The 57210-nt window shown below is 63.8% G+C and carries 53 protein-coding genes and 2 pseudogenes (1 of these 55 only partly in view); 19 read left to right on the top strand and 36 right to left on the bottom strand.

The features are described from left to right. The 8 genes from scpA to IVB27_RS38320 all read right to left on the bottom strand — a co-directional run. Positions 1–15: the 5' end (the start) of a methylmalonyl-CoA mutase gene (scpA, locus tag IVB27_RS38355; protein WP_247447804.1), read on the bottom strand. The gene continues 2142 nt to the left of window position 1, outside the view; 15 of the gene's 2157 nt are visible here — the first part of the coding sequence; its start codon is at positions 13–15; its stop codon lies beyond the left edge, outside the window. Between the two features lie 23 nt (positions 16–38). Beyond that, positions 39–503, bottom strand: coding sequence for a GFA family protein (locus IVB27_RS38350; RefSeq protein WP_247447778.1), 465 nt, complete (start codon positions 501–503; stop codon positions 39–41). Continuing rightward, positions 500–2371: a methylmalonyl-CoA mutase family protein gene (locus IVB27_RS38345; RefSeq protein ID WP_247447777.1), complete on the bottom strand. Its 1872-nt coding sequence runs from the start codon at positions 2369–2371 to the stop codon at positions 500–502. The genes IVB27_RS38350 and IVB27_RS38345 overlap by 4 nt, the downstream gene beginning before the upstream one ends. Before the next feature lie 81 nt (positions 2372–2452). Beyond that, positions 2453–2944 (bottom strand): 2-amino-4-hydroxy-6-hydroxymethyldihydropteridine diphosphokinase, encoded by a 492-nt coding sequence (folK, locus tag IVB27_RS38340; RefSeq protein ID WP_247447776.1) that lies wholly within the window; start codon positions 2942–2944, stop codon positions 2453–2455. 1 nt (position 2945) lies between these two features. Then, on the bottom strand, positions 2946–3314 hold the full coding sequence (gene folB, locus IVB27_RS38335) for a dihydroneopterin aldolase (protein ID WP_247349902.1): 369 nt from the start codon (positions 3312–3314) through the stop codon (positions 2946–2948). Beyond that, positions 3311–4171, bottom strand: a complete 861-nt coding sequence (gene folP, locus IVB27_RS38330; protein ID WP_247447774.1) for a dihydropteroate synthase — start codon at positions 4169–4171, stop codon at positions 3311–3313. The genes folB and folP overlap by 4 nt, the downstream gene beginning before the upstream one ends. 250 nt (positions 4172–4421) lie before the next feature. After that, entirely contained in the window at positions 4422–4829 is a 408-nt protein-coding gene (locus IVB27_RS38325) for a DUF4332 domain-containing protein (RefSeq protein WP_247447773.1), read from the bottom strand. Positions 4830–4855: 26 nt separating this feature from the next. Next, complete coding sequence (locus tag IVB27_RS38320; protein WP_247447772.1) at positions 4856–5221, bottom strand: DUF2267 domain-containing protein; 366 nt, start codon at positions 5219–5221, stop codon at positions 4856–4858. Between the two features lie 348 nt (positions 5222–5569). On the opposite strand from IVB27_RS38320, the gene IVB27_RS38315 reads away from it, so the two are divergent. The 3 genes from IVB27_RS38315 to IVB27_RS38305 all read left to right on the top strand — a co-directional run bounded on the left by IVB27_RS38315 (position 5570) and on the right by IVB27_RS38305 (position 10083). Next, positions 5570–7195 carry a helicase HerA-like domain-containing protein gene (locus IVB27_RS38315; protein WP_247447771.1) on the top strand — a complete coding sequence of 542 codons (1626 nt, stop codon included), beginning with the start codon at positions 5570–5572 and terminating at the stop codon, positions 7193–7195. 147 nt (positions 7196–7342) lie between these two features. Continuing rightward, positions 7343–8671: a glycosyltransferase family 87 protein gene (locus tag IVB27_RS38310; RefSeq protein WP_247447770.1), complete on the top strand. Its 1329-nt coding sequence runs from the start codon at positions 7343–7345 to the stop codon at positions 8669–8671. A gap of 17 nt (positions 8672–8688) precedes the next feature. Continuing rightward, positions 8689–10083: a M20/M25/M40 family metallo-hydrolase gene (locus IVB27_RS38305; RefSeq protein WP_247447769.1), complete on the top strand. Its 1395-nt coding sequence runs from the start codon at positions 8689–8691 to the stop codon at positions 10081–10083. Between the two features lie 220 nt (positions 10084–10303). On the opposite strand, the gene IVB27_RS38300 is transcribed toward IVB27_RS38305, so the two are convergent. Continuing rightward, positions 10304–11083, bottom strand: coding sequence for a class II aldolase/adducin family protein (locus IVB27_RS38300; protein ID WP_247447768.1), 780 nt, complete (start codon positions 11081–11083; stop codon positions 10304–10306). Positions 11084–11195: 112 nt separating this feature from the next. Next, positions 11196–12845 (bottom strand): ArnT family glycosyltransferase, encoded by a 1650-nt coding sequence (locus IVB27_RS38295; RefSeq protein WP_247447767.1) that lies wholly within the window; start codon positions 12843–12845, stop codon positions 11196–11198. Positions 12846–13158: 313 nt separating this feature from the next. Between IVB27_RS38295 and IVB27_RS38290 the strand changes: the two genes are divergently transcribed. Together IVB27_RS38290 and IVB27_RS38285 are read left to right on the top strand one after the other, a co-directional pair. After that, on the top strand, positions 13159–14025 hold the full coding sequence (locus tag IVB27_RS38290) for a DUF308 domain-containing protein (protein WP_247447766.1): 867 nt from the start codon (positions 13159–13161) through the stop codon (positions 14023–14025). A 159-nt stretch (positions 14026–14184) separates the two neighbouring features. Further along, entirely contained in the window at positions 14185–14601 is a 417-nt protein-coding gene (locus IVB27_RS38285; protein WP_036005917.1) for a Ros/MucR family transcriptional regulator, read from the top strand. A gap of 136 nt (positions 14602–14737) precedes the next feature. Here IVB27_RS38285 and IVB27_RS38280 read toward each other — a convergent pair whose 3' ends face one another. Further along, positions 14738–15169 carry a SufE family protein gene (locus IVB27_RS38280; protein WP_247349912.1) on the bottom strand — a complete coding sequence of 144 codons (432 nt, stop codon included), beginning with the start codon at positions 15167–15169 and terminating at the stop codon, positions 14738–14740. A 67-nt stretch (positions 15170–15236) separates the two neighbouring features. Next, positions 15237–15662 (bottom strand): DUF5330 domain-containing protein, encoded by a 426-nt coding sequence (locus IVB27_RS38275; RefSeq protein WP_247447765.1) that lies wholly within the window; start codon positions 15660–15662, stop codon positions 15237–15239. Positions 15663–16068: 406 nt separating this feature from the next. Between IVB27_RS38275 and IVB27_RS38270 the strand changes: the two genes are divergently transcribed. The 3 genes from IVB27_RS38270 to IVB27_RS38260 all read left to right on the top strand — a co-directional run bounded on the left by IVB27_RS38270 (position 16069) and on the right by IVB27_RS38260 (position 19060). After that, on the top strand, positions 16069–17952 hold the full coding sequence (locus tag IVB27_RS38270; protein WP_247447764.1) for a PAS domain-containing sensor histidine kinase: 1884 nt from the start codon (positions 16069–16071) through the stop codon (positions 17950–17952). Next, on the top strand, positions 17945–18646 hold the full coding sequence (locus IVB27_RS38265; RefSeq protein ID WP_247447762.1) for a peptidoglycan-binding domain-containing protein: 702 nt from the start codon (positions 17945–17947) through the stop codon (positions 18644–18646). The genes IVB27_RS38270 and IVB27_RS38265 overlap by 8 nt, the downstream gene beginning before the upstream one ends. Positions 18647–18715: 69 nt before the next feature. Continuing rightward, positions 18716–19060, top strand: coding sequence for a DUF1491 family protein (locus IVB27_RS38260; protein ID WP_247447761.1), 345 nt, complete (start codon positions 18716–18718; stop codon positions 19058–19060). Here the strand turns inward: IVB27_RS38260 and IVB27_RS38255 are convergent. Beyond that, positions 19057–20031: a DUF2336 domain-containing protein gene (locus IVB27_RS38255; RefSeq protein ID WP_247447760.1), complete on the bottom strand. Its 975-nt coding sequence runs from the start codon at positions 20029–20031 to the stop codon at positions 19057–19059. The two genes, IVB27_RS38260 and IVB27_RS38255, sit on opposite strands and share 4 nt — an antisense overlap. A 255-nt stretch (positions 20032–20286) precedes the next feature. On the opposite strand from IVB27_RS38255, the gene IVB27_RS38250 reads away from it, so the two are divergent. Continuing rightward, positions 20287–20475, top strand: coding sequence for a hypothetical protein (locus IVB27_RS38250; protein WP_247447758.1), 189 nt, complete (start codon positions 20287–20289; stop codon positions 20473–20475). 16 nt (positions 20476–20491) lie between these two features. Then, positions 20492–21253 carry a hypothetical protein gene (locus tag IVB27_RS38245; protein ID WP_247447757.1) on the top strand — a complete coding sequence of 254 codons (762 nt, stop codon included), beginning with the start codon at positions 20492–20494 and terminating at the stop codon, positions 21251–21253. 14 nt (positions 21254–21267) lie between these two features. On the opposite strand, the gene arsC is transcribed toward IVB27_RS38245, so the two are convergent. The 4 genes and pseudogenes from arsC to IVB27_RS38225 all read right to left on the bottom strand — a co-directional run bounded on the left by arsC (position 21268) and on the right by IVB27_RS38225 (position 23315). After that, the gene (gene arsC, locus IVB27_RS38240) at positions 21268–21669 is read right to left on the bottom strand and encodes an arsenate reductase (glutaredoxin) (protein ID WP_247447756.1); all 402 of its coding nucleotides are present in this window, start codon (positions 21667–21669) and stop codon (positions 21268–21270) included. A 61-nt stretch (positions 21670–21730) separates the two neighbouring features. Next, positions 21731–22786, bottom strand: coding sequence for an ACR3 family arsenite efflux transporter (arsB, locus tag IVB27_RS38235; RefSeq protein ID WP_247447755.1), 1056 nt, complete (start codon positions 22784–22786; stop codon positions 21731–21733). A gap of 15 nt (positions 22787–22801) precedes the next feature. After that, a pseudogene (locus IVB27_RS38230) lies at positions 22802–22960 on the bottom strand (arsenate reductase/protein-tyrosine-phosphatase family protein); the annotation flags it as partial. After that, complete coding sequence (locus tag IVB27_RS38225) at positions 22953–23315, bottom strand: ArsR/SmtB family transcription factor (protein ID WP_247447754.1); 363 nt, start codon at positions 23313–23315, stop codon at positions 22953–22955. The gene IVB27_RS38225 and the pseudogene IVB27_RS38230, both read right to left, overlap by 8 nt. 138 nt (positions 23316–23453) lie before the next feature. Here IVB27_RS38225 and IVB27_RS38220 point away from each other — a divergent pair, with 138 nt between their 5' ends. From IVB27_RS38220 to IVB27_RS38210, 3 genes and pseudogenes are all read left to right on the top strand, one after another. Beyond that, entirely contained in the window at positions 23454–23771 is a 318-nt protein-coding gene (locus tag IVB27_RS38220) for an ArsR/SmtB family transcription factor (protein WP_247350255.1), read from the top strand. A gap of 48 nt (positions 23772–23819) precedes the next feature. Further along, positions 23820–25190 (top strand): NAD(P)-binding domain-containing protein, encoded by a 1371-nt coding sequence (locus tag IVB27_RS38215; protein WP_247447753.1) that lies wholly within the window; start codon positions 23820–23822, stop codon positions 25188–25190. Positions 25191–25305: 115 nt separating this feature from the next. Further along, positions 25306–26028, top strand: a pseudogene (locus tag IVB27_RS38210) (MFS transporter); the annotation flags it as partial. A 170-nt stretch (positions 26029–26198) separates the two neighbouring features. On the opposite strand, the gene IVB27_RS38205 reads toward IVB27_RS38210, so the two are convergent. From IVB27_RS38205 to IVB27_RS38180, 6 genes are all read right to left on the bottom strand, one after another. Further along, the gene (locus IVB27_RS38205; protein WP_247447752.1) at positions 26199–29648 is read right to left on the bottom strand and encodes a CusA/CzcA family heavy metal efflux RND transporter; all 3450 of its coding nucleotides are present in this window, start codon (positions 29646–29648) and stop codon (positions 26199–26201) included. A gap of 3 nt (positions 29649–29651) precedes the next feature. Continuing rightward, positions 29652–30821 (bottom strand): efflux RND transporter periplasmic adaptor subunit, encoded by a 1170-nt coding sequence (locus IVB27_RS38200; protein ID WP_247447751.1) that lies wholly within the window; start codon positions 30819–30821, stop codon positions 29652–29654. A gap of 13 nt (positions 30822–30834) precedes the next feature. Continuing rightward, positions 30835–31113 carry a metal-sensing transcriptional repressor gene (locus IVB27_RS38195; protein WP_247447750.1) on the bottom strand — a complete coding sequence of 93 codons (279 nt, stop codon included), beginning with the start codon at positions 31111–31113 and terminating at the stop codon, positions 30835–30837. Positions 31114–31220: 107 nt separating this feature from the next. Beyond that, the gene (locus IVB27_RS38190) at positions 31221–32027 is read right to left on the bottom strand and encodes an ABC transporter permease (RefSeq protein WP_247447749.1); all 807 of its coding nucleotides are present in this window, start codon (positions 32025–32027) and stop codon (positions 31221–31223) included. Then, entirely contained in the window at positions 32024–32620 is a 597-nt protein-coding gene (locus IVB27_RS38185) for an ABC transporter ATP-binding protein (protein ID WP_247447748.1), read from the bottom strand. Before IVB27_RS38185 ends, IVB27_RS38190 begins: the two co-directional genes overlap by 4 nt. Before the next feature lie 3 nt (positions 32621–32623). Beyond that, complete coding sequence (locus tag IVB27_RS38180; protein ID WP_247447747.1) at positions 32624–33658, bottom strand: Cj0069 family protein; 1035 nt, start codon at positions 33656–33658, stop codon at positions 32624–32626. 480 nt (positions 33659–34138) lie between these two features. Between IVB27_RS38180 and IVB27_RS38175 the strand changes: the two genes are divergently transcribed. Genes IVB27_RS38175 through IVB27_RS38165 form a run of 3 tightly spaced genes read left to right on the top strand, consistent with a single transcriptional unit; the run spans position 34139 to position 35950 of the window. Next, positions 34139–34372 carry a hypothetical protein gene (locus IVB27_RS38175; protein WP_247349925.1) on the top strand — a complete coding sequence of 78 codons (234 nt, stop codon included), beginning with the start codon at positions 34139–34141 and terminating at the stop codon, positions 34370–34372. Between the two features lie 17 nt (positions 34373–34389). Beyond that, the gene (locus tag IVB27_RS38170) at positions 34390–35298 is read left to right on the top strand and encodes a DUF1259 domain-containing protein (RefSeq protein WP_247349926.1); all 909 of its coding nucleotides are present in this window, start codon (positions 34390–34392) and stop codon (positions 35296–35298) included. A 58-nt stretch (positions 35299–35356) separates the two neighbouring features. Continuing rightward, complete coding sequence (locus IVB27_RS38165; protein WP_247447746.1) at positions 35357–35950, top strand: hypothetical protein; 594 nt, start codon at positions 35357–35359, stop codon at positions 35948–35950. 1198 nt (positions 35951–37148) lie between these two features. On the opposite strand, the gene IVB27_RS38160 is transcribed toward IVB27_RS38165, so the two are convergent. The 7 genes from IVB27_RS38160 to IVB27_RS38135 form a co-directional block, all read right to left on the bottom strand. Then, positions 37149–38798 (bottom strand): efflux transporter outer membrane subunit, encoded by a 1650-nt coding sequence (locus IVB27_RS38160; protein ID WP_247447745.1) that lies wholly within the window; start codon positions 38796–38798, stop codon positions 37149–37151. A gap of 61 nt (positions 38799–38859) precedes the next feature. Continuing rightward, on the bottom strand, positions 38860–40041 hold the full coding sequence (locus tag IVB27_RS38155) for an HlyD family secretion protein (protein ID WP_247349930.1): 1182 nt from the start codon (positions 40039–40041) through the stop codon (positions 38860–38862). Beyond that, positions 40038–40367, bottom strand: a complete 330-nt coding sequence (locus IVB27_RS43935; RefSeq protein WP_354068743.1) for a DUF3302 domain-containing protein — start codon at positions 40365–40367, stop codon at positions 40038–40040. Before IVB27_RS43935 ends, IVB27_RS38155 begins: the two co-directional genes overlap by 4 nt. Positions 40368–40387: 20 nt before the next feature. After that, a complete protein-coding gene (locus IVB27_RS38150) occupies positions 40388–40624 on the bottom strand; it encodes a hypothetical protein (protein ID WP_247349932.1) in 237 nt (78 codons plus the stop codon). A gap of 357 nt (positions 40625–40981) precedes the next feature. After that, positions 40982–41566, bottom strand: a complete 585-nt coding sequence (locus IVB27_RS38145; protein ID WP_247349934.1) for a DUF1254 domain-containing protein — start codon at positions 41564–41566, stop codon at positions 40982–40984. Then, positions 41563–42141 (bottom strand): DUF1214 domain-containing protein, encoded by a 579-nt coding sequence (locus IVB27_RS38140; RefSeq protein ID WP_247447744.1) that lies wholly within the window; start codon positions 42139–42141, stop codon positions 41563–41565. The genes IVB27_RS38145 and IVB27_RS38140 overlap by 4 nt, the downstream gene beginning before the upstream one ends. A 9-nt stretch (positions 42142–42150) precedes the next feature. Next, complete coding sequence (locus IVB27_RS38135) at positions 42151–44439, bottom strand: transglycosylase domain-containing protein (RefSeq protein WP_247447743.1); 2289 nt, start codon at positions 44437–44439, stop codon at positions 42151–42153. Positions 44440–44733: 294 nt separating this feature from the next. Between IVB27_RS38135 and IVB27_RS38130 the strand changes: the two genes are divergently transcribed. Both IVB27_RS38130 and IVB27_RS38125 read left to right on the top strand, forming a co-directional pair. Further along, positions 44734–45249: a YcgN family cysteine cluster protein gene (locus tag IVB27_RS38130; protein ID WP_247447742.1), complete on the top strand. Its 516-nt coding sequence runs from the start codon at positions 44734–44736 to the stop codon at positions 45247–45249. 155 nt (positions 45250–45404) lie between these two features. Next, a complete protein-coding gene (locus tag IVB27_RS38125; protein WP_247447741.1) occupies positions 45405–46988 on the top strand; it encodes an MDR family MFS transporter in 1584 nt (527 codons plus the stop codon). Between the two features lie 3 nt (positions 46989–46991). Here the strand turns inward: IVB27_RS38125 and IVB27_RS38120 are convergent, their stop codons facing one another. The 4 genes from IVB27_RS38120 to IVB27_RS38105 all read right to left on the bottom strand — a co-directional run bounded on the left by IVB27_RS38120 (position 46992) and on the right by IVB27_RS38105 (position 53601). Beyond that, positions 46992–48695, bottom strand: a complete 1704-nt coding sequence (locus IVB27_RS38120; RefSeq protein WP_247447740.1) for an alpha/beta hydrolase — start codon at positions 48693–48695, stop codon at positions 46992–46994. Between the two features lie 18 nt (positions 48696–48713). Continuing rightward, a complete protein-coding gene (locus tag IVB27_RS38115; protein WP_247447739.1) occupies positions 48714–51215 on the bottom strand; it encodes a GAF domain-containing sensor histidine kinase in 2502 nt (833 codons plus the stop codon). Positions 51216–51328: 113 nt separating this feature from the next. Next, positions 51329–52993 carry a thiamine pyrophosphate-requiring protein gene (locus tag IVB27_RS38110; RefSeq protein ID WP_345946993.1) on the bottom strand — a complete coding sequence of 555 codons (1665 nt, stop codon included), beginning with the start codon at positions 52991–52993 and terminating at the stop codon, positions 51329–51331. 185 nt (positions 52994–53178) lie between these two features. After that, positions 53179–53601: a hypothetical protein gene (locus tag IVB27_RS38105; RefSeq protein WP_247447737.1), complete on the bottom strand. Its 423-nt coding sequence runs from the start codon at positions 53599–53601 to the stop codon at positions 53179–53181. A gap of 198 nt (positions 53602–53799) precedes the next feature. Here IVB27_RS38105 and IVB27_RS38100 point away from each other — a divergent pair, with 198 nt between their 5' ends. Next, positions 53800–55245 (top strand): hypothetical protein, encoded by a 1446-nt coding sequence (locus IVB27_RS38100; protein WP_247447736.1) that lies wholly within the window; start codon positions 53800–53802, stop codon positions 55243–55245. 1 nt (position 55246) lies between these two features. On the opposite strand, the gene IVB27_RS38095 is transcribed toward IVB27_RS38100, so the two are convergent. Both IVB27_RS38095 and IVB27_RS38090 read right to left on the bottom strand, forming a co-directional pair. Next, complete coding sequence (locus IVB27_RS38095; RefSeq protein WP_247447803.1) at positions 55247–55930, bottom strand: class I SAM-dependent methyltransferase; 684 nt, start codon at positions 55928–55930, stop codon at positions 55247–55249. Positions 55931–55938: 8 nt separating this feature from the next. Continuing rightward, positions 55939–56934, bottom strand: a complete 996-nt coding sequence (locus IVB27_RS38090; RefSeq protein ID WP_247447735.1) for a glycosyltransferase family 2 protein — start codon at positions 56932–56934, stop codon at positions 55939–55941. Positions 56935–57210: the final 276 nt, after the last annotated feature.

The raw sequence follows: 57210 nt of genomic DNA, 5'->3' as shown, positions 1-57210 counted from the left end.
CGGAATGCGGCTCATGGTTTCAACCATATCATAGGCGCTCAATCATGGTCCGGATGCTGATGGCTGACGATGGTCGCCATCTTCTCCGGTCCGTAATTCTGCTGCGTGGTCTGGCTCGGCAAATTGGAGATGCCGACCACCCAGCCCAGGCGGGATTCGGTGCCGAACTGCCGCGTCGGCACGATCTGGTCGGGGCGGTCGAAGGCGCCGGTCATGATCTCGATCCGGTCGCCGTCGATGCGGCCAAAACTCAGCGGCGTGCCGCAGGCGGCGCAATAGCCACGTTCGGCGATGGATGAGGAGCGGAAGAACGACGGCTTCCCCTTGGTCCAAGCAAAGTCCGTCTTGTTGATGTCGGCAAAGGAGGCGAACGGCGCGCCGCTGGCCTTCTGGCACATCCGGCAGTGGCAGATCGAAACCTTGTTGGGTGCTTCCGTCAACGCAAAGCGGACCGCGCCGCATTGGCAGCCGCCGGTGAGAACGGGTTTGCCTGCTTCCGTCATGGCTGCTCCATCCGTCGATAGGCGTCCTGCAATGTCGCAAGCGCATCGCCACCGGCGAAGACGAAGCCCGTGACGCCGGCGGCACGCAGCGCCGCCTCGGTATCCGTCGGGCGGCCTGCCAGATAGATAAGTCTGCTACCTGCGGTTTGCAGGGCCTTCGCCGTTGCCTCGGCATGTTCCGCATAAACCTTGTCACTGGAACAAAGGCAGGCGAACTCGGCGCCGGAGGCCTTGAACGCGGCAGCTAACTGGGATGGATCGGCAAAGCCCTCGCTGTCGACGGCCTGAATGCCGCCGGTCTCGAACAAGCTTTTGGCAAAGGTCGCCCGCGCCGTGAAATCGGCGGGCGTGCCGAGATTGGCCAAAAACACTTTTGGCCGCGCGCCGCGCGCCTTCAACGCCGCGTCCGATTTGTCGCGCAGCGCCTCGAACGGTTCCGCCAGCCGGATCGGCGACAGCGCGTCGAACTTGTATTTTTGCTCGCCGTAGGGCGCGAGCGCGACCGGCGTCGCGTTCAGCACCGCCGTCTCGCGCTCATGCAGGTTCGGGAACTCGCTGGCGCCGGTCAACACGTCGCGGCGCTTTGCGATGCTGGCCTCACGCGCTTTTCGCGCGGCCGCGACCTTGCTCTGGAACACGCCTTGCTGAAGCGCGGCAAAAGCGCCGCCGGCTTTCTCGCTCTCCTGGAACAGTGCCCAGGCCGCGTCGCAGAGCTGCGCCGTCAGCGTCTCGATGCCGCCTGCGCCCGCCGCGGGATCGCTGACCTTGGCGAGGTTGCTCTCTTCCAGCAGCACGGCTTGCGTGTTGCGGGCCACGCGCCGCGCGAAGGGATCGGGCAGACCCAGCGCCAGCGTGTGCGGCAGCACGGTGATCGCGTTGGCGCCGGCGAGTCCCGCCGCAAACGTCGCCATGGTCGCGCGCAGTATGTTCACATCGGGATCGCGCTGCGTCAGCATGCGCCAGGCGGTATCGGCGGCGACGAACAATGGCCTTGGCGTGAGCCCGCACGCCGTCTCAATGCGCGCCCAGAGCAGCCGCAGCGCGCGGAATTTTGCCATGGTGAGGAACTGGTCTGCATCCGCCGCAAGCCGCGCATAGACCATGCCCTGCGCCTGCTCCAGCGGAACGCCGGCGCCTTCAATCGCGCGCAAATAGGCGACACCGCAGGCGAGCACAAAGGCGAGCTCCTGCGCCTCGGAGCCGCCGGCATCGTGGATCACGCGTCCGTCGGCCGAAGCAAACGGCCCCTTGAAGCCGAGCGCGACGAGGCCCTTGATGCCGCCGGTCACGGCAGGAACGATCTCCTCCCAGCTATAAGGGCTGTGGCCCCACACCGCGCCGGCCGCGAGCGGGTCGAGCCCGAAGCGGATGTCGCAGGCACCGGGATCGATGCCGTTGCCCTTCACATATTCCGCGAGATGGATCGCCGCCATCCGCGATTGCGGACCGATCTCAAGCTCGAGGCCGATGCCGGCATCGAGATGGACGTCCTTCAAGATCTTTGCGACTGCGTCTGCGGTCGGTTCCAGCCCGAACCCGTGGGCGCCATTGCCGCCGGCGAACACCAGCGCAAGCCCCGTCGCGCCATTTTCGAGATCGGTCAGAGCTTGCGCATTCGCCGCACTTGCATCGGGATGGTCGATCCGCTGCATGATCTGCCAGGGCGCCGCCGCCAGCCGCCCCACCACGGGCGCAACGCCTTTGGCGCGCGGATAGAGCGGTTCGATCCTGACACCGTCATAGGTCTTGCCGACCAGCTTTTCGAACGGCGCGCCCTTCAGCACGCCATCGACCAGCTTGCGCCAGTCTTCGACGGTCGCCTTGGGAAAATCCGCCGCCAGCGGCAGGTCGTCAGTCACGGAGGTCATACGGCCAAGGGCTCCCGGAAATCTTGTTGTGCGCGGGCGAAATTGCCACGGCCGGCCGTCCCTGCAAACGGTTGTTTTTGGTTAACCGGTATCCGGAAGCCGCTCAATGCCTTGCGTCGAGACGCTGGCTAGCCCGTCGCGCACACGAATGCCGGCGATCACGCGGTCGGGCGCAATCTCGGCCAGCGGCACCAGCACGAAGGCGCGCTCGAACAGGCGCGGATGCGGCAACGTCAAATCGGGCTTCTGAAACGACACATCGTCATAGGCGATCATGTCGAGATCAAGCGTGCGCGGGCCCCAGCGCCGCTCTTTGTCGCGCGTGCGGCCGAATTTTTGCTCGACCTTCTGCATTACGAACAGCAGCGCGTGCGGATCGAGATCGGTCTCGATCTCGACGCAGGCGTTGATGAAGGGATCCTGGTCTTCGTCGCCCCAAGGCGGCGTCGAATAGTCCGACGAGCGCGCGATCATCGCAGCTTGCGCCATGCCGCAGATATGGGCGATCGCCTTTTGGAACGTCGCGCGGACATTGCCGACATTGCCGCCGAGTGCGATCAGCACGCTTGCCATGTCAGGGCTGCCGCGAGCGCGTCAGCATGATGCCGACGTCGTCGAAGATCGCGGCGATTGGCGCATGCGGCTTGTGCACGGTAATCTTGACCGCACGGATGCGCGGAAAATGCGACAGGATGGCGTCGGCCACCGCGCCGGCCGCGCGCTCCAGCAGCTTGTAATTGGTGTTCTTGAACGCGGCCGTCGTGGTCGCCACGACGTCGGCGTAGGACACGGTGTCGGCTAGCCGGTCGCTGCGCGAAGGCTCCGACAGGTCCGTATAAAGCTCGAGGTCGATGACAAAACGCTGGCCGACCTCGGTCTCGTGCTCCATCACGCCGTGACGGGCATGGATCGACAGGCCGGTTACGAAGATCGTATCGGTCATGGCTTGCTCTCGATTGCGTGCGCCACTCGCAGGGCCTGCAAGGTCTCGGCGACGTCATGGGTCCGGATGATTTTTGCGCCGCGCTGCGCGGCGATCAGATGCGCGGCGATCGAGCCGGCGAGCCGCTCTTTCGGCTCCGACGGCGACACCGAAGCGATGAAGCGCTTGCGCGACGCGCCGACAAGGACCGGCAGGCCGAACATGTCGAATTCACGCAACCGCGCCAGCGCGGTCATGCTCTGCTCGGCCGTCTTGCCGAAGCCGATGCCGGGATCGAGCACGATCTTGTCGCGGGCGATGCCGGCTTGTGCGGCGATGTCGAGCGAGCGCTGAAAGAACGCGGTCATGTCCGCGATGATGTCGATAGCGGGATCGACGCTGTCGCGGTTGTGCATGACGATGACGGGGACGCCCTTGGCGGCCACCAGCGGCGCCATGCCGGCGTCGCGTTGCAGGCCCCAGACGTCGTTGGCGATCGCAGCGCCCTGGGCGAGCGCGAACGCCACCACCTCCGCCTTCATGCTGTCGATCGAGACCGGCACGCCGAGCGACACGACGCCTGCCAGCACCGGGTTGAGCCGTACCAGTTCGTCTTCCGCCGTGACCGGCCGGGCACCCTTGTAGGGCCGGGTGGACTCGGCACCGATATCGATGATGTCGACGCCGGCCTCGATCATCGCCCGCGCCCGCGCGATTGCCTGCTCGGGCGCGATGAATTCGCCGCCGTCGGAGAAGGAATCCGGGGTGATGTTGAGCACGCCCATCACCGCCGGGATCGGCCGCTCGAGAAGCGTCCGCAGCACGTCAGGCCCGACTGAACCGGCCGCCGGGACGGATGGGGAAAGCGAGGCATTCATGCGCGTCGCTTTGCGCGGTCGGGAAGGGGGAGTCAAGAAGGGAGGGGGGCGCAAATACGTGCCACTCTATCACCATCCTGAGGTGGCCGCTTCTTCAGCGGCCCTCGAAGGGCGACGGCCCGGCGCTCTCCGAGTGGTGGCAGCGGTGGCCGTTCATCCTTCGAGGCTCTCCACGGGACGCGTCGCGTCCCGTGCCTCGCACCTCAACCGACAACCGCTTCGCGGTTGCGCGGGGATGACGGAGCTACCATCAATACGAAATCTTCGGCGGCAGCTTCTTCGCCTTGGCGATGATGTCGCCGACCGACTTCTCGGAAGGAAGGATGCGGAGGAGCTTTTTCTTTTCGTTGGCATCGCGCATGCTCTGTGCGAGCCTTGCCGGATTCCGATAAGAGAGCTCGCGCACGGTGGTGACGCCGGCAGCGCGGACCAGTCCGACCTTGGCCCTGCCCATGCCGGGGATACGCATGTAGTCGGAGACGTTGGCCCATTCCAACAGCAGCTGCTCGCTGATGCCGGTCTTGGCGGAGAGCGCCTTGCGGCCCTTCACGGTTGAGGCCGCTTCGAGCAGCGCATCGGTTGTGCGGATACCTTGCGCCTTCAACTTGTTGGCGGCAAAGATCGACAGGCCCTCAATCTCGGAGATCGGATATGTCATGATACTCGATATGAAATGCGCAAGCTTCAGGCGAACTGGCTGAGGCCCGGTGTCCCCGCGATGATCTTGCCCATCTGATCCGCTCCGATTTTGTCTCGGCCGAAGCGAAAAAGTTCACGGGCGACGTTCTGAATCTCGGACATGCCAAGTCCCAGGCCCATCAGGCGCGTGCCGACGGCCATCAGGCCGCCGCCCATCAGCCGCGACAGTCCGCCGCCGCTCCTGGACGCCTCGATTGCGGCCTCCGCACCGGGGATATGATCAATCAGGGTCTGGACACTGTCGGAAGGCCCCTCGTTGCGGAGGAAGCCCAGGATAATGCCGACCGTCTTTTCAGCGTCAGCACTATCTATGCTGGCGATTGTCGCCAGCCGTCCGATCAGCTCGTCCATATGGCCTGCCCCTCAGCCGGTTCACATGCCGGGTATTGTTTTCCAGAATGATCTTGAGCCGGTGTGATGTGAAATACAAGCGATGAACGCCACCAACGTTCCGATTCATTCTCGAACGCGCGGCAAGTGTTGCAGCGATGCAAGAGCGGAGATGGAATCGGCGAAAAAATGCCGCGGTGCGAATGCGTCGTTCCTACTTTCGACGGATGCCGCTCGCATGTTTCCGATAATGTCGCATGCTTGGAGCGCGTGGAATGGTTTTAATCGGCGCGCAACATGCGTTAAAGTACGGAACTGGTGCATTCGAGTTTCGATACGCGAAACACGGCAGAGAGATCAGAGAGAATAATGACCGCACAGGACAGTAAGCTCGGCGACACCGACGACAAGATCTTCGTCGGCAAGGGAGACGAGCAGGCGTGGCTGACACTGGCGCTCGCCAATCGCCACGGCCTCGTCACGGGTGCAACGGGAACCGGCAAGACGGTGACGCTGCAAGTCATGGCGGAAGGATTTGCGCGCGCCGGCGTTCCGGTCTTCGCCTCCGACATCAAGGGTGACCTCTCCGGCATCTCCGAGGTTGGCGAAGCCAAAGACTTCATCCTCAAGCGCGCCACCGAGATGGGGCTGACATTCCAGCCGGACCAGTTCTCGACGGTGTTCTGGGACGTATTCGGCGAGCAGGGACACCCGGTGCGGGCGACCGTCACGGAAATGGGCCCGCTGCTGCTTGCACGCATGCTCGACCTGAACGACGTGCAGGAAGGCGTGCTCAACGTCGCCTTCCGCGTCGCCGACGACAACGGGCTTGTCCTGATCGACATGAAAGATTTGCGGGCGCTACTCGATGCCATCGTGCCCGACAGCAGCAAGAAGGGGCCGGACGCCGCGGCGGATCCGCTCGCCGAGATTCGCAAAGCCGCGCAGGGTTTTGGCAACGTCACCAAGGCCACCGTCGGCACCATCCAGCGCCAGCTTCTGGTGCTGGAGAACCAGGGCGGCACCAAATTCTTTGGCGAGCCGGCGCTGACGCTGAAAGACTTCATGAAGACCGACCGCGACGGCCGCGGCATGGTCAACATTCTCGTCGCCGACAAGCTGCTCCAGAGCCCACGGCTTTACGCGACATTCCTGCTGTGGATGTTGTCAGAACTGTTCGAGGAGCTGCCGGAGGCCGGCGATTTGCCAAAGCCGAAGCTGGTATTCTTCTTCGACGAGGCGCATCTGCTTTTCAACGACGCGCCCAAGGCGCTGATGGACAAGATCGAGCAGGTGGTGCGTCTGATCCGCTCCAAAGGCGTCGGCGTTTATTTCGTGACGCAAAACCCGGTCGACGTGCCCGACCGCGTGCTCGGGCAATTGGGCAACCGGGTGCAGCACGCGCTGCGCGCCTTCACGCCGCGCGACCAGAAGGCGGTCGCCGCCGCGGCCCAGACTTTTCGGCCCAACCCGAAGCTCGACACCGCCAAGGTGATCATGGAGCTCGGCAAGGGTGAGGCGCTGGTGTCCTTTCTCGAAGGCAACGGCACGCCCGCGATGGTCGAGCGGGTGATGATCCGGCCGCCCTCGGCCCGGATCGGACCGATTACGCCGGCAGAGCGGAAGGCGATCATGGATGCAAGCCCGGTGAAGGGCAAATACGACACCGCCGTTGATGATGAGTCCGCCTACGAGATGATCCAGAAGCGCATTGCCGGCACGGCTGCGCCTGCCGATCCAGGCGCGGCGGGCGGTGGAGGCGGCGGCATCCTCGGCCAGATCGGCTCGATCGTCGGCACCATCTTCGGCACCAACGTCAAGCGCGGCCGCCTGTCGACGGGCCAGGTCATCGCGCGCGACATGACCCGATCGGTGACCAACCAGGTGATCGGGGGGATGGCGGCCAATATCGGCAAATCGGTCGCCGGCCAGCTTGGTGGCTCGATCGGCCGCACGCTGGTCCGCGGCGCGCTCGGCGGCCTGCTGCGGCGCTAGGCATGCAGTCGCCGTTTTAGGCCGTTCGCCGTATCAGGCCGTTTTCGGGAAGTTGCCTGATGCGCGACGGGAACAAATTCGGGTGAACAGGACTCTCCAAGCGTCCATCGGTCTGCTAGGTGCTATGGCCCATGACTGGACCACACCGTGACCTCACCTGAATCTTTCGCCGAACCCGGCGCACTCCGAACCCTGTCGCTGCGTGCGCCGCTCGACCTGCTCTTCCTGCTCTGCTGCTTCATCCTGGCCGCCGACGTCCTCGGTCCAGAGATCTTCGGGCATGGCAAGACCAAGGATTACGGGCTGTGGTACTGGGCCGGGCAGCAGGTCTTGCAGGGCGGGCCGCTCTATCCCGACGACATCCATGAGTACTTCGAGTTCATCTACCCACCGCTGCCGGCAATCCTGCTGGCGATCCCGAGCTGGTTCGGCAAGGTCGCGCTCTACACTGTGCTGTCGATCCTGAATATTGTGGCGTGGTGGTACACGGGAATGTTTTCCAACGCCATGACCGGCTCGGGCCACAGGCCCGGCCCCTGGCTGGAGGCGCTGCCCGCTTTCGTCACCGTGACTTTCGTGTTCGACATGTTCGATCTCGGCCAGCCGAACCTCGTCCTGCTGGCGATGATGCTCTACGGCTTCTGGAGCTTGCAGCATCAGCGCTCCTGGCTTGCAGGCTTCATGTTCGCGCTCGCCACCGCCATCAAGGTGTTTCCCATTGCGGTGCTGCCCTATCTGGTCTGGCGACGGAAGTGGGGGGCCGCCGTTGCAACAATTGCCTTCACCGGCATGCTTCTCTATGTCGTGCCGGCACCCATTCGCGGCTTCGAGCGCAACGCCGCCGAGCTCAAGACCTGGTATCAGGGCATGGTCGGGTCGAGCTCGGAAAAGGGATTTGGCCAGCGCGACGAGCAGAACTGGTCGTGGGTGAACCAGTCCCTCATTGCTGTCACGCACCGGCTGGTCCGGCCGATCAACTACAATCAGGAAGATGCCAACAAGCCGCCGCGCACGATGAATGTCATCGACGTCGATTACAGGACGGCGAACTGGATCGTGCTGGTGCTGTCGGCGTTGCTCGGACTCGCCTTCGTCGCGGTCATGCCACGGCAGGGGCGGCGAACGGCGCGGTCGGACGCCGAAGAGCTCGGCATCCTGTTCTGCCTGATGACGGTGGCATCACCCCTGGCGCGGCAATACTACTTCATGTGGCTGTTCTTCCCGATGACGGTGCTGATGCATCGCGCCGCCTTCGACGAGCGGGCGAACGTACGCCTGGGAACCTGGCTCGCCCTAGGCGCCGCCGGCGTGCTCATGCTGCTGTCGCTGCCGTGGTTTCCCAATGTCTTTCAAGCCTGGGGCAATAACCTCGTCGCCACGGCGGTCCTCGCAGGTAGCCTCGCATGGCACATCCGCCATCCGCCGGATGCGGCTGGTCCCAAGGCCGCGGCAGCGCTAAAAGCCAAGACATCTTGAACGCAGGGAACACGACCATGGCCAATGCACAGCTTCAATCCGTGCTCGACCACATCGACAAGGATTTCGACAACAGCCTGGAGCGTCTGTTCTCGCTGTTGCGGATCAAGTCGATCTCCGCCGATCCCGCCTTCGCGGCGGATTGCAAGGCGGCGGCCGAACATCTGGCCAAGGACATCGCGAGCCTCGGCGTTGCGACTGAAGTGAGGCCGACCGCCGGCCATCCCGCGGTCGTCGGCAAGAGTGTCGCCGGTGGCCGGCCGCATGTGCTGTTCTACGGTCACTACGACGTGCAGCCCGTCGATCCGCTCGATCTCTGGCACCGTCCGCCATTCGAGCCTGTTGTCACCGACCATGCAGACGGCCGCAAGATCATCGTCGCGCGCGGCGCCGAAGACGACAAAGGCCAGGTCATGACCTTCGTCGAGGCCTGCCGCGCCTGGAAGAAGCTGACGGGCTCGCTGCCGATTGACGTCACTTTCCTGATCGAAGGCGAGGAAGAGGTCGGCTCGAAGAATTTCGTGCCATTCATCGAAGCCAACAAGGCCGAGTTTGGGGCGGACTACGTGCTGGTCTGCGACACCGGCATGTGGGATCGCGACACGCCGGCTATCACGACGTCGTTGCGCGGCCTGCTCTATGAAGAGCTGAAGATCACCGCCGCCAATCGCGACCTGCATTCAGGCGTGTTCGGCGGTACGGCGATGAACCCGATCCGGGTGCTGACCAAAATTCTGGGCGGCCTGTTCGACGACGACAACCGCATCACCATCCCCGGCTTCTATGACGGGGTGAAGGATGCACCGCCGGACATTCTCGCGCAGTGGAAGAAGCTCGACTTCACGCCGGAGACGTTCCTCAAGCCAGTCGGGCTATCGATACCGGCCGGCGAGAAGGGCCGGCTCCTGGTCGAGCAGGCTTCCACGCGTCCGACCTGCGACGTCAACGGCATCTGGGGCGGCTATATCGGCGAGGGCTCCAAGACGGTGATTCCGTCACACGCATCGGCAAAGGTGTCGTTCCGATTGGTCGAAGGCCAGGATCCCGCGAAGGTCCGCAAGGCTTTCCGCGAGTATGTGTCGGCGCGGATTCCGGGAGATTGCAGAGTTGAATTCGGCGACCATTCCGCCGGGCCTGCGATTGCGCTCGACTGGAACATGAAGCCGCTCGCCGCGGCCAAGACCGCGCTGACCGAGGAATGGGGCAAGGAGACCGTGCTGATGGGATCGGGCGCCTCGATCCCGATCGTCGCCGACTTCAAGCGCACGCTGGGGCTCGACTCGCTGCTCGTCGGCTTCGGTCTGGACGACGACAATATCCACTCGCCGAACGAGAAGTACGACCTGCGCAGCTTCCAGAAAGGTATCCGCTCCTGGGCCCGCATCCTCGCCGCGCTCGCGGAAGTGAAGTAGGGCGAAAACTCTATCTCGTCATTGCGAGCGAAGCGGCGAAGCGAAGCAATCCAGAATCTCTCCGCCGGGCGACTCTGGATCGGTTCGTCGCAAAAGCTCCTCGCAATGACGAGCAGAGGAGGCCGCACCAAATAAAAACGCCGCCCGGAATTAGGCGGCGTTTTATTCGAAAAGGTGTAGAGGTTAGTTGACCGCTACCTTACACCAAACCCGGAAAATTTCAAGACCGGTAGCCCGGAAGCTCGCGGTCGAGCTTGCGGAGCAGCGGCGGCCACACCAGGTTGGTGGCGCGCAGCTCGGCGCGGTCGCGGTTGGCGAGCAGCTCGGTGTTCTTGTCGATCGCGATGTCGTCGACCGGATAGACCGGCGTGCCCAGCGCGCGCGTACGCACCTGAATCGAGCAGGCGCGCTCGAGGTGATACATGCGCTCGAAGGCCGAGGCGACCGAGCGGCCGACCGTCATCGTGCCGTGGTTGCGCAGCAGCATGTGGTTATGGTCGCCGAGATCCTTCTGGAGCCGCGGCCGCTCGTCATGGTCGAGCGCGATGCCTTCATAGTCGTGATAGGCGAGGTCGTGGGTGACGAGCTGGGCGGTCTGGTTCAGCGGCAGCAGGCCTTCGGCGCTGCTCGACACCGCGGTGCCGTCGAGGGTGTGGAGATGCAGCACGCAGATCGCGTCCTCGCGCACCTCGTGGATGGCCGAATGGATGGTGAAGCCGGCCGGGTTGATGCTGTACTCGCTCTCGGAGAGCTGGCTGCCGTGCAGATCGACCTTGACGAGGCTCGACGCCGTGATCTCGTCGAACATCAGCCCGTAGGGATTGATGAGAAAATGATGCTCGGGGCCGGGTACGCGCGCGGAGATGTGCGTGTCGACCAGATCGTCCCAGCCGTAGAGCGAGACAAGCCGATAGCAGGCGGCGAGATTGACCCGTTGCTGCCACTCGGCCTCCGTCATGTTCGAGGGCACTTCCTTCAGACGCACTTCCGCTGGCGACATGGCCTATCTCTCCGAACATCGTTGTTGCGGAGCGGGAGCGTAGTCTTGGTGATGGTCGGCGGCAAGGCGCTGAAAGCGCGGCAGTTAGGCGTGGCCCGCATGGAGAAAATTATTACGGCGCCGGGATCGAGAGCAGGCTGGAAATGCTGCTGCCGCGGATGTCGTAGACGCGGGCGAACACCACGTCGTCGCGTTTGATCTCGACCAGAACGGGCGCGGTGAGGCCCTTGCAGTAGAACTCACCGAGCGTCATGGCGAAATCGGCGGCATGGGAATCCCAGCCGATGGTGAAGTCGGGGCCGAGCGCGACCTGGGCGGGGCGCTGCGGACCGCACACGGCGACCTTCCATTTGCGGTTGCGCGGCGGCACTTCCTGGCGTTCGACGAGCTGCTCACGCAATTCGTCGGAGGCCTGCTTCAGCGCGAGGCCCCAATAATCCAGCATGAAGCGATCGTCGGCGCCGCGCACGGTGCCGGCGATGTGGTTGAAGTGGGTGTATTGATACGGATGCAGCCGGATCATCTCGGCGAGCGAGAGCGCCAGGCCAAAGCAGAAGGTGGCGAGCACGACCGGCTGCCAGGTGCGGTGATTGGCGCGCAGGCGTTCCATGGCCCAGCCAAAGGCGACGCCGCCGAGCACCGCCATCGGCGGGATCACGAAGACGAAGTGGCGGATGCCGTTGTACAGCGCCGGCCGCTTCACCATCGCGATCGCGAGCGGCAGGGTCGCGGCGAGCGTCAGCATCAAGAGGATGGTCTTGCGGCGGGCGGGAATCTCGCGGCGCGGCAGCATCGCGAACGTGCCGATCACGGCGCCGAACATCAGCACCAGCATCACTTCGGGCAGTTGAAGCGCGAACAGCGTCGGCAGATAGGACCAGGGCATGTCGGGCACGGACACGATCGCGCCGTCGAACATCTCCTTCCAGGGCTTCTCGAAGAAGTGCGAGAAGTAGGTCAGCGCCTCGAAGGGATTGCCGGGCTCCATGATCGACCACGGCCAGATCAGCCCCATCACGAGGTAGCCGAGCACGAGGCCGGGCAGCAGCAAATAGACGACATGAGCGAAGCGGCGGACCGATTCGCGCAGGCCCTCGCCACGCAGTTCCTCCAGGAACAGCGGCATGAAGCCGATCACGGCATAGACCAGCGCAAGGCCGCCAAGGATGCGGGTGCCGAGCGAGAGGCCGGCGCCAAGGCCGACGATCAGGATCGTGCGCGGCGAAGGCTGCGGATATTCTTCGGCCAGGCGGACCAGACCGAGCATCAGGATGATCATGGCCACCGCGAAGGGCGCATCCTTCGGATTCATGAACATGTGGCCGTAGAAGATCGGGCAGAGTGCAAGCAGCAGGAGCGAGGCAAGTCCCGCAAGGGGGCCGCCGATGCGGCGGCCGAGCCGCCACGTCACCGCAAGCCCGATCACGCCGACGACGGCGCCGACCAGACGCCGCGTCTCGAACAGCTCGAGCGGAATCACCTTGTGCAGGAGAGCCGCGACCATGTCGAAGCCGCCGCCATACATATAGAGGTTGGCGAAGGAGAGTGCCGCGGTGTCCTTGAAGCCGGAACCGAACATGCGCAGCAACAGGTCGGCATATTCAGCGTGGGTGTAGTCGTCCCAGCCGAGCCCGTAGTCGCGGAAGGTCAAGCCTGCAATGACGGCGACCGCAGCCAGCACCAGCATGGCGAGATCGTCGCAAGTCCGTTCAATCGAGCGCCGCAGAGGCGTGTCGATCGCCGAAGTCGTGATGGATGTCATGGCTATTGGTGACCCAGAATCCCCGCTTGGCCCTGCTGGTGCGCGCGGGCCTGCTCCCCGGAATCCCTATAGCGCAGTTCCATTACCAAGTAATTGGGCATTATGGCTAAATTCCTGATGCGACGCAGCAAATCCGACCAACTTGAGAGCTACTTAGAACTAGCGATCCGTAGCTGAAGGGAATGTGAATAAGTGCCTGATATCCTTCCCTTCAGGAACAGAGGCTTCAATTCGACGTTGGCGTGGAACACGGTATGACGGTATCGTGGCGTGACGGGTGTCGCGTATGGCTGCGCGGCCGGGGGTGAGTTAGATGGCGTTGGTATTGTTGATCGCGGGGATTTTCGCCGTTCTGGCGGGCCTCCTTGCGATCTTGTTTGGCTTTACCGTCAGGGAATTCAGTCTCGGCAGCACCCTCATAATCTCAGGTACGGTCGGCGTCTGCTCCGGGATGTTACTGGCCGGCCTCTACGTCGTGATCGCGGAACTGAAGGGCATCGCGCGCCGGCTGGCTGGATCAGTCGCACCGTCCGATGTTCGGGTCAGCCCCGTCCTGCCGGGCCCCGGGATGCCTGGAACGCCCGCGCCCGAGCCGGTGGGCGCAGCGAAGATCGAGCCGACGCCGCCATTGCCTGCCTCAGGGCCGCCGCCGTGGCAGAACGAAGCGGCCGCGCGGGAGCGTCCGCGCATCGAGCCGTCGCCGGAACCGGAAGTTCCGGTCCTGCCTGAGGCTGCGGAACCGCCGCGCCGGCGTAACCTGATGTTCGCCTCGACCTCCCGCAAGGAGCGCGAGCGCGCGGAGGCGAAGGGCGGCGAGGGCGTGCCGCCGCTGCCGCATGCGGAGCCGCCGGCGGCGCCTGACGCACCGGATGGTCCGCCTGCGAGCTTTGACGACGCCTGGCCGAAGCCGGACCGTATGAGGCCTCAGGAGCCGCCGGCCGCCTCGCGGCGCCCGCCGCCGCGCTCGCCCTCGACCTTCGCGGAGGCTGCTCCTCCACCTGCACCCGAGCCGGCTCCAGCGGTCGAGCAGGCGCCCGTGACCGTGCTCAAATCCGGCATCGTCGATGGCATGGGCTATTCGCTCTATTCCGACGGCTCGATCGAAGCGCAGATGCCCGAGGGCATGATGCGCTTTGCCTCGATCGACGAGCTGCGCGCCCATCTCGACCAGCGGTTCTGAGATCTGCTGCAGGCAAGTAAAGCGTGGCTATTCTTGTCGCACCGCCAGTAAATCAGTCCAGCCTCGTCAGTCATCTCATTTCAGCCGAACGTATTGTTGACACGGAATACTTCCGCGTCGTCAATCCCGTGAGACGCAAGGTCGAGAAAGGTCGGGCCCATGTCGGATGCCGGGGCTAAGAATTTCATTGAGCTGACGGCGAGCATCGTGTCGGCCTATCTCAGCAACAATCCGACGCCTGCGGCTGAGATTCCGAACCTGATCAGCCAGGTGCACGGTGCCCTGGTGCGGGTGTCGTCAGGCCGCACCGAGACAGCGCCGCTCGAGCCGGCGAAGCCGGCGGTCTCGCTGAAGAAGTCGATCGCGCCGGATTATCTGGTCTGTCTGGAAGACGGCAAGCGCTTCAAGTCGCTAAAGCGCCATCTGCGCACCCAGTACAACATGACGCCGGAGCAATACCGCGAGAAATGGGGCCTGCCTGCCGACTATCCCATGGTCGCGCCGAACTATGCGGTGGCCCGCTCGCAGCTTGCGAAGCAGATGGGACTGGGGCAGCAGCAGCGGAAGCGGAAGTAGAGCCGCTGTTACATCAGCTCACTCGGCCCTCATCCTGACGAGCCCGCAAAGCGGGCGTCTCGAAGGACGGCCGCGGGCGAGAGCGGGGCCGTCATGGTTCGAGACGCGCGTTCCGCGCTCCTCACCATGAGGGTCCTCAGGACGCTTCCGCGAGCGCTTCTTTCGCGTCGGTCTTGATACGCTCGACCATCGAGCGCAGGCCGTTGGAACGCTGTGGCGTCAGATGATCGCGAAAGCCGAACTCGTCGAACACGGCAATGGCGTCAGTCGCAAGAATCTCCTGCGGCGTGCGGCCGGAGTAAAGCGACAGCACGATCGCGACCAGCCCGCGCACGATGTGGGCGTCACTGTCGCCGCGATATTTCAGGATCGGCGCGCCGCCATGGCGATGATCGATCAGCTTCTGGAGCCAGACCTGGCTGACACAGCCATTCACCTTGTTCTCGGCCGAATGCTCAGCCTCGGACATCGGTTCCAGGGTGCGGCCGAGCTCGATGACGTACCGGTAGCGGTCGTCCCACTCGTCCAGAATCTCGAAATTGTCCCTGATTTCGTCGATCGTCGTCATGCTGGCCCGTGTTCCCGTTCAGGCCAATATAGGGACGCAAGGCCGTGAAATCGATAGGGTTTGGGGGCTAATTCGCTGGCGCAGGCGGCGGGCCGCGCCATTCCAGCGCAAGGTCGTCCTGGGATAGGGTGTCGCCCGGGGCTTCGCTCGTAGCAGTGTCGCCTTCGCCGGCCAGCGCGATCGAGCCGGTGTGGTCGGGCGCCTTCTTGTCGGGCTTCTCGAGCTGCTCTTTCTTGTCGTTGATGATCTGGTAGATCTTGCGCGCGCCGTCCTGTGCGCGCTGGCCGATGATGGTCGCGGCCTGTCCGCCGACCTCGCAGGCCGCGGGCTGGCGCTTGCAGAACTGGGTCATGTCGGAGACGGCCGCGGTCGCAGCCTGCACCGCGTCGGCGGCGCCGATCTGCGGCAGCTTGTCCGATTCGGGCGTCTTGTCCCGCGGCAGGAGCACCAGCACCAGCCCGAGCCAGAATGTGATGCGAAGCAGAAAGCGCATCTTGCGACCTGTATGTTAGATCCCGCCGCGGCATCTCCGCGGATGTCGGACCTAGCAACTCTCGATAAATCGCAAGTGATTGCCTTCCGCTTAATTCGCAGAAAATTTACGCAAAAATCTTCGAAATCGACGGTCTCGTAAATTTTCGATTGACGCCTATGCCCGTGATTCTGCCGGCACGCCCAATCACCATTTCGAAACCATGCGGATCACGGTGAAACCCTGCGTTCACCATCCTTGCCGATGACGTCGTCAAATCGTCTAAAAAGCCCCGCGATGACACGGTGTCCGGCGGCACGCCGCATCGCCTTAGTGTTCGTTTAAGGTCGCTCTGACACGGTGACCTCACGATAAGGAGAGGCGTTCCGGCACGTCTTCTCGACGAGTAAGCCGAAGCGCGAGATCCGTGACAGTTTTGAGTATCATCCGCGATTGTCTCGATGCGCTGCTGCATCCCTCCGCGCGTTACGACGCGCTGACGCGAGCACGCCATCGTGCCTTCATGTTGCCGCGTCTGCTCGGCAGCCTGGCCGCCTTTGCCGCATTCCCGGTCTATCTCGCCATGCGCGGCGCGCCGAGCGCAATCGAGGTCGCCGCCTTCGCCTGGCTGATCGCGCCGATCCTGTTGTCCTGGTTCCTGTCGCGCACCGGGCGCTATGAAGGCGCGCATGTGCTGTCGTCGCTGGCGCTCGCGGGCCTGATCTTGGCGGTTGCGGTTACGACCGGCGGCATCGAATCATTCGCCGCGATCTGGCTGGTCGTGGTTCCCCTCGAAGCTGCGTTGTCGGCCTCGCGCCGTGTCGCGGCCTTTGCCTCGCTGCTTGCACTGTCCTGCGCCGGCATCCTCATCCTTGTCGGCCAGCTCGGCTGGCTGCCGATTGGCGACACCAGCGCCGCGGAGCGCGGCGTGCTGATGGCGTTCGGCGTCGCCTCGGCGACCCTCTATGCCGCAGGCCTCGCGTTCGGGGCGGAATCGCTCGCGCGCACCAGCTTTGCGCTGCTGTCGCGTGAGGAAGAGCGTTACCGCCTGCTGGCGCGGAACATGAGCGACGTCATCTCGCGGCATCGGCGCAACGGCGCGGTGCAGTTCATCTCGCCGGCGGTGGAAGCCATGCTCGGCGTGCCCGTCGCGCAACTGCTCGGCCACGGCCTGTTCGACCGGGTCCATGTCGCCGATCGTCCGGCGTATCTGACGGCGCTGTCCGATGCCGCGCGCGGCGACGTGCGCAGTGTCGAGTTCCGGTTGCGGCGGGAGCCTGTCGGCTCGGAGCGTGGCCAAATTGATTTCATCTGGGTCGAGTTGCGCTGTCGCCCGCTCGATCAGGATGCGGGCCGTGATGCCACGCGCGAGGCCGATGTCGTCGCCGTGATGCGCGATGTCACCGACCGCAAGCTTTCCGAGCAGGCGCTCGATCGGGCGCGCAGCGCCGCCGAGGAGGCCGACGCCGCCAAGACGCGCTTCCTCGCCACCATGAGCCACGAACTGCGCACGCCGCTCAACGCCATCATCGGCTTCTCCGAGATGATCGCGCAGGAGCAGACCTTGATGCTGGGCGCGGCCCAGCGCAGGGAATACGCCCAGCTCATCAACGATTCCGGCCAGCATCTGCTCTCGGTCGTCAACGGCATCCTGGACATGTCCAAGATGGAATCGGGCAATTTCGAGATTGCCTCCGAGCCGTTCGCGCCGCGTGCATCGCTGATGCATTGCTGCAATCTGCTGGCGCTGAAGGCGCGGGAGAACGGCGTCGATCTTGTCACCGATGCGCCGCAGGACCTGCCTTTCATGACCGGCGATCCGCGCGCCTTCAAGCAGATCGTGCTCAACCTCGTCGCCAACGCCATCAAATTCACCGAGCGCGGCGGTCAGGTCACCGTAACAGCCGCGGTGTCGGGCTCGCAGCTTGCGCTCGGCATCAACGACACCGGAATCGGCATCGCGCCTGACGATCTCAAGCGCGTCGGCGCGCCGTTCTTCCAGGCCGGCAAGACTTATCAGCGCCGTCACGAAGGAACCGGCCTCGGACTTTCGATCGTGAAGAGCCTCGTGGCGTTGCATCTCGGCGAATTGACGGTACAAAGCAGGCTTGGCGAGGGCACCGCCGTCACCGTCAAGCTGCCGCTCGTCTACACGCCGCCCCAGGCCAAGACTTCTGATCAAAAGACGTCTTCCGATCAAAAGACGTCTGAGGCGAGCGAGAGCAAGATCGCGACGCTAACGCCGGTGCCGCGTCAAGAATCTCACGACCAAGTTCAGGACCAACCCGCTCTGGTGAAGAAAAGTGCCTAAAAAGTCTGCCAAGGACGAAGCCGCTCCGCGCCGACGTGGCGCCAAGGCCGCGGTGATCGACGTCGAAACCGAGCGCAATCTCGTGGTGCGCGTGCTGCTGCACAGCCCCAAGGATACCCTGGCCGGTCTCGTCGCCGTTGCCGCCATCACCGCGATCGTTGCCAATGCGCTGTTCCTCCAGACCGGCCGGCATCCGGCGCCGATGTTCGGCACCGTGATCAATCTTCCTGCGCCGTCATCCCTGCCGTTGTCGAACCCCTTGCCGCGTCCGCGTCCCGTCGGCGCCGATACCTCGCCGCTCGAGCCGAGAGCGACGGAGTTTCGTGCCGAGCCCAGACCTGCGGAGAAGGCGCCGGAGAAGCCGGTTGAGGCGACCGCATCGACGCCGCGCTCAGGCGATCCCATGACCAATCTGGTCAAGCAAACGGCGTCGGTGCCGCCGTCCGTCGCCATCGCGCGTCCGCCCGCGCCGATTCCGGTGCAGCAGAGCCCGGCTGGGCGGCGTATCGCCGGTGTGCAGCGCGCGCTGTCCGAATACGGCTACGGGAATTTGAAGGTCACGGGCGCGATGAGCGGCGAGACCCAGTCCGCGATCCAGAAATTCGAGCGCGAGCACAAGATGCAGGTCACCGGTCAGGTGTCCGACCGCCTGCTGCGCGAGCTCGGCGCCGCGATCGGCCACCCCGTCGAATAAGCATCAGGCTTCGCAGGGTCCGAAGCCCGAAGGCTGGTGCTCATTGCAGCCCTGGCCTATCGTGCGCCCATGCGATTAAAATCAAACATCTGGGTCTCAGCCTATCTGCGCCGGTGCCAGACCGAGGGCGTGTTCGGCGCGGTGCGCCGTCGCGGGGCCGAGGAGGCGGGCGCGGTGTTCGTGAAGGTGTCGCTGCTCGACGGCAATGCGATGCTCTACGCACCGGCGCCGCAGACCGTCTATGACGATGGCCGGCCGGTCGATCGCTTCTTCGTGCCGGTTGCGCCGCAGCCCTTGCCTGAGCACACCATCGAGGAACGGCTGACCAAGGAAATCCGCTTCGATCAGGACGTCTGGATCGTCGAGACCGAAGACCGCGCCGGGCGGCATTTCCTCGAGCTGGCGAAGGCCTAACGATCCGACCCGTCGGTGCCCGTCCGCACCGCAGGCGCGGAGCCGGGCTGCACGCCCGGGCGCGTCTGGCTTGCGCCCGCACGCGCGCGCTGACGATCGCTGTCATGCAGCGACGGCTGGTACTTCGCGCGGGTGACGGCGAGTGTCGAGCCGCGCCAGGCGGCCAGCAACACCAGCGCCGAGCGATCGCTGAGGCGATCGTAGAGCCGCGACAGCCGGTACACGTCGGTCACGGAGTTGCCGATCTCCGGCTTGAAGAACAGCAAGATGCGCTGGAACACCGGAGTCGGCATGTCGAGCGCGCGCGCCGCGACAGCGAGCGCTTCGCCGCTTGCATCGTCGACGATCTGGGCTGCGACGCGCGAGGGCAGGATCAGGCTGTCGCCGAGCTCGAAGGTGAAATTCTCGACATCGCCCGCGATCGCCGCCATCTCCAGTATCTGGATCGCGCGCTTGGCACGCACGGTCGGAATCCGCGGCGCGGCCTTCAGCGGGGTCTGCGCCAGATTGTGCAGGATCAGCGCGCGCTCGGAGGCGCCGGCGCGGAAGAACATGTCGTGGATCTCGGCCGCGTCCTTTGGCTGCATCGCCATGTTCGAGGCCATGCGCTGCTCGGCCTCGGTTGGCGTGCGAACCGGGGAGGGGGCAGGCGGAGCTACCGGGATTTCGCGCGCAAGCGGAACCCTGCGGCCCTCCTCCGCGGCCGACAGTCCGAGCTTCTGCATGATCGGGGCGGGCGTCGAGGGATAGATCGCAAGCCGCGCCTTGACGGCCGCGCGCGTCGCGTCGTCGACCTGGTCGATCAACCGCATGGCAAGCTCGACGAACTGGCGCTGCTCGTCGTCGCTGTGGGTGCTCGACTGAACATAGAGGTCGGTCAGCACGCGCAGCAGCGTCGGACGAACATCGACGCCTTCGCGACGGGAGAGGGACATCAGCCCGTCGAATCCTGGAAACAGCGACTTGGTCATGGAGAGATACGCGACCTGGAAAAGATACTGGCGGCCAGCCTATCGCGGGCTCCTTTAAAGGCTCGTTAAGGAAAACGAGGCGTGAAGCCCAACGCGCGTTTTGAAGCGTTCCCGTGCCGCAAGGGGACGGAAGGTCCGGCCCGTGCGGTTACGGTCCGGCCGGCGCGTTTACACACCGTTAACCATGAACTGATCTTAATGAATGCATGTTGCATAAGCGCGCCGGGTCGCGCGGCAATTGATAGAGAGCGGATTATGGGGACCATTATCGAATTTCCGGCCGGTCGCCGGGTGGGCGCGTCGGATGACGTGGCTCCGCACGTGGACATGGGAACGATTCTGATTCTCCCCGTGATCCGCATCGAGCGCGAGAGCGACGAGCCCAGCGGCGATCACGGGCCGGAGCAGGGCACCGCGCCGGGGCGCCGTCGTCGTCGCCGCTAACATCCGGCCTTTTGCAATGCCGGAAAACCTCCGCCAGATCCGGCCTGTCGTAACGGCCATCCTGCTCGTATCGCTGGGCGCTGCGCTCGCCGCCTGTAGTGGCGGTGATTTCGGCCGGACCCGCGCCGACATGCGCAGCGACGACATGCATCGCTGGCTGGGCGCTGAAGTCACCTCCAGCGTCGGCCTGAAGCCGTCGCAATTCCAGCTCACCGACGAAGAGCGCCAGCTTCGCGACCTCGCCTATCCCCTGATCGAGCCGCCACTGTCGCGGCCCGCCTGGAAGAGCGTGTTCGGCGACTACAAAGCGCTGCCCTCGCCCTGGCGGCAAAAGATCGTGTTCGACCGCACCATGTACGGACGCACGCTGATCGACGAGCCGCACCGTTCGCATTCCTCGCGCTATGCGCAGCTGATCGAGGACGTGCGCAACGACATCACCCGCTTCGAGCCGTTCTTCGGCTCCGCGATCCGCGTCATCGACCTCGACAAGAAGCGCAACGCCAGCATGGCGCGCGTCTCCAGCCTCTCGCCGAAGGAGAAGGAGGACGCGGTCGAGCGCATGCAGGAGAATTCGCTGATCATCCAGTGGGTGCAGCAATGCCTCGAGCAGCGCGTCTCGTCGTATCGCTGGGGTCTGGAGCGGCTGGTGATCCAGGCGCCCGACGGCATGGCCGCCGATGCCGATCGGCTGATCGGCGAACTCGCCGCCCAGACCGCCAACCCGCCGGTCGCGGCCCAGCCGCCGTACGGCCGCGCGGTCGTCTCCAAGGGCTAGAATTTCTCGCGAACCTACTTGGCCTCGACCACCTCGCCATCCTCTTTCACGAACCGGCCGACGGGATTGTCCAGGAGATCGATGACGGCTTCCGAGGGCCGGCACAATCGCGCGCCCTTGGGCGTCAACACGATCGGGCGGTTGATCAGAATGGGGTGCGCGAGCATCTGGTCGATCAGCTCGTCGTCCGTCCATTTCGGGTCGTCGAGGCCGAGATCGCGATAGGGCGTGCCTTTCTCCCGCAGCAGCGCGCGAGCGGAGATGCCCAGGGCCTTGACCAACTCGATCAATGTTTCGCGGGATGGCGGCGTCTTCAGATATTCGATGACGACGGGCTCGGCGCCGCTCTGCCGGATCATCGCCAGCGTGTTGCGCGAGGTGCCGCAGGCGGGATTGTGATAGATCGTGACGCTCATGATCGGGCCTCCACGACAGTTGCGGGCTCGCGCACGTCGGCACAGCGAATAGATAGTGTCGTCATTGCCGAACCTCAACCGCAGTGGCCGCCTTGCCAGCGCCTGCCTCGTACCAGCCTCTGGTCGCCTTCACGATGCGGACGACGGATAGCATCACCGGTACTTCGACAAGAACGCCGACCACAGTTGCAAGCGCTGCGCCGGAGTCCAGACCGAACAAGCTGATCGCGGCAGCGACTGCCAACTCGAAGAAGTTGCTCGCGCCGATCAGCGCTGCTGGAGCGGCGACGCACCAGGCCACGCCAAACCGCCGGCTGAGCCAATACGCCAGGCCCGCATTGAAATAAACCTGGACGAGGATCGGCACCGCGAGGATCGCGATCACGCCCGGCTGCTTGACGATCTGCTCTCCCTGAAAGCCGAATAGGAGAACCAACGTCGCCAGAAGCGCAACGAGCGAAAGAGGTTGCAGCGTCCGCAGGCTGCGGGCGAATGCAGCTCCCCCCTTTTGCAGCAGCACCCTTCGCCACACTTGCGCGACGATCACGGGGACCACGATGTATAGCAAGACTGACAGGAGCAACGTGCCCCAGGGGACGCTGATGGAGGCCACTCCGAGCAGCAGTCCCACGAGCGGCGCGAACAGGAAAACCATGATCACGTCGTTGAGCGCGACTTGGCTCAAAGTGTAGTGAGGCTCGCCTTCGCACAGGTTGGACCATACGAACACCATGGCGGTGCAAGGCGCGGCGGCCAGCAGGATCAGGCCCGCGATGTAGGACGAGATCTGGCCCGCTGGCAGCATCGGTGCGAACACATGGCCGATGAAGAACGAGCCCAGCAGCGCCATCGAGAATGGCTTTATGGCCCAGTTGATGAAAAGGGTAACGCCCACGCCGCGCCAATGCTCACGGACTTGGCCCAATGAGCCGAAATCAATCTTCAGCAGCATCGGCACGATCATGAGCCAGATGAGCGCCGCAACCGGCAGGTTGACCTTGGCAACCTCAGCGGTCGCGACCGCAGCAAAGAAGCCTGGCAAGACATGTCCCAGCGCTACGCCGGCCACGATGCAAAGCGCAACCCAGAGAGTAAGGTATCGTTCGAAGAGTCCCATGGGCTACGCCACATCGCGCAGCGCCAGCGGATGCGCCGCGGCTTTCGGCCTGCTGCCGGCGGAGAACGCCCGAAACCGGCCGGCACCGTCCTTGCGGAGGATCGACTCGGCGAAGCTCGAGCGCGCCGAATTGCCGGTGCACAGGAACAGCACATTGAACATCTGGTCAGGCACGGCTTCGCTCCTTTCGTTTTGGCGAGCAGCAGGCTTGAAGGCTATCGACGACCGGCTCGCAAACTTCCGGCCGCCCGCCGCAGCAATCCCGGAGCAGGAAGACCGCAACGTCCCGGAATTCGGCGAGGTTGGCGCGGTAGACGATCGAGCGGCTGTGTCGCTCGGAGGTGACAAGGCGCGCGCGTGTCAGGATCGACAGATGGGCCGACAGCGTGTTCGGCGGGACTTCCAGCAGGCGGGCGAGATCGCCGGCCGGAAGGCCGTCGGGCTCGTGCCTGACGAGCGTCCGGAAGGCCTCCAGACGGGTCGACTGCGAGAGGGCTGCGAGCGCAAGAACGGCCTCTTCGATTTCCATATATCCAGATTTATGGAAATATCGAGGGAAAGTCAATCCGGAAATCCGTGCCGCTCCACACAGATTGATCGAAGTGGTATTTCGAACTTTCTAGAAATACCGTTGACAGTAATTGGCGATCGGCGCATGATGGCACCCATGAAGATTGACGACGCAGCAGCACGCCTGGAAGCCTTGGGCAACCGGACACGGCTTCAGATTTACCGGGCCCTGGTCCGGGCTGGACGATCGGGCATGCCCGTCGGTCGCTTGCAGGACAAGCTGAAGATCCCCGCATCGACGCTGTCCCATCACATCAAGTCTCTGGTCGCGGTCGGGCTCATCAGTCAGGTTCGGGAATCCACGACCCTGGTCTGTCACGCAAACTACGACGGCATGCGTGGCTTGGTGGACTTCCTGGTGTCCGAATGCTGTGCCGACGAAACCGAATGCAAGAATGCCAAAACGGCGGCGTGATTTTTTGGTCTAATTATTCGATAATTCTAGAATGATGGGAGAAGTGGAATGAGCGGTGAAAAAACGGTTGCTGTCATCGGGGCAGGGCCCGTCGGCCTGGCTGCGGCCGCGCACGTGCTCGAACGCGGCATGTCGCCCGTCGTGTTGGAGGCCGGGCACGAAGCCGCGCACGCGGTGCGTCAATGGCAACATGTCCAGCTCTTCTCGCCGTGGGAGTACAATATCGACAAGGCCGCGGCGCGCCTGCTGACGCCGACCGGATGGAATTCGCCGGACCCAAGCGCCTATCCGACCGGTGGCGAACTGCTTGATCGATATTTGATGCCGCTTGCGACGCGAACGCCACTGCGCGAGGTGATCCGGACATCCAGTCGCGTCTCGGCCATCAGCCGCGTCGGTTTCGACAAGGCGAAGACCAGGGGAAGAGAGCAGGCGCCCTTCGAAATCCGCTATCAGAACGGCGGAGGTCCGGAAGTGCTGCGCGCGGATGCCGTGATCGATACATCAGGCACATGGTTCTCGCCCAATCCGGCGGGCCGCAACGGCTTGCCGGCGATCGGCGAGCGTGAATGCGCCGGCCACATCGCCTACGGCATGCCGGATCTGCGGGGCGCCGATCGCGCCAGATATGCCGGGAAGACCGTCGCCGTGCTCGGCGCCGGCCATTCCGCGGTGGGCACGCTGATCGATCTCGTCCATCTCGCCGACGAGGCGCCGGGGACGCAAGGTATCTGGCTGTTGCGCGGCGCCGATCCCGCGAAGGCTTTTGGCGGCGGCCGGAATGACAAGCTTGCTGCACGCGGAGAACTCGGCAGCGCCTTCGCTGCGCTTGTTGCCTCCGGGAAGATCAAGGTCGAATCCGAATTCGGCGTCACGCATCTCTCGGAATCCGAAGGTTGCCTCGAGATCGCGGCCGGCGCCTGTTGTGGCGCGCGAAGTGTGATCGTGGACGAGCTGATCGTCTCGACGGGCTTTCGTCCCGATTTTTCGTTCCTGTCCGAATTGCGCCTGCGGCTCGATCCCGCCATCGAGGCGCCGGTCGCCCTGGCGCCGCTCATCGATCCCAACGAGCACAGCTGCGGCACGGTGCGCCCGCATGGCGCGCGCGAGCTCTCGCACGATGAGCCGGGCTTCTACATGGCGGGCATGAAGTCGTATGGCCGCGCGCCGACCTTTCTCATGATGACAGGGTATGAGCAGGTCCGCTCGATTGCGGCCGATCTCGCCGGCGACAAGGAAGCCGCCGCAAGGATGGAGCTCGTGCTGCCGGAGACCGGCGTCTGCACGCGCGGTGGCGTCGAGTCCACTGAAGCGGCATCGGGATGCTGCGGTGGGCCGGCGAAGCAGGAACCAACGGCCTGTTGCGCGGCCGATGAAACGGCGAAGAAGGCCGGCGCTTCGGGGTGCGGTTGTTCATGAATTTGGTTCTTGCAGGTGAAGCGGGAGATTCTCCCACCGTGGTTCGTGCGCCGTTGCGGCTTGGGGGCGGGAGGACAGCATTCGTAACTTGAGCGGTCGGTCGCTGATCGCGGTGATGTGCATCGGCCAGGTCGGCAATCTGCTGCAGCATGTGACGCTATCCGCGAACCTTGCGCAGCATTTGATGCCGGCTTGGGGGCTTTCCGCCGCCGAAGGCGGGCTGATGGCAAGCGGTTATGCGTTCGGCTACATGCTCGCGGTGCCCGTGTTGACGACGTTGACCGACCGGATCGATGCGCGACTCGTCCTGCTCTGCGGCTCGATCCTCAGCGGGCTGGCGACCTTGGCGTTCGGAATCTTCGCGCAAGGGTTTTGGTCCGCGACTGCGATCTGGTCCCTTGCTGGACTTGGATTTGCGGGCGCCTACATGCCGGGCCTGAAGGCGCTGACGGACCGGCTTCCCGCCGGCGACACTTCACGGGCCGTCACTCTGTACACGTCGAGCTTTTCAGTTGGTGTCGGCCTCTCGTTCCTGGTGGCGCAGATCATCGCTGACGAATGGGGGTGGCGGACCGCCTTCCTCGTGACTGGCTTCGGTCCCATTGCGATGGTTGTCGCGTGCCTTCTGATGCAGGAGCAGCGCCCCGCGCCGAAGACGGGACGTCTTTTGAACTTCGCGCCCGTCTTCGCCAATCGCGAGGCGCTCGGATACATATTCGGTTACGGCGCCCATTGCTTCGAGCTCTACGGCATTCGCACCTGGCTGGTCGGGTTCTGGACCTTCGTCATCTCACATCAAGGCGCGCCTTCCTGGTTGAGCCCCGTTGTGCTGAGCTTCTGCTTCGCGGTGATCTCGATGCCCGCAAGCATCCTCGGCAACGAGGCTGCGCTGAAGTTCGGGCGTCATCGGGCAATCACGATTGTGATGATTGCATCGGCTTGTGTTGCGCTGGTCATCGGGCTGAACGCGACCGCCCCGGCATGGCTGCTCGCGCTGCTGCTGATGATCTATGGCCTGACGGTGCCGGCCGATTCCGGCGCATTGACCGCCGGCATGTCGGCCGCGGCAGTGTCCGAACATCGCGGCGCGACCCTGGCCTTGCACTCCACCGTTGGCTTCGGCCTGTCGGCTGTCGGCGCCTGGGGAACCGGCGCCGCGCTCGACGCAGCCGGCGGCCCGCAAAGCGCCAACGGCTGGCTGCTGGCGTTCATTGTCCTCTCGGCCGGGATCGCGCTGGGGCCGCTGGCGCTGCTGTGGGCACGGAGCGTGCAACCCGGTGGGGCGAAGTCGACGTGAGGTCGCGCAGAGAAGATGACGGGTGCGGTCGCCAGCAACTGACCAGAGGTGCTACTCGGCAGCGCGGTCCCGGATGGGTGCTGGGGTCGCATCGGAGCGCCTGGTTGGTATAAACGGAACGGCGAACCTCGCGTAGCGGTCATCGCAACGGGGCGAAAGCGCGTCAGCGCGCCTTCGCCGATGGCGCTCCTTGGGTCCACGCCGTCAGCGATCAGCTTGCGGATTTGCGTCAGCATGACGAGGCCGTTCAACACGGCGACGCCTGACAATGCGATGAAGCCGACGGCGGCTGAAATCGAGAACGGCATGCCGCGCAGCCACAGGGCCGCGATCCCGCCGGTCAGGGCCAGCGGCACGGCACTGAAGACCAGCAGCGCGTCACGAGCCGAGCCCAGCGCGCCGAACAGCAGGAGATAAATCAGGATGAAGACGCCGGGGACAACGAAAGCCAAGCGCTGACGGGCGACTGCAAAATTCTCGAACTGGCCGCCCCAGCCCAGATAACTGCCGGGCGGCAGCTTCACCCCATCGGCAACCTTCGCCCGAGCTTCGGCGACCAGCGACCCGATGTCCCGTCCGCGCACCTCCGCGGTGGCGACGACCCGCCGCTTGCCGTTCTCGCGGCTGATCTGGTTGTAGCCGGTGGTCTGTTCGAACGAGGCGATCGAGCGTAGCGGAATGGAGGCGGCATGCGCATCGGAGCTCGGGCGGGGAAGCGGAATGGGCAACTCCTCCAGCGTTGCGATGTCGTTGCGCATCGCGTCGGCAAGACGCACCACGATCTTAAAGCGGCGGTCGCCCTCGAACACGAGGCCTGCATCGGTGCCGCCGATCGCGGTCTGCACCAGATCCTGCACGGCTGCCAGACTGAGGCCGCGCCGCGCAATCTCGGCCTTGTCGATCCTGATCTCGAGGAACGGCAGACCCGAGGTCTCCTCGACCTTCACGTTTTGCGCGCCGTCGATCTTGCGCACCACGTCGGAGATCTGGCTCGCGGTCTTCTGCATCTGGGTGAAGTCGTCGCCGAAGACTTTGACGGCGAGGTCCTCGCGGACGCCGGCGATCAGCTCGTTGAATCGCATCTCGATCGGCTGCGAAAAACCGACCTTGTTGCCGGGCAGCTTGCCGGCCTCGGCCTCGATCTTCTTGATCAGGTCCTCCTTGGTCATGGAGGGATCCGGCCACTCGTCCTCGGGCTTGACGATGATGTAGGTGTCCGAGGCATTGGGCGGCATCGGATCGGCCGCAAGATCTGGCGTACCCGTGCGCGAGAACACGAACGCGACCTCCGGAAGCTTGCTGACCTGCCGCTCGATCAGAAGCTGCATCGCCTGCGATTGTGCGAGCGCCGTGCTCGGCACGCGCTTCACCTCCATCACGATGTTCTTCTCGTCCAGGGTCGGCGTGAACTCCTGACCGAGCCGCATGAACAGCAGCGCAGCGCCGCCGAACAGCAATGCGGCAGCGGCGACTACCGGCAGGGGCCTCGCAATGGCGCCCGAGAGCAGCGGAGCGTAGCCGCGCTTGAGCGTCCGAACCAGGATGTTCTCGCGTTCGTTGACCGCGCCGCCAATCGAGATGGCGACCGCGGCGGGAACGAAGGTCAGCGAGACCACGAAAGCCACGGCCAGCGCGATCATCACCGTCAGGGCCATCGGCTCGAAGGTCTTGCCTTCGACGCCCGTGAACGCGAGCAAAGGCGTATAGACGAGAATGATGATGATCTGGCCGTAGACCGAGGGACGGATCATCTCCGACGTCGAGACCTCCACGGTTTCGAGACGCTCTTCCAGAGACAGCACGCGGCCAAGCGCGCGCTGACGTTCGGCAAGATGGCGCAGGCTGTTCTCGGCGATGATGACGGCGCCGTCCACGATCAGGCCGAAATCGAGTGCGCCGAGGCTCATCAAATTGGCGCTGATCCGCCCCTGAAGCATGCCCGTCGCCGTGATCAGCATGGTGATCGGGATGACGCAGGCGGTGACGAGGGCGGCCCGGAAATTGCCGAGCAGCAGGAAGAGCACGGCGATGACGAGCAGGGCGCCCTCGGCCAGATTCTTCGCGACGGTCTGGATCGTGGCATCGACGAGCTGCGTCCTGTTGAGGACGGTGTGGGCGAAGATTCCCGGCGGAAGCGTCTTGCTGATCTCCTTGATGCGGGCGTCGGCCGCTGCCGCCACGGTTCGGCTGTTGCCGCCGATCAGCATCAGCGCAGTGCCAAGCACGACCTCGCGTCCGTTGACGCTCGCGCTGCCGGTGCGCAATTCCTTTCCGATCGCGACGTCGGCCAAATCCCTGACCCGAACCGGGAATCCGTTGCGGGTCGCCACCACGATTTGCGCGATGTCTTCGAGATTTTCGACACGGCCGGCCGCCCGCACCACGTAGCCTTCGCCGTTCTGCTCGATGTAGTTCGCGCCGCGGCTGATGTTGTTGGCTTCGATGGCTTCGATGACCTGCTTGAAAGACAGGCCGTAGCCGACCAGTCTGGCCGGGTCGGGCTGCACCTGGAACTGCTTGACGAAGCCGCCGATGGCGTCCGCGCCGGCGACGCCGGGAACGGTCTTCATCTGCGGGCGGACGACCCAGTCCTGCACCGTGCGCAAGTAAACGGTGCGCTGGAAGTCGTCCGCGAGCTTCTCGCCTTCGGGCGTGAGATAGCTGCCGTCGCTCTGCCAGCCCGGTTGGCCGTCGCGAACCGGCGCGGACGCACCCAGCTTTTCGTACTCGACCGCCCACCAGTAGATTTCACCGAGCCCGGTCGATACCGGGCCCATCCTGACGTCGACGCCGGGAGGCAGGTTGGATTTCGCGTCGTTGATGCGCTCAAGGACTAGCTGGCGCGCGAAGTAGATGTTGGTGCGGTCGGCAAACACCGCCGTGATCTGCGCAAAACCGTTGCGCGAGAACGAGCGCGTCGCCTCCAGCCCCGGCATGCCGGCGAGCGCGATTTCGAGTGCGGTGGTGACCTGCTTCTCGATCTCGACCGGGGTGAGGGCCGGCGCAGTCGCGTTGATCTGGACCTGGACGTTGGTGACATCGGGCACGGCGTCGATCGGGAGGCGCGTCAGGGACCAGAAGCCCGATGCGGCCGCGAGGAGCGTGGCCAGCAGCACCAGCCAGCGCCGCCGCACGGAGAATTCGACGATCCGCTCGATCATCGCTCAGTCCTCGTCGCCGGACTTGGAGAGTTCGGCCTTGAGCGAAAACGTGTTCGTGGTGGCGACGGTCTCGCCGGCGGAAAGTCCCGAGGCGATTTCGATGAGGGGACCATCCCGGCGCCCGAGCGCAACGTCGCGCTTCTCGAAGCCTTCGCCGGTCCGGACGAACACAGCCTTGCGGCCGTCGACCGTCTGCACCGCGGTGAACGGGACCGCGACGGCCACCTCGCGACGCTCGACAGCGATGCCCGCCGTGACGAACGATCCCGGCCGCCAACCGCCGTCCGCATTGGGCAGGGCGGCCACGACGCGCGCCGCGCGCGTCTCCTTGTCGAGCAAGGGGCTGACGAACATGATTTTGCCTGCGCCGGCTTCCGCCAGTCCCCGCAGCGCGATGTCGACCGGCTGGCCTTCCTTCACCAGAGGCAGATCGGTCGGGGAGACCGACAGTTCGACCCATACCCGGCTCAGATCGACGACGACGAAAAGCTCGGTCTCGAGATTATCCCGCCCGACGGCGGTGCCGGGCTCGACCTTGCGTTCGGCGACGCGGCCGGAGATCGGCGCCCGGACGTTTTGACTGCGCAGCGTGCCATCCGGCGCCTGAGGTAAGGCGGCGATCTCGGCATCCATGACGCCGAGAGCCATCAGCTTCTGGCGGGCAATGCCGAACCGCATCTCGCTCTGTGCCGCGGCGTTGCGCGATTTGATGTATTGTTGCTCGGGAACTGCGCGGCCTTCCCACAGGGATTTGTCTCGCGCCGTCAGATCCTGTTGCAGCTCGTTGGAGAGCCTCGCCGCAAGATACTCGCTCTTGGCGTCGGCGACTTCGCGGCTCTCCAGGACGGCCAGAACCTCGTCCTTGACGACATCGTCTCCGATGTTCTTGCGCAGTTCTGCGACGGTGCCGGAGAGCTTGACGGAGACGTGGGCGACCAGGCCGGCATCCGGAACGATGGTGCCGGGCACGATCAACCGTCTCGCGATCGGGGCCGGGCCCGCCTCGCGCAGCTCGATCTCGGCAAGCTTGATGCGCTCGGCGTCCATGACGATGACGGCCGGCTTGCCGCCGACCTTTGCCGGCGCGGACTGTGCGACGGCCTGCGGTGTGACGCCAGCTACGACAAGCAGGGCCGACACGATCGCGGCGGCCGAACGAGTGGCCGTAAACATCGAGAACTCCACGCTAAAGATATCGCGAGATCGCCTTGAACTCGGCGAGGACATTCTTTGCAGTTTTGCCGGAGCCGCCATTGGCAGCCGCATCCAGGCAGTGGTCGACGTGATCGTGGATGAGGGCCTTCTTGGCCTCGGCGATGGCTTTCTCGACCGCATGAAGCTGCTGGGCCAAGTCGAGACAGGAACGTCCATCATCGAACATCGAGATGACCCTGCGCAGGTGCCCCTCGGCGCGCTTCAGCCGCTTGACGATGTCCGGATGGCTTTCATGGATGTGCTGCGTCATGGATAATCCTATCCCCCGGGAGAGTCCATGACGGGCGCGCAGCCAAGCCCCTTGTCGGGCCAGATTGCCGCATCGTGAGGTGCATGGAGGTGTGTCTGCGCAGACTTTCAAGCGGACTTTTCGGTGGAAATTCGATCGAGGCGCAATCGATGTCGGTGATCGGTCAGAAGGCGAGCGCCTCCCATCACAGCGGCGAGAGTTCCCAATCCCGTCCCGCCGGCGATCAAGAACATGATCAAGAGCTGATACTTAACGGCGTCTATCGGTTCGACGCCTGCAAGGATTTGACCGGTCATCATCCCCGGCAAAGAGACAAGGCCGATCGCGGCCATCGCATTGATGGTCGGCATCATCCCGCTTCGCATTGCATCCCGCAGGACCGGCAGCAACGCCTGATACCGGGTGCCGCCAAGAGCAAGGCAAGCTTCGACGGCGGCCCGTTCGCGCACCAGGCTATTCGTCAGCACGTCCAAGCCCAGGCTTATTCCAGTCATGGTGTTGCCCAGGATCATGCCCAACAATGGCAGCGCATAGCGCGGATGATACCAGGGATCCGGGCGGAGCTCAGTCAGAAGCGCGAACATCGTGACGGTACCGGCAGCGAGCAGCATGCATCCCGCCCCTAATCCATAGCTCCAAATACCCGGTAGGCGTCGCTTTTGCCGAGCGACGATTTCCCGTGATGCGAAGAGAACCATGATGAAGGCGGCGAGGGCGGTCCAGAGCAGCGAGACCGCGGCAAACAGGAACGTCAATACGTATCCAACGAGCACCAGCTGAAGCACCATCCGCACGGTGGCGATGGCCAGCTGCTTTTCAAGCTTGAGGCGGAGAGCGAGCGAGAGGGCGCCGTCCATGACAACAAGGAGCGCGGGCAGAACCAAATCGGCGTATGCCAAGTGAATGTAACTCACGGCCGATTTTCCTCGATTCCGCCGTCGGCATTCATCACAAGGACCCTCGACCCGACGCGGCGGGCCTGGGCGTTGTCGTGAGTGCTCCAAACGACACTCGTTCCATTCGAAATGCGTTCCGCGATCAAGGATTCCACAGCCGCCGTCGATGCCGAATCGAGGGCCGATGTCGGCTCGTCCAGTAGAAGAACTCGCGATCGCAGCATCAGCGCCCGCACCAGTCCCAGCCGTTGTCGCTCGCCAGTCGAAAGTCTTTGGACTGGCCAAGGACCGCAACTGCACGGCAACCCCAGTCTCGTGACCAACGGTAAGGCATCATCCCAGCCGCTGAAGTGATCTTGCACGATGTCTGACCACCAGCCCGGCTCGGCAGCGAGGTAGGTCACTCGCTTACGCCAGGCCGGGGCGGGCATCGCCTCTCTGAGCGTTCCGTCCAGTTTGACCATTCCTTCGTTGGGATCGAGATCCGCGATCGAGCGAAGGAGTTGGGTCTTCCCTACGCCAGAGGGCCCTTGCAGGGCGACACATTCGCCGTCCTGCAAGTCGAATGAAACGGAGATGTGCAAGCGCTTGAGCGCGCGGACCGTCAGCATGTGTCAAAGCTTGCGCCGGAGCCGATCGGCAACTCGCCTCGCGATCTCCGCCGGTGCCTCGTCCGGATAAGGATGCACCGAGCTGACATTGATCTCACCGAGTACATAGCTGTCGGTCCCGTCGGGAAGGGCCGGGCCGAGCATGAAGTCGGCGTCCCAAATCGCAGGCAGGTCAAGTCGCGGAATATCCAGCAACGACGTCAGCTGGGGCGTCCACTTGTCTTCCATCAACCCACGCAGCCGCTGGAAGCGCGAGTCTGCGTTCGAGGTATAGAGCCGCGGTCCGGCCTGGGAACGCGCATCCGGCGAGTCAACCAGGGCTTTGACTTTGTGATAGCCGAAGCCGGCACAGCGATCGCCCGCCATATAGCAGCGCACCACGCCTTCGCTCAAGCGAGGCTGGAATGGCTGATCGACCACGCTGCCATTTTCGAAATATTCGGCGCAGCGACCGAGAAAACTATCCAGCGTCAGTTCCTCGGAACCATCCTTGGTCGCGTCCAGCACGCTGATCATCGGGGAGGTCGGCAGCCTCTCGACTTTCCACACGCCTTGGCCGCCGTTGCCCCGATTACGCTTGATCACGCGCGGACCGGTGGCGAGCCGTGTCGGCAACTCGGCGCGCATGGCGTCGGCGGTTTCATATAAAGCGGTGTCGCATCCCCACCCTATCGAGCGGGTACGATAGAGTACCTCCTTGGTGCCCATCTTGAGAATGACGTCCGGATGAGCGCTGACCCACACGCCCCGTGCGGCGACGTCGCGCAGCAATGCGTCGAGACCAGCGCGACTTCGACCGTCCTGAATGGGGTTAACCCAGACGAGCACGCCGTCCACCCCGAGCAATTGTTCGCGGACCTCTTCGGCGAAGCATTCATCGTAGATCGCGGGGCGTGCCTCGATGCCGACGGCGGCCAGGGCTTCGAAGAGGTGCACGAAGCGGCTGTTTTGCGCCGCCGCGTCGCGGCGCGCGGCAGCGTCTCCACGCGACAGAATGGCGACGGTGTGTTGGTGAGAAGGGTGTCGTTCGGTGTCCATGCGCAAGCTCCACGAATGGCGTGCTGCGCAGAGCTTGGACCGAGGCCTCACGGGGAGTCTGCTTTGTCCCCACGCAAAGGACACTAGCGAGCCCGTCCGCGAGTTTCAAGACGTGGCTGGCGCGGTTCCGTGGAGCGGTGAACTCTTTGTGACGGTCGCCGGCGACTTCGGTGGACCCCCCGAAGCATACGCCGGTTGACAGCTCCCGCCATCGGGTTTTTATTTGGAGTTCGGGGACGTGCGATCTCCCCGCGAGGCGACATGCCCAAGAATCGCGTCCTGATCAGCAAGGGCGAGCATGTCATCATACATCCGGATTTCATCCCACAGATTGTCTCGACCTGTCGGCACGTTGGCCGCGCCGACGCTCGTCGACATGCGCGTCGATGCCGGCGTCCTGCCGCGCCCCTTGGGCGCCAGATAGGGACAAGCTCGTGAACGGACTTCACCTGGGGCAGGGACACAACCAGGAGAATGAACATGCGAAGGTGCACAATTTTTCACACGGTCCTGCTGTTGGCGCTCGCGGGCGGGCTGTCGCCGGTCCACGCCCTGACCCAGGAGGAGCTGATCGCCAAGATCCAGGCGGCAGGCTACTCGCAGGTGAGCGATGTCAAGTCGACGGCCGAAGGCATCACCGCAAAGGCGGCGAGGAACGGTAAGGCTGTGACGCTCGTCGTCGACAGCAGCGGCCAAATCAAAGAGCGAAACTGAAGGCGAGGAGTAGCACGATGAAAAGAATCATCTGGGCCATGGTCGGCATTGGCATCTGCCTTCTTGCATTTGGTTTCGGCCCCTTCATCCGGGCATACGCCCAAGATGCCGAATGGCAGAAGGTGGACGAGACCCTGGGCCGCAAGCCTGCCGTCTCGGACGACGTCCGCCGTTACGGCTTTCCCCGCAGCGATCTCTCCGTGACGTTGGACGGCGTCACGATCAAGCCGGCGTTGGCGCTGGGCGGCTGGGTCGCATTCAAGCCTGCGCATGGCGGCGCAATGGTCATGGGCGACCTTGTGCTGCTTGAGACCGAGATCAATCCAGTGATGGCGAAGATGATCGCGAGCGGCCTCGAAATCACCGCCGTGCACAATCATCTGCTGCGTGCGAGCCCGGCAACGTTCTACATGCACGTCGCCGGCCATGGCGATCCCGTCAAGCTGGCCTCCGCGATCCGCGATGCGCTCGCCGAAAGCAAGACCCCGCTGACGGTCGCGGCGCCGGCGAACCCGCCACCTGCCGTCGACCTCGACACGGCGAAGCTCGACCGGATCATCGGAGTGAACGGGAAAGCGAATGGCGGCGTCTACCAGTTCAACGTGAAGCGGCGCGACCCGATAACGGAAGACGGCATGTTGTTGACCCCCGTCGCCGCGATGGGCGTCGCAATCGGTATCAATTTCCAGCCGGTTGGCGAAGGCAAGGCGGCCATCACCGGCGACTTCGTGCTGACCAGCGACGAGGTAAACCCGGTCATCCTGGCGCTTCGGACGCACGGCATCGAGGTGACGGCACTGCACAGCCACATGCTGGATGAGCAGCCGCGGCTCTTCTTCATGCATTTCTGGGCGAACGACGATGCCGTCAAGCTTGCTGAAGGTCTCCGTGCGGCGCTCGACAAGACGGCGAGCACGAAGAGCTGAAGGCATGGGAAGGCTTGCACTGGCATTTATGCTGGCTTTGTTAGGAGGAGGGAACGCGGTGGCCGAGACCCTGAATTTCGACAATGCTGCTGCCGGAACTTCGCCCGACGGGTGGACTTTCACGATGACCGGCAAGGGAGAACCGAAATGGACTGTCGAGGCCGAGTCCACGGCGCCAAGCAAGCCGAACGTTCTCAAGCAATCCGGACGGGCGACGTTTCCCCTCGCCATCAAGCGCGATACCAACATCCGCGACGGCTTCGTTGAGGTGAAATTCAAGGCCGTCGCCGGGTCCGAGGATCGCGCAGCGGGAGTCATCTGGCGGGCGAAGGATGCCGATAATTATTATGTGGTCCGCGCCAACGCGCTGGAGGACAATGTCGTGCTGTACAAGACGATCAATGGCGTTCGAACGTCACTTGAGATCGTGGGTCGCAGAGGCGGGTATGGCGTCAGCGCGCCGGTGTCATCCGGGCAATGGCACGTGCTGCGCTGCGACTTCGCGGGAAGTCGGTTCAAGGTGACCTATGACGGACAGCCGTTGTTCGAGGTAGAGGACGCCACGATTGCGCATGCGGGCATGATCGGCCTCTGGACCAAGGCGGATAGCGTGACCCTGTTCGATGATCTGACATATGGTGAGATCAAATAGGCGTTTGGTCACTTACGCCGAGATTGCCATGAATGTTCTATGCCGGCCGGTTGCGACGGCCCTGCTGATTGCGTCGATCTGCCCACTACGGGCGGAAGTAGTTTGGTCGCGTTCAAATCACTCGATCCGGAACTGGCGCTCGATCTTGCGCGCGCTCTTGGGAGCTTGGCGGCCGTCTGAGTGCGCATGGATTGACCGATATTTTCATCCGAAGCCTTAGCGAGACAATGCTGACTGGAATGCTCGGCATTTTCCGGCCGTCAAGATCGGTCAGTTGCAGACTTCTCTGTTGCGACTTGCTGCTCCCATTGATCCCATCGCGGCAGATGTAGAAGCTTCTAAATGACAGCCCTTTTGCACCGGCCGACAACCAGCGGAATTGCAGACAATTTGTCCCGAGGTTGGAGCCGTTAACTTCTCCGGGGCTGCTGCGGAGCTTTCCGGCCGGATGCGTTTGGGCTGAGTGTCTTCACGGCTTGCGGTTGGCTTTTTTGCAATCTTCCCGCAAATGTTGTCATCGCCGACCTCATAACCGCTGCGACACACAATCTTTGTACAGCGGTCACCGTCCGCCCTAAAGCCATGTTCACAGAGCAAGGGGCAAACGCGTCCGCTCTTGTGAAAGGTTTTCAGATGCCGGCCCCATGAAGGTGGGCGCCGCGGGTACGGGGCCGGCGTCCGAATTGTCGGTCAGCAAGGTCGGGGGAATCGTGAGCTGAGCGCTGATGCCCGCCGCTGGCTCGCTGAGTCACAGGCACGTCGGTCATCCCTGCACAGCATAACAAGTGAAACGGTTGCAATCCTGGTATATGCCGCGACACTCGAAGGATGGTATTTGCTTCAAGGACAGGCAGTCGCGATATCGCGCACGACAGATGTTTAGGCATTGCTGTTTACCGGTGTGAGCCGCCGCGAAGGTGAAAGAGGCGAGATCGGCGTCGCGCGCGTAGAGCGTTCCCGAACCTAATGAGAGAAGCAATGCAAGCAGCACGAAGGCGACGGCAAACGATCGATTGCTAGAGGTCATGGCTCTGGGTCCTTTCTGGGTTGAAAAACACGGCGAAGTCTGGAGTGTCGCGCATCGGACAGAAATGGCAGGCCAGCGGGAGCGGGACAGGTTTGTTTTCGAATCGCATCCATCTTCCCTGGCTGCTGACGCAATCCCCACGACAAGGCCGGCGCGCGGTTCACAGCCCCATCACCATTCGGGAGGCCGGATCGTCGGCCCGATATCTTGAGGACCAGGCAGACCCGGCGCCAGCGGTTGTTGCTCGTTTGCCGGCGGGAGCAAATTTCCCCAGTCCGTCCGTGCACGCATCCGTTCAAGGGTTGCGGCGGTGACGAAGTTGCCACCTTCCCGTATCTGCCATCCGCCACCGAGCGCCCGAAACACCGCGGTCAGTCCAAGCGGAACGTTGGCCGAAGCGCCGGCCAGGCTATTCTGTGCCTGAAGGAGATTCTGTTCCGCCGTCAGTACGGTGGTAAATGATGTCCCGCCCTGCTCGTATTGCTCAAGTGCGATTTTGAGGGCTCCCTTTGCCGCTTCAACGCTGCGACGCAGATACGCGGCCTGGTTTCGCGATTGTAGATATGTCGCAAGACCGTTGTCCACCTCCTGCTGGGCGCTCAACGCGGTGTTCTGATAGTCGATCAGCAATTGCTGCAGCTTGGCATCCTGCAAACGGATGTTGTTGGTGATTTGCCCGTAGTTCAGAAGATTCCATTGAAACGATGGGCCCGCAGCATACGCCACGCCCTTCCAACTGACGACCTGACCTAGATTATGGCCGTTGGCGGTGCCCGCCGAGCCGCCGAACGTGCCCGTAATACTGATTGCCGGATAGAGTTGCGTCGTGGCGATTCCAATCTGCGCGCTCTGTGCCAAGGCGGCAAGCTCCGCTGCTCGGACGTCCGGTCTCCGGCGCAACAGATCCGCGGGTATACCGACAACGACGGACGCGGGCGGCAACGGTATCCGGCCGATTGAGCGTGAAAGCATCATGCCGAGTGACTGCGGCGGAACGCCGAGCAGGACGCACAGCGCGTTTTGTCCCTGCTGCAATTGTATCGTCAATTGGGGTATTGCCGCACGGGTCTGCTCGAGGACATTTGTCGCCTGGAAAACATCAAGCTCCGAAGTTCCGCCGCCCGAGAACTTCGCCTTTGCGATACCAAGCGCCTGTTCCTGCCTGCGGACATTGGCCCGTGCAATCCCGATCAACTGCTCTATTGTGCGTATACCGATATAAGTTGCGGTGACATCGGCTAGAAGCGACACCAGAACGCCGTCATAAGTCGCAATCGACGCCAGGTACACGGCATCGGCGGATTCGACTCCGCGGCGAAACTTGCCCCAGAAGTCCAACTCCCAGGCCGCCTGTGCGGCCAGGCCATCGGTCCAGAAGTACTGTGGCGTCGCATTTGGACCGGCCAGCGGCGTCGCGGCACTGGTCCGATTGTAAATGACCGATCCCACTCCCTGTTGGACCTGCGGATAGGTTATGCCGATGGCTATTCCCAGCACGGCACGTGCTTGCAGCACCTTGGTCCCCGCGCTCTCCAGCGTCAGATTTTGGTTGTACGCAATTTTTATTAGCTGATTGAGCGTCGGATCGCGAAAGCCTTCCCACCAGGGTTCATACGCGAGCGGGCCGGATTTAACCGCGCGATTGCCTGCGCCACGAAATTTTTCGGCAAGCGGAGCGACAGGCGCTGTAAAATCCGGCCCAATCGTACATGCTACGGTTGGCAGGAGAAGCGCAGCCACAAGCAACCCATGAATTGACCAGCCAGCAATAGCGCGGGCATTGTGCGGCCGCCCAAACGTTGCCTGATGCTGAGTCTCCAAGATTTTCTCTCCCCACGCGTCGGCCAGACTCGTGTGTATCTCTTTGTTGTTGTATTGCACGTCAGGACGGCGGCTTTTCCACTGAGGGCATGACGTACAGCAGCCACTTCTTCATCCGGATCGTGACCTTCGAAATGACGTGCGTGGCCTTGCCCTTCTGCGTATAGATCGCCGCTGATCCGCCTGACCCAAGTGACAGCTTGCGGGCTATGGCATCGTCGCTGAAATTGATCCGCACTGCATAAAGCCCGTCGGATCCGATCCGCGCTGCGTTCGGTATTGTGCCGCTGGTTGTGAATTGACCTCCCCCAGTTGCCGGAATCACGTAGTCTACTTTTCCAAGGAAGAGGCGGCCCGGATACGGGTTGAGCACCATTTCCACGTCATCGCCAGGCTCGACATTCGAGAGCCAATTCTGCGGAAACACGGCGGCTACGGCCGTATCGGACACGTTGACGAATGTTCCGGCTGCAGCAAGCGGCATCGGCACAAGCATGGTTCCGATCTGCACCTGCCAATTGGTAACATATCCATCGCCTGGCGCCGTCATCTTGCACTGGGCCAAGTTGAACCGCGCGTCATCGAGTTGCGCTTCAACGGCCGGAACGTTGCTTTGAGCCGTTTGCACAACGGCTTCGGCCTGTTGCGCAGAAGCCTCCGCTTGCGCAAGGGCCGCTTCGGCCTGTTGAACGGCGGCTTCCGCTTCCTGACGTTCCTGCGTTGCCTTGGCTACGTTAAGCTGACTAATGGCCGCTTTGTCCGCGCGCTGAATGTTGAGGGCGATTTGCTCCTGGGTCTTTGCAAGTTCGTCAGCAGCCTTCGCTTTTAAGAGACTGGCCTGCGCATTCGGTATGGCCGTCTTTGCGGTCGCGAGCGCAGCTTCGGCTTGCCTTACGTTGGCCTTCGATGCAGCCAACTGCGCCTCGACCTGGTTCACCGTGTACTTGTATGGCGCCGGATCGATTTCCAGCAGCAAGTCACCTTTCTTCACTCGTTGATTTGCCTCGGCGTGGATCACCTTGACTTGCCCTTTGACGTAAGGGACGAGCTGCACCACGTACTGGCTGGTCACCATCTTGTCCGTAATCGGCGCCGACTGCGTCCAGACCACCACGACGCCGCCGATCATGAACACACCTGCGACGATCAAGCCTGCAATCAGATAGGCCGTGGGCTTGAGGCGCAGGACCTTGAACAGTACGAGAACGAGTGCAACGTAGACGATGATCAGGATTGCGATCACGGTCGTGTCTCCCTCTCCACCGAGTGCTGCCGTGAGGCTGCCACGGCGTCACTTTCGACGTTACCCAGCTCAGGGGTGTTCTTTCCAGACCTCAGTCCGAACGGCTTCGTGAACGCCCATACGAAAGCTACCGGCCACAGCAACCCACCAGTCGCGATCCCGACCCAGCTCATGGCATTGATCGCGCTGGCCTGGGGGTGATTCCATTTGCGAGCGAGCTGGCCTGGAAGTTTGCCTAGATTGACGACGATTAGGACGCCAACAAAGATCAGAACAGCGAATACGACAAACGCGAATGCGTCCAATGCACCGAACGAAGAATCCACTGCCAGCACTCCAAGTAGGACTAAGCCATCGGATTCGGCGCAATTACTCGCAGTTCAATCCCGTCGACCGAGCCAGCCGAGGATTGGATTAATACGGGGTGCGCTTTGGTTTCACGAAGGACATGCGCAATCAGAACCATCTTTGAGCCTCGTCGAGGAATGGTCATACCGAACTCCTGCGCTTCGGAAAAAAACCGCAACGTTGAGGAGGCAGCGCTGCGGCCATGCCCGCGGGCCGCAGCAATGATGGAGGACAACCGCCTTCCGGGGCTATGCATTTTCGGCCGACGACATAATTATCGTTCGAGGGCCATGAACGAACGCTTCAACGTCCGGTTCGGGGACAAGGGCTGACATCAACTTGGAGCTGCTCCGGTATGAAAAAACCCGCGGCGGATTTCTCCGCGCGGGTTCTACGAATTCTCGATAGTGGCATTCTGCCGGTGTTTTGCCCGACGTGTCAAAGCTGAACGGCGCGGCGCTCTGCACGGCCGGCTTAGTCCGAGACCGGGTGCTCGGCACGAGCTCAGAATTGCAAATGATTTCAGTGCCCGCGCTACTGTGCATGGGGTTGTTTTTCAGTTTTTATTTTTGCGGTGCCGAAGCGGCGCGCGTCAGCGCCGTCCGCGCGGCGCTTCGGCCTTGGCCGGCTGCTCGGTCTGCGGTCCGCAGCTTGCGGCAGCGAGGGTTGCCTGCGCCTGCTGCATCAGGCCGGGCTCGGGGGCCAAGGCCTTCATCACGATCAGGCCGGTGGTAGCAGGGGAATCGATGATCAGGCGGTCGGCCGCGGTGATCTCTTCGTCCTCGGGCAGCTCGTTGTGCTGCGGCTCGGTCATCAGGTCGAGCTCGATCACCTTCTTGCCGGCCGAGCGGTCGTTGATGGCGTAGTAGGCGATTTCGTTGCGGGTGTAGAACGACACCGAGGTGTAGGCCTGGCTGACTGGCACGGTCAGCTTGATCGGTCCGTTCGACAGGTCGTAGCGGCAGATCGCTAGCGCAAAGGCCGGGTCCATGAACGGCATCGGCGAGGTGTTGGGGTCGGCGAGGGGAAGCTGCGTGACGGCGTTGAGCTTGGTCATCGGCGTCAGCCGCGAATAGGCGTCCTGGGTCGCGATCCGCGGCAGCGCCAGCACGCTGACCAGATGGACCACGAGGCCCAGCACCACGCCGGTAACGATGGTGAACAGCAGCCGGATCATGAGCAGCCCACCGTCGTGATCGTGGGCATCGGCGCATCGCGCTGGGTGCGCGTGGCAACGCCGACCGGGGTGTCGTAGAGCCGCAGCATCAGCGCATAGCGCTCGATGCCGCCGGTCGGCAGCCAGTTGCCGGCGCGCGAGCGCGAGGCGATGCGGATCTCGAACGAGCCGTCGGACTGGCGCACGATCTCCTGGCTGGTGAAGCCGTAGCGCTGCAGCGAATTGGCGACCAGATGACCCTTGCGGTCGTACAGCGTCAGCGTCCAGAACCGCGCCGGCGGCGTCACCCCGGAGACCACGACATCGCAGCGGCCGTCCAGCACCTTCTTCTTGTCATCGGCGGTTGCGGTGAAGGCGACGCCGTCGCCGGTACCAATCGGCAGCTCGCCGTTGCGCACGATGGTGGCGCGCGAATAGGGATCGACGTCGGCAGTGCCGGTGCGCGGGCGCGCGGTCCAGGGGCCGATGGTCAGCGCGCCGATCTCGGTGCCGCGCGTCGTCGTCATCCAGGTCGCGCCGACGCCCACGACGGTTGCGAGCAGAAGGGCCGTCAATGTGATCAGGATCAGCCGCACTTGTTTCGATCAGTTCTTGCGCGGGACGGATGCGTTCGCATTCTCTTCCGCATAGTTCTGCGGGAAGGCGAGCGCGCTTGTCGCCGAGGCGGGGTTGGCCGCCTTGGGGTCGTTGCTGGTTGATTTGGTCGCGGTCTTGGCGGCGTCGTCCAAAAGCTTCTCGACACGAACAAGGACGTCGGCGCCGCGCTTGGTCAGCACCGGCGGCGGACCGGGCTTGGTCTCCAGCACCTTCGGTGACGCGTTGGCTTGCGCGTTGGCGATTGGCTCCCGCGGCAGTTTCTGGCCCATGCCGACGCCGGGGATTTCCCGGACCTCGACGCCCTGATGCGCCGCGAGCATGATGTCGTGCCAAGTCTGCGCCGGCAGGGAGCCGCCGGTCATGCGGTTGGTCGGCGAATAGTCGTCATTGCCGTACCAGACCGCGCAGGTGAAGTTGCCGGTGTAGCCGACGAACCAGGCGTCGCGATAAGCATTCGTGGTGCCGGTCTTGCCCGCGGTCGGAATGCCGTCGAGGGCTGCACGGCGCGCGGTGCCTTCGCTGACCACGTGGCTCATCATGCCGGCCATGTCGGCGGCGACGGAGGCGGGGATCGCCTGCCGCGGCTTCGGACCGTCGCGGTCCCAGCGCCAGACCGGATCGCCGGCGCCGGTGCGCACTTCCAGCACGGAATGCGGCGTCACGGCCTTGCCGCGGTTCGGGAACGTCGCATAGGCGACGGCATGCTCGAGCACAGTGACTTCGTCCGAACCGATCGGCAGCGACGGCGTGTCGGGCAGCGGCGCCTTGAGGCCGAAGCGGCGGGCGACCTCGACGATCTTGGCGCGGCCGATCTTGGCCGGGTTCGGCGCCTTCGGCTGCTCCTTCTGGCCGATCGCGATCGACAGTTTGACGGGCACCACGTTGATCGAGCGCGTGATCGCCTGCGTCAGCGTCACCGCGCCGGAATAAGAATGGCCATAATTCTGCGGGCACCAATTGCCGATGCAGACCGGGCCGTCGACCACGATCGAATTCGGCGTGAAGCCGTTGAGGAGCGCGGTGGTGTAGACATAGGGCTTGAACGACGAGCCCGGCTGGCGATAGGCGTCGGCGGCGCGGTTGAACTGGCTGGCGCCGTAGTCGCGGCCGCCGACCATGGCGCGAATGCCGCCGTCGAGATCGGAGACGACGGTCGCGGCCTGGGTCGCGTGATAATCGCGGCCGAACTGGCGCAGCTGGTTCTCGACCGCGTCTTCCGCCGCCTTCTGCACATTGGCGTCGATCGCGAGGCGCACCACGAAGACGCGCTCGGTGTAGGATTTCGGGAAGGTGTCGACCAGCTTGCGCATCTCGTCGAAGGCGTAGTCGAGATAATAGTTCGGCGACGCCTCGTCGCGGCGGTCGACCGCGAAGGCGGGGTTGCGGCGGGCGCCGAACACCTGGCCCTCGGTCATGAAGCCGGCATCGACGAGGTTGTCGAGCACGACGTTGGCGCGGGCGCGCGCCGCGGGCAGGTTGATGTGGGGCGCGTATTTGGTAGGTGCCTTGAAAAGGCCGGCGAGCATCGCGGCTTCGGCAAGCGTCACGTCACGCGCCGACTTGTTGAAGTAGAAATGCGCGGCGCCGTCGACGCCGAAGGTGCCGCCGCCCATATAGGCGCGATCGAGATACAGTTTCAAAATCTCGTTCTTGGTCAGGCGCCATTCCAGCCAGACCGCGAGAAAGGCTTCGTTGACCTTGCGCTCGATGGTGCGCTCGTTGCTCAGGAACAAATTCTTGGCGAGCTGCTGCGTGATCGAGGAGCCGCCCTGGCGGACGCCGCCGGCCTGGGCGTTGGTGACGAGCGCGCGGCCGGTGCCGGCGATGTCGATGCCGAAATGCTCGTAGAAGCGGCGGTCTTCGGTCGCGAGCGTCGCCTTGATCAGCACGTCCGGAAAATCTTCCAGCGGGATCGAGTCGTTATGCTTGATGCCGCGGCTGCCGATCGGATTGCCGTAGCGGTCGAGGAAGGACACCGCGAGGTCGGACTTCTTCAGCCAGTCCTCGTCCGCAGTTTCGCGGAAGGCGGGAATGGCGAGCGTGAGCATCACGACCAGGCCGCCGAGTCCGATGGTCGCAGCCTCCGACAGCGGCTCGATGAACACCCAGCGCTTCCACCGCCCCACATAGAAGCGGTCCATGAAGGTCGAGTAGCGCTCGTAGAGCTCGCGGATGCCCTTGGCCGAGGAGAACAGCGAGGAGTCGATGCGCGCATCGAGGTCCAGGAAGAAATTCCGGACTTTCTGCTTCCAATGCGATGGTATGATCTGGCGCACCTAGAACCCTTGAGGCTTGGTTCGAAAGCGTTCAAGCACCCGGCCGGGGCGGCATCGAGACGTCTTGCGGGAGTGTTGCGGCAAACCCAAGGCGCCCGGCTAGCGCCTCGGGGGACTTGCTGTTCCTTCTAGCCGAGCAGGGCCTATAAACCAATGGTCACGCTCGCGATTTTGAATAACAGGCCTAATTGACCCCGGTTCATTACGGGCCTCACGCTGGCGTTGCTTGCAGCCCCGCGGCCGCACGCCCTAGATGACATGAACCGTAGCTCTTTCGAACTTTTGTTGAGGCCCATGACCGCAGCTCCCAAACGACCTTCAGGCCAGGAAGGATTCTTCTGGAAAACCAAGACGTTGGAACAGATGTCGGGGCCGGAATGGGAAAGCCTGTGCGACGGCTGCGGCCGCTGCTGCCTGAACAAGCTCGAGGAAGAGGGCACCGGCGACATCTATTTCACCCATGTCGGCTGCAAGCTGCTCGATGGGGCGACCTGCGGCTGCAAGGACTACCCGAATCGTTCCGACAAGGTTCCTGACTGTGTTCGCCTGACCCCCGCCAATGTCCGCACCCTGAACTGGCTGCCGCCGAGCTGCGGCTACAAGCTCGTTGCCGAAGGGCGCGACCTCTATTGGTGGCATCCGCTCGTGTCAGGCGATCCGAACACGGTGCATGAGGCCGGCGTCTCCGTACGCGGCCGGGTCGAGGGCAACGAGGAGCAGATCCCGGACGACGAGCTCGAGAACCACATCGTGCAATGGCCGGCGCAACTGCCGAAGCGGGCGCGCCTGAAGCGACGTCCGAAGGACTGATCCGGCGGGGATTCGGATCACGTCTTCGGGAAGACCGTGAGGTGGGATGCACCCATGCGCCGCGGTGCCTGCCTGAGAAGAACTTTGCTGTCTACACTGGGCTGCATAGAACGAATCCTTCGCGGCGTTGCGCCGCCTCATGGCTTCCGATCGAGATGAACAAGTTCGAGCGGCAGAGCAGTTCTGCCGACATCCAGACATTGCCCGACGACATCGCCGAGGAATTGTCCCGCCTGCCGTCCGAGGTCTTGAGCGTTGATGACGCTCCGTCACTGGCGCCGCCGGCGCCGCTGTCACAGGACGAAGTCCGCACCATCGTCATCAGCCTGATGCTGACGATGTTTTTGGCTGCGCTCGATCAGACCATCGTCGCCACCGCGCTTCCGACCATCGGACGCCAGTTCCACGACGTCTCCAATCTCTCCTGGGTCATCACCGCCTATCTGCTCGCCTCGACCGCGGTTGCGCCGGTGTTCGGGTCGCTGAGCGACATCTACGGCCGCCGCGTCATGATCATCATCTCGCTCAGCCTGTTCGTCGCGGGCTCGGTGCTGTGCGCGATCGCGCCGAACCTGCCGATGCTGATTCTTGCGCGCGGTCTTCAGGGACTGGGTGGCGGCGGCATCATGCCTGTCGTGCAGACCGTGATCTCCGACGTCGTGAGCCCACGCGAGCGCGGCCAGTACCAGGCCTATTTCTCCAGCGTCTGGATGGTGGGCGGCATTCTCGGCCCGGTCATCGGCGGCGTGTTCGCCGAGCATCTGCACTGGTCGATGATCTTCTGGATCAATGTGCCGCTCGCGGCCGCGGCGATCGCGCTGCTGCTGCCGAGGATGAAGAAGATCCCGGTGTTCCACCGCAAGCGCAAGGTCGACTGGCTCGGCGGCGTGTTGTTGATGGCCTCCGCCGTCGTCTTCATGCTGGTGCTGACCTGGGGCGGCACGCGCTTCCCGTGGCTCTCGCCGACCGTGCTTGCGATGGTGGGCGGCGCCGTCGCGCTCGCGGTCACCTTCGTGTGGCATGCGCGTCGTGCGGACGAGCCGTTCCTGCCGCTGCCGCTGCTCGGAGGATCGGTTGCCCCGTTCGGGCTGGCGGCCGGCGGTTGCGCGCTCGGTGCGATCACGGGCCTCACGGTGCAGCTCCCGCTCTATTACGAGGCGGTGTATCATCTCAGTGCCAGCGAGGCGGGCCTTGCGCTGATTCCGCTCGCGGCCGTCTCGACCATCGGTGCGGCCGTCGCTGGCCGCACCATGGCGCGTGCCAAGCACTACAAGCGCGTCGCCATCGTCGGAACGTCCTGGGCTGCGCTGTGCGGCCTCGGCCTCACCTTGACGACGCTGCCGCTATGGGCCCTGCTGACGCTGATGGCTGCGTTTGCGCTTGGCCTCGGCACCACCTTTCCGGTCTGCGTGGTCTCGGTGCAGAATTCGGTCTCGCGTCCACAGGTGGGCACCATCACCGGCGCATTGAACTTCTTCCGCTCGCTGATGTCCTCATTCACGGTCGCGGCGTTCGCGGCCATCCTGCTCATCGCGCTCGGTGCCGACATTCCGCTCGCCGGCGAGCATCACGTCGCGGGGAGCGTCGCAATCGCGGCCGACGACATGCGCCACGCGTTCCGCTACGTTTTCGGCGCCGCCACGGCGCTGATGACCGGCGCCGCCCTCTGCCTGATCATGATGGAAGAGCGGCCGCTGGCCGGCCCCACCGTCGTCCAGCAGGTCGAGATGGCGGAGTAGGGATTAGCCGCCGCGATCGTCGTAGGGATTGTCCCCGCCGTCGCCGGTCTTCCGCGCCTTCGCCGCAAGCTGCTCTTTAAGCCGCGCCAGTGCGTCGGCGGGCCAATCACGGACATCGGTGACCGCGACCCAGGCATCGACGTAATGCTCGGGCGCGTAGACATGGCCAAAGCCCATCGGCGTGCCGTTTGCGACCGCCATGTCGAGGGCGAGCTGCAGCATCGTGACGATGGGATACCAGCGCAGTTCCGGCGACACGTCCGGCCCGCGCGGTGCGCTCATCCAGGCCGGGGCCCGATAGGCGTCGCGGTAGGCGAAGAACGTGATCGCGTCACTGGCATATTGCAGATAGACGATCCGCATCGGACCCCAGGGCGCGTCAACCGGCACCGTCGGTCCATTTTGATTCATGAAGCGCACGAAGCGGCTGTCGCGAAATTGCGGCAGCCACGCCGGCGAGCCCGGATTGCGGTTCGCGGTGACCGAGCGCCAGATGCGGCTCTCGAACGGTGGCCCGCTCCAGAGCGCGCCGGCGATGGGATCGCCGATCGTCTCGAACAGTTCTGCCGATTTCTCCGAGTTCATGGCGCCAAGGCTAAGCCCATGCAAATACAGATTCGGCCGTTTTTCTTTCGGCAGCGTCGTCCAATAGCCGTAGATTTCCGCGAACAGCGCGCGCGCAGCGTCCGCGCCGTATTCTGGCTGAAACAGCAGTGACAGCGGGCTATTGAGATAGGAGTATTGCATCGCGACGCTTGCGACATCGCCATGGTGGAGATATTCGACGGTATCGATCGCGGACGGATCGATCCAGCCGGTTCCGGTCGGCGTGATGACGATCAGGATTTTGCGGTCGAAGCCGTGCTGCCGCTTGAGTTCCTCGAGCGCAAGCCTGGCGCGCGCCTGCGCGGTGTCGCGGCTGCCGAGGCCCACATAGACACGCAGAGGGTCCTGCGCAGGCCTTCCCGTGATTGCACGGATGTCTGTTGCGGTCGGACCTGAGGCGATGAATCGGCGGCCCGTACGCCCGAGCTCTCTCCAATTTACCAGCGATGCCGCGCCTCCTGTTCGACCGGGATCGGTCGGCTGCGGCCGCTCGGGCTCGTGCAAGGCGTCGAGTTCACGGAAGGACGAATCAAGCGCGTTGAACGCCATGCGGACCAGGATGTTGCTGGCGATCGCCCAGAACAGCAGGCCTGCAACGAGCACGCCGATGACGTTCGCGATCCTCCGCGGCATGAGGCGCCGTTTGCGTGCGGCAAGGAAGCGGGCGACAAGCACAAACAGCCGCCCCAGCGCCAGCAGCACCACGAATGTGACTATGGCAATGACGCAGACCTTGAGTGGATGCGCGGTCTCGACCGGGGCCATCTTCATCACACTGCGGATCGAATTCTGCCATTCGGTTGTGCGCCAGAGGAAGACGATGACGAGGAGAAGGCAGCCGACTGCCGCCAGCGCATTCGCAATCGCTCGTGCGCGCGCCGACGGCTCGGGCAATTCGAGATAGCGCCACAGCCGGCGCCACAGCACGCCGGCGAGGTAGCCGATCGCGAAGCAGCCGCCGGCAAGCGCACCTTGCGTGAGATAGCTGCGCGGGATCAGCGTTGGCGTGAGCGCGGCCGCGAAGAACAGCGCGCCCAGAATGAGGCCGACGCCGGACAGCGAGAGCAGTTGCCGCCGAAAGAACCACGCGAGACCCTTCAAGACACCCTCCCGGTAACGCTATCCCTTGTTGTTCTCCGCAAAGCGGCTCTTGCGCGGCAGCAGAATCCTGAACTCCGTGAACGCGCCGGGCTCGGTCGCGACGTCGATCGTGCCGCCGTGCTGCTTTACCACGATGTCGTGGCTCATCGACAATCCGAGGCCGGTGCCTTCGCCGGCCGGCTTGGTGGTGAAGAACGGATTGAACATCTTCTCCTTCACCTCGTGCGGGATGCCGGTGCCGTTGTCGCGGATGCGGATCTCGATGCTGTCGCCGCGATCGCGCGTCGTGGCGGTCACGACCGGATCGTAGTCGCCGGCACCATTGTCCGCCTTGCGCTTGGCGACCGCGTAAAAACCGTTCGAGATCAGGTTCAGCAGCACCCGGGTAATCTCCTGCGGAAACACTTCCGCTTGCCCGGCCGCGGGATCGAGCTCGCGCTTCAGCGTCACGTCGAACTGCGGCTTCTCGGCGCGGGCGCCGTGATAGGCGAGGTTGAGGCTCTCTTCGACCAGCGCGTTGATGTCGCTCAGCCGATGCTCGCCGCCGCCCTCGCGGGAATGCAGCAGCATGTTCTTGACGATAGAATCGGCGCGCGTTCCGTGCTGCACGATTTTCGCGAGGTTGTCCTTCAGAAGCCCGGTCAGCTCGTCGACTTCGCTACGGACGTCGTCCGCGAGCGGGACAGTCGCGAGCGCCTCGTTCAGCTCGTCGGTCAGCTCGGCGGAGAGCGCCGCGAAATTGTTGACGAAGTTGAGCGGATTCTTGATCTCGTGCGCGATGCCGGCGGTGAGCTGGCCGAGCGAGGCCAGCTTCTCGGTCTGGACCAGCCGGTCTTGGGCGGCGCGCAAATCGTCGAGCGATTTGGCGAGCTCCCTGGTGCGGTCCTGCACCTCGTTGAACAGCCGCGTGTTCTCGATGGCGATCACGGCCTGGTCGGCAAAGGTCTTGAGCAAGGCGATCGCCTTGTCCGGGAAAGGACCGGCCTCCGGCCTCGTCACGCCGATAGTGCCGATCGCAACGCCGTCGCGCAGCATCGGGATCACGAGGATGCTGCGATAACCTCTGGTCCGCGCCAGTTCCCTCATGGCGTCCGTGAGGTCGGGCTCGTTCTGCATGTCGCTTCGGAATGCGAACTCTCCGCTCGTCGCCACCCGGCTGTGAATGCCGGATGCCGACAGCGGCGCGGGGAACGAGCTGAGCAGATCCGCGTTGCCGGCCTCAACGTCAGTGGTAAAGGCCGCCAGATGCAGCAGGCCGTCGATGACGCGGGTGACAGTGGAGGAATGTCCGCCGATCAGCGTCTTGGCGCTGTCGGAGATCGCCTGGAACACCGGCGTCACGTCCGCGGGCGAGGCCGCGATCACCTTGAGGATGTCGGCGGTCGCGGTCTGCCGTTCCAGCGCTTCCCTCGTGGCGTTGAACAGGCTGACATTCTTGATCGCGATCACCGCCTGGTCGGCGAAGGTCTGCAGCAGCCGCACATGATGCTCGCCGAACGCGCCCGTCGCTCGCCGCGTGGCGATGATGATTCCAATGGCCTCGCCGTCGCTCATCAAGGGTGCGAACAGCATGCTGCGGTAGCCGCGGGCGCGCGCGATGTCGCGGGCCGCCGGTTCGAGCTCGGTGTCGGGCAATTGCGCCGCCGCACCATGGGCCACGAGCTGGTAGGGCGGGAACTGCGCGAACGGCACCGGGAACGAGGACTGGAGCACGCGATCGCCGGCCGGATCGGTCGGCGTGAACGCCGCAAGGTGCGCGGCGCCGTCGATATAGCGCAGCACTGCGGTGGAGAAGCCGCCGATCAGCCGGTTGGCGTTGGCGGCGATGGCGTCGAACACCGGCTGTACGTCGGACGGTGAAGCGGCCATCACTTTCAGAATGTCGGCGCTGGCAGTCTGGCGCTCCAGCGTCTCGCGCGTCTCGTTGAACAGCCGCGCATTCTCGATCGCGATCACGGCCTGGTCGGCAAAGGTCTGGAGCAGCTGCACGAGGTCGGCCGCGAACGCGCCGGGCTCGGCGCGCGTGACGCTGATCATGCCGACCGGGGCACCCCGGTTCATCAGCGGCATGAACAACACGCTGCGGAAGCCACGCAGCCGTGCAAGGCTCCGGTTCAGCTCCGGGACGTCCGCAGCTTCGCTATCTGGAAACTGGATCGTCTCGCCGCCACGCACCAGGGCGAAGGTTGGAAAGTCGGCAATCTTGCGCGGGAACGAGGCCTTGAGCCCTTCGTCCGCCTCGGGGCTCGTTGGTGTAAACGCCACGAGGTGCAGCTCGTCGCCGATGAATTGAAGCACGGTGGCGGAGAAGCCGCCGAGCAAATGCCTGGAGCTGGACGCAATCGCCTCGAAGACCGGCCGGGCATCGGACGGAGAGGCCGCGATGGTGCGCAAGATCCCGGCGCTGGCGCGCTGACGATCGCGCGCAGTCGCAAGCTCGCTGCGAAGCTGCGCGTTTTCGGCTGAGGCCGATTGTAACAGGCGCTCGAGTTCCTCGATGTCGTTGGTAGGGCTGGTCATTCGCAATCCGGCTTGATGCAGCGACATGCGCGGCACCAGGGCGGATTATCACATCTCCTGCGGCCGGAGCCAGCGCCCGCCCCAGTGAGTTTGTCGCCAAAACACGGCCCGCTTCACGTGCCCGGCCGCGACACCTCGGTCTCCTTGCTGGTGATGAACTCCAGCAGCACCGGAACGCCTTCCCGCGTCTTCTGGATGCCACGCTTGATCGCAGGGATGATGTCCTCAGGCCTCGTCACCCGCTCGCCATAGCCGCCGAAGGCGCGCGCCATCGCGGCGTAGTCGCCGGAAATGTCGGTCGAACGAAATTTTTCGGTCGAGATTGGCATCACCTTCAATTCGATCGCCATCGAAAAATTATTCAGGAGGATCGACATGATCGGGATGCGCTCGCGCACTGCGGTCTCGAAATCCATGCCGGTGAAGCCGATCGCCGCGTCGCCCCAGACATTGATGCAGAGCTTGTCGGGCTTTGCGAGCTTGGCGCCCATTGCCAGCCCAAGGCCGTAGCCGAGCTGTGTCGTCTTGCCCCAGCCGAGATAGGCGAGGGGCTCGACCGACTTCCAGAACGGCGAGAGCTGGTCGCGCGGGCTGCCGGCATCATGGGTGATGATGGTGTTGCTGACGTCGACGGTATGTTGCAAATCCCACAGCACGCGATAGGGGTTCAAGGGCGCGTCATCGCTGGTGAGTTTTGGCATCCATTTGGCCAGCCACTCCTTGTGCGAGGCCGCGATCTCGGCTGCGACCGCCGATGCGTCGCGATCCGCGGTGACGGTCCTGCCGATCTCCTCCAGCAGCGCGTCGAGCACGAGCCCGGCATCGCCGACGAGGCCGATCCTGGCTTCCACGTCCTTGTTGAGATGGTTCGGATCGAGCGTCGAATGGATGATGGTCTTGCCCTTCGGCATCGCGATGCCGAAATTGGTTTCGGTGAAGGAGCACCCGATACCGAGGATGACGTCGGCCTCGGCGAGGAATTTTGGCACCGCGCGCGGCACGGCAAGGCCGCCGGAGCCGAGCGAGAGCGGATGCGTTTCCGGGAACGACGATTTGCCGCCGAGGCTGGTGGTGACGGGAATGGCGAGCCGCTCGGCGAGCCGTTTCAGTTGCGCCCATGCCTGGGCGTAATGCACGCCTTGGCCGGCATAGATCACCGGGCGCTTGGCGTTGACGAGCAGCGCGGCAGCTTCCTTCACATGAACGGGATCGGCGCCATAGCGGGTGCGCAGCACCGGCGTGTAGTTCAGCGGCTCCGGCACCTCCTCGTTCCACATGTCAGCAGGAATTTCGACGATGACGGGACCACCGCGGCCGTTCTTTAGTTTCGTGAACGCGCGGCGAAAAATATTGGCGACCTCGGCGGCCAGGATGATCGGCTCGGATGATTTCGAAAATGGCTTCATCGCCTCGCTGGAACTGAAGTTCGGCTCGATATGCGCAAGCCTGCGCTGATAGCCCATGGGCAGCACCAGCACGGGAACGGATTCGCCGTAGCATTGCGCGACGCCGCCCATCGCGTTCTCCGCGCCGGGGCCATGCTGCATGCAGAACGCGCCGATGCTGCGTCCCGAGGTCACCCGCGAGATCGCATCCGCCATGTGGATGCCGACGCGCTCCTGCCGTACCATCACCGGGCGGATATCGGCCTTCGCCGCATGCTCGATCAAATGGTTGACGGGATAGCCGCAGAGGATCTCGATCCCCTCGCGCTTCATGATTTCCGCAATCGCGGTGCCGAGCTTCATGGCGTCTCTCCCTGGGGCAGGCCGGTTGATCCGGCTGATTAGGGATAGAGGATCAGGAATCGGGGAGAGGGTAAAGCGCGAGCGGATGAGAGCCGCGGTAGGTCAGCTATGCAGCGAGCTGCCGTGGCCGGATGGAGCGCAGCGCAATTCGGGGGCCGTTCCACCCGGATAGACCGGTGCCGAATTTCGCTGCGCTCCATCCGGACTACGACCGCTTACTTGCAGCTTTGGCAGATCATCAGCTTGCGTTTCAACGCCTCGTCTTCTTGATCGATCAATTGCTCAGCCGCGCCGCCTTTAGGACCCTGATCGGCCCTGGAGCGCTTTGTAGTGCGTGACCTCACAGGCGGGACTACCTGACTCGAGATGTCATTGTCGTCGCCGGTGCCTACGCTGAAGCCATCGTAGTCGGCGGCGGGGTTCGGCGACGATGGAAGCCCGCCGAACACCGGCGGCGAAGCCTCTCTGATGGATGCTGCCGGCGGAGGTCTGGAATTTTTGGCGCCCGCATGCGGCGGCGATGCATTGGGCGGAGAAAGCGAAACCGGCGGCGCGGCCGAAGTCTGTCCTCTCGCGCTGTCCTGCGACCAGAGGCCGGCAAGCATGAGGCTGAAAGCCAAGAGCGTCGCGCTTTTCATCCGCATCCTTCAAGCAGCTCTGGTTCGTCGATCGGACGGTGCAAGAGTATCAGGACTCACGTGGTCGTCAAAGCGCCGCAGCCCGAATTTCGCTGCCAGGAATATGGTTCACAAAGAGTGACCGGCCCGCCCGCACAGGGCCAGGCGTGGTGAGTGTCAAAGAGGAATTTAACGCTTGCGCCTTAACTTGCGCTCGCCATGAGTGACCAGGTCGTCCACAGCGAGGTTCAACCATTTTCGGCGCGTGCGGCGCTTCCCTGGCTGGTGGGCCTTGGCGTCTATGTCCTGCTGCTGATCCTTGGACCGCGGCTGCTCAGTGATCCCGACAGCTATTCTCACATCGAGGTCGGGCGCTGGATCATCGCGCACGGCTCGCTGCCGGCGAGCGACCCTTACTCCTTTTCGATGCACGGCGCGCCCTGGATCACTTTCGAATGGCTCTCGGAGATCATCTACGCCGGAGCCTACGCGCTTGCCGGCTGGCAAGGCGTCGTCGTCTTGGCCGCCGCGGCGATAGCGCTTGCCTTCGGCCTGTTCACGTTCTTCCTGGTGTGCGAGCTTTCGCCGGTCCATACGCTGCTCATGGTGATCGCGGCCATCATCCTGTTGGCGCCGCATATGCTGGCGCGGCCACACGTGTTGGTGCTGCCGGTGATGGTGACCTGGGCGGCTGCCCTGGTGCGCTGCATGGATCGTGAAGGGCCGCCGCCGTACTGGGCCCTGCCGCTGCTGGTCGTGTGGGCCAATCTGCACGGCAGTGTGGTGCTGGCGCTTGGACTGATTGGCCCTGCGGGGCTCGAGGCGCTGCTGCGCGAGAAGCGCAGCGAATGGCCGCGCGTGTTCCTGCGGTGGCTACCATTCACGGTGCTCGCAGTCGCAGCGTCCTGCCTGACGCCGTACGGGCCGGAACCGCTGTTGATGCCGCTGACGACACTCGGCCTCGGTCCCGCGCTCGGTTGGATCTCGGAATGGCGGCCGCAGGATTTCAGCCACATCGGTTTCTTCGAGTTGCTGCTGCTGGCCGGCATCCTTGCGCTCTCGCGCGGCGTGACGCTGCCGGTCGTGCGGGCCTTGGTCGTGATCGGGTTGCTTCATTTCGCGCTGGCGCAGGTCCGCAATGCGGATCTGCTGGCCTTGCTGGCGCCGCTCTATCTGGCGGCTCCGCTGGGACGGAAGTTCGGCGGGTCGAGCAGCCAAGATGCGGCCGGCTCGTCGCGCGGCCTGAACCTGGCCGCGCTCGGTGTGTTGATCGTGGCGAGCGCAGCGGCGCTGGCGCGTGACATACGGCCGGCTCCGGTCATCACCCCTCAGGCTGCCATCGCCGAAGCCAACCTCGCCAAGACGGCGCATGTGCTCAACGATTATTCCTTCGGTGGCTATTTGATCTTTGCCGGCATTCCCAGCTTTATCGACGGTCGCGGCGAGCTGTACGGGGGAGCGTTCATCAACCGCTACAATCGCGCCCTGGCGCTGGTCGACCTCGGCGATTTTCTCAAATTGCTCGACGAATACAACATCGGCGCGACGCTGCTCGCGCCGGAAACGCCGGCGATAGCGATGCTCGACCGGCTGCCCCAGTGGCAGCGCGTCTACAGCGATGGCGTGGCGGTCGTGCACAAGCGGCGAGATACGCCGCAAAGATAGATCAAGCGGTCCCGAAAGCGGCGTACTGGCCGCCGAGCCACACGCCGCTCAGGGCATCTTCGAGACGTCGCGCCGGTTTGGTGTCCCAGGGCAGCAGCAGGAAATGGCGCGCACCGATCTCGCGCAAGCCGCCGGCAGCCATCAACTTCCGGGTTGTGCCGGCACCGAGCAGCACGGCGTCCCGGTCGAACTCACAGCGCGCGACGGCAAGGCGTGTCAGTGGGTTGTACGGATTGTGCTCGATGACGCAGACGAGCCCCCCGGGGCGCGTCACACGCCGCATCTCGGCGATGAATTGCCCCCATTCGGAGGGCACGACGTGATGCATCACGCAGACGGCCGTGACCAGATCGAAGCTGGCATCGTCGAAAGGAAAGGTGCGGCCGTCAAACTCGCGGTAGTCGACGCCACCGTTGTCGGCGCGGGCCTGTGCCAGGCTGGCCGAAGAAACGTCGATACCGCTCAAGCGGCCGACCATGCCCCGCAGCAGGGGATGAAGGCTGCCCACGCCGCAGCCGACGTCCAGCATTTCGGGCCTGTCCGTGTCGAGCCGCTGCGCGATCAGATTGCCCAGGAGATCGGCCTTGGCGCGCACGAAGAAATGATGCGGCAAGCCGGAGAAGTCGATCGAGGATTGGACCACGTCGCGGTAGTTGTCGTGATAACCGTCGAAGAGCTCGGTCATGCGCTCGGTCACTCGTTGACGGCGTGGATCGCGGGTGCGGCCGCCGTTTCGTTGCGATCGAAGCCAGCGCGGGTCTGCACCACGTATAGCGGGCGACGTTTCACCTCGGCATGGATGCGGCCGACATAAAGCCCCACGATGCCCGTCATCAGCATGTTCATTCCGCACAGCAGGGACACGACGACCATCGTCGAGGACCAGCCGGTGACGAGATGACTGTCCTTGCTGAGCCACAACAGGACCACCCAGCCGCCGTAGAGCAGCGCGAGTCCCGACACCGTCAATCCGCACCAGATTGCCAAGCGCAAGGGCAGATCGGAAAAGCCGAGCGCTGCGTTCATCGCGAGCCGCACCATCTTGAACAGCGGGTACTTGGTCTCGCCAGCTGCACGCTCGAGGCGGTGGAAGGCGACCTCGGTCTGCCGGAAGCCGAGCCAGGCGATCATGCCGCGTACGAAGCGGTCCTGCTCCGGCATCTGCCGAAGTGCGTCGAGCACCTTGCGATCGATCAGGCGGAAGTCGCCGACATCGGCGGGGATGCCGACCGAGGACATCCTGCCGAGAAGCCGGTAGAACAGATGCGCGGTTGCGCGCTTGAATTGGCTTTCGCCCTCGCGCGACAGGCGGCGGGCGTGGACGATGTCGTTGCCTTCCTTCCATTTTGCGATCATTTGCTCGATCACTTCGGGCGGATCCTGCAGATCGGCATCCATGACGATGATCGCTTCACCTTGCGCAGCGTCCATGCCGGCGGTGATGGCGATCTGATGGCCGAAATTTCGCGACAGGCCGATATAGCGATAGCGCGGGTCGCGCGTGGCGAGCGCCCGCAGCACGATCGAGCTGGAATCGCTGCTGCCGTCATCGACGAAAATCGCTTCTGCCGGCCCGTCGAGCCGGGACAAGACCAGGTCGAGCCGGTGCAGCAGGACCGGCAGCACGGCTTCCTCGTTGAACACGGGGATGACGAGGCTGTAGCGGATCGACTGGAAACTGGCCGCCATGCGAGAGGGTCCAACTCGTTGCAGAAGCGGAAGTCTATGTCGGCGGTGGTTAAGGCGGCCTTGCCACAACCGTCAAGGATATAGGGCGCTTGAGTGACTAGTAACGCCCGATTAACCACGCTGGGCAGAAGCGGCTTCAGCCTAGGGTCTGTTGGGATTCATCTGGAGTTTATCGCGGCCGCGGCCAGATAGATCATTGAAGTGAAGCTCTGGTCGGTCTTGTCGGCGCGCATTGCGATGCGCTTGAATTCCTTGAGCTTGCCGAAGAAGTTCTCG

Origin of the sequence: Bradyrhizobium sp. 197, from assembly GCF_023073375.1 — a bacterium.
In the GTDB taxonomy this organism is placed as follows: domain Bacteria; phylum Pseudomonadota; class Alphaproteobacteria; order Rhizobiales; family Xanthobacteraceae; genus Bradyrhizobium.
The sequence above is the reverse complement of the archived record's forward strand: the minus strand, read 5'-3'. Positions and strand labels throughout refer to the sequence as shown.

Coding starts and splice junctions, on each gene's coding strand:
- IVB27_RS38205 (WP_247447752.1), bottom strand. CDS start 29,648: ATGATCGAGCGGATCGTCGAATTCTCCGTGCGGCGGCGCTGGCTGGTG.
- IVB27_RS38295 (WP_247447767.1), bottom strand. CDS start 12,845: ATGACATCCATCACGACTTCGGCGATCGACACGCCTCTGCGGCGCTCG.
- IVB27_RS38260 (WP_247447761.1), top strand. CDS start 18,716: ATGCGATTAAAATCAAACATCTGGGTCTCAGCCTATCTGCGCCGGTGC.
- IVB27_RS38170 (WP_247349926.1), top strand. CDS start 34,390: ATGAAAAGAATCATCTGGGCCATGGTCGGCATTGGCATCTGCCTTCTT.
- IVB27_RS38300 (WP_247447768.1), bottom strand. CDS start 11,083: ATGTCGCCAGCGGAAGTGCGTCTGAAGGAAGTGCCCTCGAACATGACG.
- IVB27_RS38145 (WP_247349934.1), bottom strand. CDS start 41,566: ATGATCCGGCTGCTGTTCACCATCGTTACCGGCGTGGTGCTGGGCCTC.
- IVB27_RS38345 (WP_247447777.1), bottom strand. CDS start 2,371: ATGACCTCCGTGACTGACGACCTGCCGCTGGCGGCGGATTTTCCCAAG.
- folK (WP_247447776.1), bottom strand. CDS start 2,944: ATGGCAAGCGTGCTGATCGCACTCGGCGGCAATGTCGGCAATGTCCGC.
- IVB27_RS38105 (WP_247447737.1), bottom strand. CDS start 53,601: ATGAAAAGCGCGACGCTCTTGGCTTTCAGCCTCATGCTTGCCGGCCTC.
- IVB27_RS38200 (WP_247447751.1), bottom strand. CDS start 30,821: ATGTTTACGGCCACTCGTTCGGCCGCCGCGATCGTGTCGGCCCTGCTT.
- IVB27_RS38250 (WP_247447758.1), top strand. CDS start 20,287: ATGGGGACCATTATCGAATTTCCGGCCGGTCGCCGGGTGGGCGCGTCG.
- IVB27_RS38215 (WP_247447753.1), top strand. CDS start 23,820: ATGAGCGGTGAAAAAACGGTTGCTGTCATCGGGGCAGGGCCCGTCGGC.
- IVB27_RS38090 (WP_247447735.1), bottom strand. CDS start 56,934: ATGGCGGCCAGTTTCCAGTCGATCCGCTACAGCCTCGTCATCCCCGTG.
- IVB27_RS38275 (WP_247447765.1), bottom strand. CDS start 15,662: ATGCGCTTTCTGCTTCGCATCACATTCTGGCTCGGGCTGGTGCTGGTG.
- IVB27_RS38130 (WP_247447742.1), top strand. CDS start 44,734: ATGACCGCAGCTCCCAAACGACCTTCAGGCCAGGAAGGATTCTTCTGG.
- IVB27_RS38245 (WP_247447757.1), top strand. CDS start 20,492: ATGCCGGAAAACCTCCGCCAGATCCGGCCTGTCGTAACGGCCATCCTG.
- IVB27_RS38255 (WP_247447760.1), bottom strand. CDS start 20,031: ATGACCAAGTCGCTGTTTCCAGGATTCGACGGGCTGATGTCCCTCTCC.
- IVB27_RS38195 (WP_247447750.1), bottom strand. CDS start 31,113: ATGACGCAGCACATCCATGAAAGCCATCCGGACATCGTCAAGCGGCTG.
- IVB27_RS38100 (WP_247447736.1), top strand. CDS start 53,800: ATGAGTGACCAGGTCGTCCACAGCGAGGTTCAACCATTTTCGGCGCGT.
- arsB (WP_247447755.1), bottom strand. CDS start 22,786: ATGGGACTCTTCGAACGATACCTTACTCTCTGGGTTGCGCTTTGCATC.
- arsC (WP_247447756.1), bottom strand. CDS start 21,669: ATGAGCGTCACGATCTATCACAATCCCGCCTGCGGCACCTCGCGCAAC.
- IVB27_RS38280 (WP_247349912.1), bottom strand. CDS start 15,169: ATGACGACGATCGACGAAATCAGGGACAATTTCGAGATTCTGGACGAG.
- folP (WP_247447774.1), bottom strand. CDS start 4,171: ATGAATGCCTCGCTTTCCCCATCCGTCCCGGCGGCCGGTTCAGTCGGG.
- IVB27_RS38325 (WP_247447773.1), bottom strand. CDS start 4,829: ATGACATATCCGATCTCCGAGATTGAGGGCCTGTCGATCTTTGCCGCC.
- IVB27_RS38350 (WP_247447778.1), bottom strand. CDS start 503: ATGACGGAAGCAGGCAAACCCGTTCTCACCGGCGGCTGCCAATGCGGC.
- IVB27_RS38290 (WP_247447766.1), top strand. CDS start 13,159: ATGGCGTTGGTATTGTTGATCGCGGGGATTTTCGCCGTTCTGGCGGGC.
- IVB27_RS38185 (WP_247447748.1), bottom strand. CDS start 32,620: ATGCTGACGGTCCGCGCGCTCAAGCGCTTGCACATCTCCGTTTCATTC.
- IVB27_RS38125 (WP_247447741.1), top strand. CDS start 45,405: ATGAACAAGTTCGAGCGGCAGAGCAGTTCTGCCGACATCCAGACATTG.
- IVB27_RS38315 (WP_247447771.1), top strand. CDS start 5,570: ATGACCGCACAGGACAGTAAGCTCGGCGACACCGACGACAAGATCTTC.
- IVB27_RS38180 (WP_247447747.1), bottom strand. CDS start 33,658: ATGGACACCGAACGACACCCTTCTCACCAACACACCGTCGCCATTCTG.
- IVB27_RS38220 (WP_247350255.1), top strand. CDS start 23,454: ATGAAGATTGACGACGCAGCAGCACGCCTGGAAGCCTTGGGCAACCGG.
- IVB27_RS38095 (WP_247447803.1), bottom strand. CDS start 55,930: ATGACCGAGCTCTTCGACGGTTATCACGACAACTACCGCGACGTGGTC.
- IVB27_RS38320 (WP_247447772.1), bottom strand. CDS start 5,221: ATGGACGAGCTGATCGGACGGCTGGCGACAATCGCCAGCATAGATAGT.
- IVB27_RS38305 (WP_247447769.1), top strand. CDS start 8,689: ATGGCCAATGCACAGCTTCAATCCGTGCTCGACCACATCGACAAGGAT.
- IVB27_RS38285 (WP_036005917.1), top strand. CDS start 14,185: ATGTCGGATGCCGGGGCTAAGAATTTCATTGAGCTGACGGCGAGCATC.
- folB (WP_247349902.1), bottom strand. CDS start 3,314: ATGACCGATACGATCTTCGTAACCGGCCTGTCGATCCATGCCCGTCAC.
- IVB27_RS38225 (WP_247447754.1), bottom strand. CDS start 23,315: ATGGAAATCGAAGAGGCCGTTCTTGCGCTCGCAGCCCTCTCGCAGTCG.
- IVB27_RS38115 (WP_247447739.1), bottom strand. CDS start 51,215: ATGACCAGCCCTACCAACGACATCGAGGAACTCGAGCGCCTGTTACAA.
- IVB27_RS38175 (WP_247349925.1), top strand. CDS start 34,139: ATGCGAAGGTGCACAATTTTTCACACGGTCCTGCTGTTGGCGCTCGCG.